Source organism: Nocardia puris, assembly GCF_036051655.1.
Taxonomy (GTDB): Bacteria; Actinomycetota; Actinomycetes; order Mycobacteriales; family Mycobacteriaceae; genus Nocardia; species Nocardia puris.
The window spans coordinates 6,922,054-6,978,076 of sequence record NZ_CP107943.1 but is presented as its reverse complement, the minus strand read 5'-3'; the positions used below and the strand labels follow the sequence as shown (position 1 = coordinate 6,978,076).

The following is a 56,023-nucleotide window of genomic DNA, read 5'->3' as shown; positions in this document are numbered from 1 at the left end:
GCATGGTGGTGTTATTGGATTCGGCGAGGTCGGCCGAACCGCCCCACAGCTCGGGCAGCACGTCGGCCAGCGCGGCGAGCACCTTGCCCGACGCCTTGCGGGTGGCCATGCCCTTGGGGTCGGGCGCGTGGATCGGCAGCTGCTCGGTCCAGCCCTCGGGCAGATCGCGGTTGGCCAGCCGGTCGAACAGCGCCTTGCGCTCCGGGTTGGCGGCGGCCCAGGAGTCGAACTCCTTCTGCCACGCGGCCTTCGCGGCCTGGCCGCGCTCGACGGCCTTGCGGGTGTGGGCGATGACCTCTTCGTCCACCTGGAAGGTCTTCTCGGGGTCGAAGCCCAGGATCTTCTTGGTCGCGGCCACCTCGTCGGCGCCCAGGGCGGCGCCGTGCGAGGCGCCGGTGTTCATCTTGTTCGGCGCCGGGTAGCCGATCACGGTGCGCAGCACGATGATCGAGGGCTTGGCGGTCTCCGCCTTGGCCGCGGCGATCGCGTTCTCGATGGCGACCACGTCCTCGCCGCCGAGCACGGTCTGCACGTGCCAGCCGTAGGCCTCGTAGCGCTGGGCCACGTCCTCGGTGAAGGCGATGGTGGTGTCGTCCTCGATGGAGATCTTGTTGTCGTCGTAGATCACCACGAGGTTGCCCAGCTGCTGGGTGCCCGCGAGCGAGGACGCCTCGGAGGTGACGCCCTCCTCCAGGTCACCGTCGGAGGCGACGACGTAGACGAAGTGGTCGAACGGCGAGGTGCCCGGCGCGGCGTCGGGGTCGAACAGGCCGCGCTCGCGGCGGGCCGCCATCGCCATGCCGACCGCGGAGGCCAGGCCCTGGCCCAGCGGGCCGGTGGTGATCTCGACGCCGTCGGTGTGGCGGAACTCCGGGTGGCCGGGGGTGCGCGAACCCCACTTGCGCAGGTTGACCAGATCGTCGAGCTCCAGGCCGAAACCGGCCAGGTACAGCTGGATGTACTGGGTGAGGCTGGAATGCCCGCACGAGAGCACGAAGCGGTCGCGGCCGACCCAGCTCGGGTCGCTCGGGTCGTGGCGCAGCACCCGCTGGTAGAGGGTGTAGGCCAGCGGGGCCAGGCTCATGGCGGTGCCGGGGTGACCGTTCCCGGCGTTCTGCACCGCGTCGGCGGCGAGGACACGGACGGTGTCGACGGCCTTGGTGTCCAGATCCGTCCAGTCGTCCGGGTGGTTCGGCTGAGTGAGGGCGCGGATGTCGTCTGTCACTGACACGACCGAGGTTCTCCTGACATTGGTCTCGTCGACGGCGGGTGGGTGGGCGGCGTGAACGCGCGGCGGCCGCGGGGCCGACCGGGTGTACCCAACCACCCTAGATGTGCCCCCTGAGCGGCATGTCGGGAACCCGTCGTACCGGCGCGTAGTGTCGCGTTTCGCAACCCGGCGCGGACCGCGCGGTGAACCGATCGTGACCTCCTGCCGACCGGGCGGTGGGCCCGTCGGGGCCGGGGTGAGCGTCGGAGCGCTGCCGGCGAGGGTCTACCATCCTCTGTAGTAGTAGCCGCGCCGCACAGGCTGTGTATCCGTGACAGCGGGAAACGAGCGCGCTGCTCGTTCCATTGCCGGATGCGGAGCACAGCGTGCGAGGAGAGACAGTGCGGATTGGGCAACAGCCGGGTGGCAATGGCGCGCACGGCTCCTCCGCGACGGTGCTCGCCGACCGGTTCACCGGTGCCGGCCTGCCGTCCAGACTGATGCGGCGGGTGCTCGCCTACATCGCGCTGACCAAGCCGCGCGTCATCGAACTGCTGCTGGTGGCGACCATCCCGACGATGCTGCTGGCCGACCGCGGCCACATCGACATCGGCCTCATCCTGGCCACGCTGTTCGGCGGCTGGATGGGCGCGGCCAGCGCCAACACCCTCAACTGCGTCGCCGACGCCGATATCGACAAGGTGATGAAGCGCACCGCCAAGCGGCCGCTGGCGCGCGAGGCGGTGCCCACGCGCAACGCGTTCGTGTTCGGCGTCGTGCTCGGCATCGCGTCGTTCGCGTGGCTGTGGTGGCAGGCGAACCTGCTCAGCGGCGCGCTGGTGGTCGCGACCATCCTGTTCTACGTCTTCGTCTACACGCTCGGCCTCAAGCGGCGCACCTCGCAGAACGTGGTGTGGGGCGGCGCGGCCGGTTGCATGCCCGCGCTGGTCGGCTGGTCGGCGGTGACGGGCACCATCGGCTGGCCCGCGCTGGCGCTGTTCGGCGTCATCTTCTTCTGGACGCCGCCGCACACCTGGGCGCTGGCCATGCGCTACAAGGAGGACTACCGCGCGGCGGGCGTGCCCATGCTGCCGGTGGTCGCCACCGAGGAGACGGTCACCAAGCAGATCGTCGTCTACACCTGGCTCACCGTGCTCACCACGCTGGCCCTGGTGCCCGCGACCGGCGTGATCTACGCCGCGGTGGCGCTGGTGGCCGGCGCCTGGTTCCTGCTCATGGCCCACCAGCTCTACTCCGGTGTGCGCCGGGGCGAGTCGGTGAAGCCGCTGCGGCTGTTCCTCCAGTCGAACAACTACCTGGCGGTGGTGTTCTGCGGCCTGGCCGTGGATTCGGTGCTGGGCTGGGACACGATCGGCAGCTTCTTCGGCTGACCTTCCCGCCGAAACCCCCCGAACACGAAGGCCGACGCACTCGCGGTGCGTCGGCCCTTCGGCGCGGGATCGTTCAGGGGATCAGGACGATCGAGCCGGTGGTCTTGCGGGCCTCCAGGTCGCGGTGCGCCTGTTCGGCCTCGGCGAGGGGATAGGTGGCGCCGATGCGAAGGGTGAGGGTGCCGTCGGCGAGGGCGGCGAGGATGTCGCCCGCGCGCCAGAGCAGTTCCTCGCGGTCACGGGTGTAGTGGGCCAATGTGGGGCGGGTCAGGAACAGCGAGCCGCCGGCGTTGAGGCGCTGCGGGTCGACCGGGGGGACCGGGCCGCTGGCCGCGCCGAACAGGGCGAGCGTGCCCCGGATGCGCAGCGCGGCGAGGCTGGCGTCGAACGTCGCCTTGCCGACGCCGTCGTAGACCGCCGCGACGCCCACGCCGTCGGTGAGCTCGCGCACCTGGTCGGCGAGATCGTCGGTGTAGCGCAGCACTTCGGCGGCCCCGGCCTCGCGCGAGAGCGCCGCCTTCTCGTCGGAGGACACCGTCGTGATCACCCGCACGCCGCGCGCGGTCGCGAGCTGCGTGAGGATCAGGCCCACGCCACCCGCGCCCGCGTGCACCAGCACCGTCTCGCCCGGCTCGGGCTTGTAGATCGACTCGATCAGGTAGTGCGCGGTCATCCCTTGCAGCAGCGCCGAGGCGGCGACCGGCGGGTCCACGCCGTCGGGCACCGGGATCGCGACCGCGGCGGGCACCGCGACCCGGTCGGCATAGCTGCCCGGCGCGGCGGCCCAGGCCACCCGGTCGCCCACGGCGAACCCGGTGACGTCAGAGCCGACCGCCGCGACCACACCGCTGCCCTCCGCACCGGGCACGTACGGCACCGGATGCGGATAGGTGCCCGTGCGGATGTAGGTGTCGATGAAGTTCACACCGACCGCCTGGGTGTCCACCAGCAGCTGATCCGGGCCGATCTGCGGCTCCGGCACCTCGGTGTATCGCAGGACCTCGGGACCGCCGTGTTCGGCAACCTGTATGGCGCGCATGACATCCAGTTCTACACCCGCCGGGGGTGGACTCGGACCTACCGGCCGGTAAACTCCGGGAGCATGAGCGTTGATACCGCCGCCGCCCCGGCCCCCGAGAAACTGTCCGGCGCCCTGGTGGACTCGGTGAAGGGATTCGTCGCCGAGCACGGCGGTTCCGCCACCGCCGTGCTCCAGCAGATCGGCCGCATCGGCGTGCGGGTCACGCTCGTCGGCGCCGACGGCGTCCTCGGTGACCGCGTCGTCGCCGATATGCCCACCGCGAAGCACCTGGTGGAGACCATCGAGGGCCTCGCCGAGGCCGACGAGTGGGACCGCGAACTCACCTCGATCGTCACCCCGGAGCGTGGCCACTGGGCGAAGATGGCGGGCTGGGTGGCCCGCCAGAAGCGATTCCCCAAGGCGCGCAACGAGAAGTGACGTTCACGCCCTGGTGACCAGCACCGGGCACGGCGCGTGGTGCAGCAGGTTCTGACTGGTCGAGCCGAGCAGCAAGCCGGTGACGCGGTTGTGCCCGTGGCTGCCCGTCACCACGGCCTGGGCCTCGCCGGCCTGCTGGAGCAGCGCCTTGGTGGGCGAGTCGCGCACCACCAGCCTGGTCACCTCCACGTCGGGGAACTTGTCGCACCAGCCCGCGAGCCGCTCCCCGAGCAGGGTGTGCTCCTGTTCGGCGAGGGCGTCCCAGCTCTCCGGCCGCGGCGACCACTGCGACAGATCCTGGTAGGCCCACGCGTGCACGGCGAGCACACCGGCCCCGAGCAGCGCGGCCAGTTCGAACGCCTCACCGATGGCGGCGTTGCTGTCGGGGCTGCCGTCCACACCGACCAGCACCGGCCTGGTGTCCGGCAGCGGTGTGCCGAAATCGCCGCGCCACACCGCGACCGGGCACGCGGACTGGTTCGCCACACGCAGCGCGGTGGAGCCGAGCAGCAGCGTGGTGAGCCGGGAATCGGTGTTCGCGGCGACCACCACCAGCCGGGCGCCCTCGCCCGCGGCCACGAGTTCGTCGGCGGGCACGCCCTCCGGGTTGGCCTGGGTGATCTCGAGGTCGGGCTGGTCGGCGCGCACGGCGGTGACCGCGGCATCGGCATGTTTCTTCGCGAGCATGCGCAGGGTGGGCAGCAGGTCGGCGTCGGCGACCTGGGCCGCCGTGAGGCTGTAGTCGAAGGTGGGCACCACCGAGACGACCTCCAGCCGCACCGCGCGGCGGGCCGCGATCGCTGCGGCCCAGCGCGCGGCGGCGAGCGCGGCCGCGCTGCCGTCCACCCCGACGACGATCGATTGCTGATTGGCGAGAGTGCTCATCACGATCCCTTCGTTGTCGACACCTCCATCCTGGCAGCTGATCCCGTGGCGATACGTCTGCCGCGCGGCACCGGATATGAGGACCAACGACCCTGGCCGAGCGGTGTTTCCGGGGTGTCGGAGGGCTCGGCTAACGTCATGTCCGTGACCGATACGGACGAAACGGATGTCTACGAGCGCTACGAGGCCCGGATGTGGGACCTGCACAACGACGTCTGGAATGCGTGGGGGCGGATCGATCAGGGAATTTCGGCCCCGCGCTATCAATCGAAGTTCATCCCGGCGGAGCTGTGGGCGCAGATGGGCGTGAACGAACCCGCGCCGCCGACCATCCGGCAACCCAGTCACCGGGTGGTGCGCAACGCGCACGGGACGGTGGTGACCAGCCTGGGTCTGTCGTTCCCCGCGGAGTGGTCGGACGCGGACCCGACCAACGGGGTGGAGGTGGAGGTGTACGCGGCCTCCCGCGATCTGCCGGCCGACGCGAGCTTCGGCGACGTCATGACCTCGTGGCTCGGGCAGCTGGTCGCCGCGATCTCCTCGACGGTGTCGCAGCACGGGTTCCGCTTCGCCGACAACCTCGCCCACTACGGCACCCTGTCGATGGGACTGGGCGGGCTGGACTTCCCGGACTCCGCGCGCGGACGTTACGTGGACGAGAACGGTCACGTCACCGCGCTGCTCGGCCTGGAGGACGACGATTTCCCGCGCACCGTCGACGGCCCGCTGTCCCGCTTCCGCATGGTGAACGTGAAGCTGCTGACCGTCGCCGAGTCCGGCTATTGCGTCGACGGCGACCGCGGTGTCGAGCAGGCCCGCGCCGAGATCGCCGAACTGCTCGTCGCCCAAGGTGATCCGCTCTGGTCGAGCCTGGATCGACCGTCGGTGGTGTGATCGAGGGGCGCGCTCAGACGTGCCGGGCGCGGCCGCCGTCGACGAGCAGGCGCTGGCCGGTGAGGAAGCCGGAGCGTGGCGAGGCGAAGAAGCTGACGGCGTGGGCCACGTCGGCGGGGGCGCCGAGATGGCCCGCGGGCACCGTGCTCCGGTAGCTCTCGCGGGTGGCTTCGGGCACCCCGTCGTGGCGTTCGACCGGAATGAAGCCGGGGGCAACGGTATTCACGGTGATGCCGAAGGGCGCGAGTTCCCGGGCCCAGGCGCGGGTGAGCCCGATCTGGGCGTTCTTCGCCGCGCCGTAGGCGGAGCGGCCGGGCGGCGGGCGGTCGGCGACCTCGGAATCGATGTGCACGATGCGCCCGAACCGGCGCTCGCGCATCCCGGGATCACCGCGCGCCCGAGCAGGACCGGGCTCTTGACGAAGAAGTCGAGCCGGGCGAGGTGATCCGCCCACCCGACCTCGGTGAGCGGTGCCTCCGGTTGCGGACCGGTCGCGTTGAGCACCAGCACGTCCACCGGTCCCAGGGTGCGGGTGACCGCGGCGATCAGATCGGCGACCTGCCGTTCATCGGTGACATCGGCGGTGATCGCCTCGGCCACAACGCCTTCCGTGCGAACGGACGCGGCGACCGCTTCCGCCCGCTCGTCGTCGCGAAACCCGTTGACCACCACGGCCGCACCGTCGGCGGCGAGCCGCCGCGCGATCGCACTACCCAGACCGCGCGAACTTCCCGTCACCAGGGCAACGGGCCGATTCGGAGTCACGACGAATCCGATCTTGCCACGCGGTGCCGGGAACCCGGGCCGCGTCATCAGCACCGGCGGAGGTGAAACCTGCGCTACCACCCGGTCGCGCGGTGAGGCCCGGATCAGGATGCGGCGCGGGTGGCGGCCGGTTCCGGCGCGACGGCCGGGACCGGCTCGCGGGTGCGCAGCACGGCCCACAGGGCCGCCGTGGCGGCGGTGCAGGCGGCCGCGCCACCCACATGGACGGCGACCAGCGCGGCGGGCACGTCGGTGAAGTACTGCACGACGCCGACCAGCGACTGGGAGACCACGAGCCCGAGGACCAGGAACAGCCGGTGCTTGATCACGCGCGTGATGCCGACCGCGTAGAGGCCGAACGCCAGGCCCACGAGCAGCGCCAGATAGCCGACGAGCAGCTGCGAGTGCAGGTGCACCAGCGTGACGATCTCGACCTCGAGCCGCGCCACCGGCCGGTCGATGCTCTTGTCGCCGGCGTGCGGGCCTGCCGCCGTCACCAGCGTGCCCGCGATCAGCACGCCCGCCAGCGCCACCCCGCTCAGCGCCGTCAGCCAGCGCAGGGGAGCGGGCGCCTGCACGACTTCCACGCCGTCGTCGGGTTCGCCGATCCGCGTGTAGAGCACCGCGGCCAGCCACACCATCACCATCGAGGCGAGCAGGTGGATCGCGACCGTCCACCACAGCAGCCCGGTGAGCACGGTGATGCCGCCGATGATCGCCTGCACGACGGTGCCGGCCGGCATCAGCCACGCGTAGGTCAGCACCTCGCGCCGCCGCCGCGCCCTGGTGACCGCCAGCACGATGAGACCCGCGAACAGCGTCACCACGAAGGTGAGCAGGCGGTTGCCGAACTCGACGGCCTGGTGCAGCACCGCCACCTCGGACACGCCGACGGGGGTGAAGCTGCCGGGGAAACACTGGGGCCAGGTGGGGCAGCCCAGGCCCGACGCCGTCACGCGGACTATGGCGCCGGTGACGGAGATGCCCGCCTGGGTCAGCAGGACCGCGAGCGCGATCAGTCGCTGCGCCCGCAGCGAGGGGAGCGGGAGCTTGTCGACCAGCCGCAGAAAGGCGCGATACAGCACCCGACGATGGTAGCGAGCGCCCCCGAGCCGCCCGCAGGCGGTCTACTACGTGACGTCGTTCACGCCGTCGGCGCGGTCACTCGAAGCGGAACCAGCGCGCGGCGAGCAACCCCGTCACCGCACCCCAGATCGCCAGCACCGCGATCCCGAACCAGTCGACGACGCCGTGCAGCGCCTCCTCCAGCGTTACCGCCAGCGCCCCCGAGGGCACCAGTCGCGCCGCGATCTCCACGGCCGCGGGCAGGTCGTCGGAGGCGAACACCACGCTCGCGATGCCGAGCATGACGAACCACAGGACATTGGCCAGCGCGAGCACGATCTCGGCCTTGAGCGTGCCGCCCAGTAGCAGGCCCATGGCGGCGAACGTCGCGGTGCCCAGCGCGATCACGAGTGCGCCCAGCGCCAGCCCTCCCAGCCCCGGCCGCCAGCCCAGCGCCACCCCGATCGCGCCGAGCAGAACCGCTTGCAGCACAACGACTATCAACACCGCGGCGCTCTTGCCCGCGATGATGCCCCAGCGCGGCAGCGGCGTCGCACCCAGGCGTTTGAGCGCGCCGTAGCGGCGGTCGAAGCCGACGGCGATGGCCTGGCCGGTGAACGCGGTCGACATCACCGCCACCATCATCACGGCGGGCACGATGGTCGCGACCCGTTCGGTGCCCAGGTCGCCGAACGGCAGCAGCGTGAGCCCGACCAGCAGCGTGATCGGGATGAACATGGTGAGCAGCAGCTGTTCGCCGTTGCGCAGCAACAGGATCAGCTCGAGCCGGGTCTGCGCGGCCAGCATCGCCGGGAAGCCGGCCGGCCGCGGATCGGGTGCGAAGGTGCCCGGCGCGAAGCGGTTGGTGGTGCGTTCAGGCTGGGTCATCATCCGCGCAGGTCCCGTCCGGTCAGTTCCAGGAAGACGTCCTCGAGGCGGCGCTGGTCGATCCGGATGTCGGTGGCCAGCACGTTCACCCGCGCGCACCACGCGGTCACGGTGGCCAGGACCTGCGGGTCGATCTCGCCCTCGATCAGATACGAGCCGGGACTCGTCTCGCGCGGCGAGAATCCTTCCGGCAGCGCCGTTCTCAGCAGGTCCAGGTCCAGCTTGGGCGGCGCGGAGAAGCGCAGCTGGCCCGCGGCGCCGTGCGCGGTGACCTCGGCGGGCGTGCCGGAGGCGACCACGCGGCCGTGGTCGATGATGACGAGCTGATCGGCCAGTTGTTCGGCCTCGTCCATCATGTGCGTGGTGAGCAGCACGGTCACGCCGTCGCGGCGCAGCGCGTCGATCAGCTCCCACACCATGATCCGGGCCTGGGCGTCGAGCCCGGCGGTCGGCTCGTCCAGGAAGACGATCTCGGGCCGCCCCACCAGCGCGCACGCCAGCGCCAGCCGCTGCTGCTGACCGCCCGACAGCCGCCGGTAGGGGGTGCGCCGGGTGTCCTGGAGGCCCAGGGTGCGCAGCAGCCAGTCGGGGTCGAGCGGGTCGGCCGAGTAGGCGGCGACCAGGTCCAGCATCTCGCCGGCCCGTGCGCCGGGGTAGGCGCCGCCGCCCTGGAGCATGACGCCGATGCGGGGACGCAGCCGGTCCGAATCGGCGACCGGGTCCAGGCCGAGCACCCGCACGCGGCCCGCGTCGGGTCGGACGAAGCCCTCGCACATCTCGACGGTGGTGGTCTTGCCCGCGCCGTTGGGGCCGAGCAGCGCCAGGACCTGCGCGCGTTCGATCTCGAAGGACAGGCCCTCGACGGCGGTGGTCTCGCCGTACCGCTTGACGACGCCGTCGACGCTAACGGCGGGTCCGGAGGCTGCGTTCACGAGGAAACACCGTAGGACGTGGGCTGTTGTGACGAAGCCGACACCCCCGGCTGCGCCCGCCACGGGAGCACATTGCGGGTGAGGACGATGAACAGCACGCACACGATGACGGTCGCGATCGCGGACCCGACGATCTGGAACACCTCGAACTCACCGCCGCGCGGCATCTGCAACAGGCTCACGAACGCCGACATCGCCACCGCGGGCACGCGGAAGATCGGCCGGGTCGCCCACGCGGCCAGCGGCACGATCGCCCACAGCAGATACCAGGGCTGCACCACGGGGAACAGCAGCACGATCGCGCCCAGCGAGACGCCCAGCGCGCCGACGGGGTGCAGGCGCCCGGTGCCGGTGGCGACGAGCATGCGCACCGTGACGAACGCGGCCGCCACCATGGCGATGGGCCGGGTGATGCTGAGCATCGCGGTGGTGTGGTCGCCCAGGCCCAGCAGGACGCCGCCGAATCCGGTGACGACGCCGATCGCGGTGGGCAGCGACATCCAGCTGCGCACCACGCTGGCGACGCTGAGGGTGAACATCCAGCCGAAGCCGAGCCCGCTCAGCGAACTGATCAGCGCGGTGGTGCCCAGCGCTATCGCCCCCAGGAACGCCGCCCACACGATGATCGCCCGCAAGCCGCCGCCGGCTCTGCGGACCAGCGCCATCCACACGAAGCCCATGGCCACCATCGAGGTGACCTTCACCGACGAGGACAAGGTGATGACCACCGCCCCGGCGATGAGCAGCGCGTAGGCGCGGCCGTCGAACGGGCGGGTGTCGTGCACGGCGCGCAGGCACAGCTCGAGGCCCGCGAGCATCAGGCCGAGCATCAGCGCGTCGTTGTGCACGCCGCCGACCAGGTGGAACAGCACCAGCGGGTTGGCCGCGCCCAGCCACAGCGCGCTCACCGGCGCCACACCGCAGCGCACCGAGAGCCGCGGCAGCGCCCACACGATGAGCGCGACGCCGGCCAGGGCCAGCAGGCGGTGCATCCAGACGCCGAAAATGATGTTGTCGCCGGTCAATTCGGCGATCCAGCGGCCGACCCACAGGAACAGTGGACCGTACGGGGCGGGGGTCTCGCGCCAGATGTTGGGCACGTTGCGGGTGAGGACGTTGTCGTTGCCGAGGGCCTGGCTCGGCCCCTCGGAGTACGGGTCGATGCCGCGCGCGGCGATCTCGCTCTGCGCGAGGTAGGAGTAGACGTCGTTGCTGAACATGGGCGGCGCCACGCACAGCGGCAGGATCCACAGCAGCAGGGTGCGGTCCATCTGCGACCGGGTGATGCGGTGGCGCGGCGAACCGCCCAGCCCGCCGACGGCGAACCGCCCGAGCAGCAGCCAGGCCAGTACCACCAGCGCCGTGCCGACCATGCACACCGCCAGCGAGCCGGTGTGGGCCCGCCCGAAGATCGCCACGATCCGCATCCCGGAGACCGGGTTCTGCAACACCGGCTGCGCGCCGACCCCCAGCGCGCTGATCACCATCAGCACCGCGCCGGTGGCGCCCAGCAGCCGGATGCGGTTGAACTGCTGCAACTCCCGCTGGTCCAGTGCGGGGACCTCCGACTCGTCGCGGTGCAGGACGGCGACCGAATGATCGGCGGCGGGCGCGTCGAGCCCCAGCGCCCGGCGCCCGAATCTCCTCGCCTTGCGCCGCACCTCCACGAGCCGCGCACTGTCTACAACCGCCACGGCAGGAAGCCTAGTGGGCGCGTGATCGGTACCGGTCCCGCAGGACCGCCCGCGCGGAACACCCGGTGCCCGTGCCCGCCTGTGGCGAAAGTCGCACCGGGGTGAGTGGCTCGCGCCGGAGAAATTCCGGCGAACGGCGGACGGCCGCACCGCCGCGGGCGGTTTCTAGCGCATAACCACATGTCAGGGCAGGTTCGCAAGGATTTCGGTCGCCGTGATGCCGCCGTGAGACGCACCGCGGCCGACGGCCTCGCGAACCCGCGGCACCCGTTGAGGGCGCGCATGCCCGTCCGGAACGGCATCCGGCCGGGCTCGGTATCGCCGCAAGTCAGGGCACCCTTATTAGATTTCGGGAACGAATTCCGACACACTGGTGTTGTGAAAACAGTGGGTTTGCGGAAGAGCGACGAGAGGACCGGCCGACGGGCCGGTGCCGCGTCCTCGGCTGCGCCCGCGGCGGGGACCGAGGGCCACACCCGGGCCGCCATCGTCCAGCTGCTGCTGGAGGAAGGCCCGATCACCGCGACCGCCATCGGCACCAAACTCGGACTGGCCCCGGCCGGTGTACGCAGGCATCTCGACGCGCTCATCGACTCCGGTCAGGCCAGGGCGGGCCGCTCGGCGCCGTGGCAGCAGAAGGGCCGTGGCAGGCCCGCCAAGCAGTATCAGCTCACCGCCGCCGGCCGCGGAACGCTGGGCCACGCCTACGACGATCTGGCCGGGGCGGCGATCCGCCAGCTCGGCGAGATCGGCGGCCAGCAGGCCATCACCGAGTTCGCGCGCAAACGGGCACGCACTATCGTGGCCGGGATCGAGCCGGTGACCGAGCACACGCCGGAGCGCACGGCCGCCAAGGCCGACGAGATCGCCGACGCCTTCACCGACGCCGGTTTCGCAGCGACCACCCGCAAGGTGGGCGCGGGCGTGCAGATCTGCCAGCACCACTGCCCGGTCTCGCACGTGGCCGAGGAGTTCCCGCAACTGTGCCAGGCCGAGCTGGAGGCGTTCCGCGAACTGCTCGGCACCCACGTGCAACGACTGGCCACCATCGCCAACGGCGACTGCGCGTGCACCACGCACGTGCCGCTGCTGACCCTGCCGATCGCCGCGGGCGACCGGTCGACAACTTCATCTCTCCCCGCCGCACAGCCCGCGGCGGACCGAACGAACGACTCCGGAAGGAGTGCCGAATGACGACGACCACCGACCAGGTGCAGCCGCTCACCCAGGAAGAGACGATCGCCTCGCTGGGCAATTACGGTTACGGCTGGGCCGATTCGGATGTCGCAGGCGCCAGTGCCCAGCGCGGATTGTCCGAGGCGGTCGTCCGCGACATCTCGGCGAAGAAGAGCGAGCCCGAGTGGATGCTCGACATCCGGCTCAAGGCGCTGCGGATCTTCGACCGCAAGCCGATGCCGAACTGGGGCTCCAACCTCGAGGGCATCGACTTCGACAACATCAAGTACTTCGTGCGCTCGACCGAGAAGCAGGCCGAGAGCTGGGAGGACCTGCCCGAGGACATCAAGAACACCTACGACAAGCTCGGCATCCCGGAGGCGGAGAAGCAGCGCTTGGTCTCGGGCGTCGCCGCGCAGTACGAGAGCGAAGTCGTCTACCACCAGATCCGTGAGGACCTGGAGCAGCAGGGCGTCATCTTCCTCGACACCGACACCGCGCTCAAGGAGCACCCGGAGATCTTCCGCGAGTACTTCGGCTCGGTGATCCCCGCCGGTGACAACAAGTTCTCCGCGCTGAACACGGCCGTGTGGTCGGGCGGTTCGTTCATCTACGTGCCGCCGGGCGTGCACGTCGACATCCCGCTGCAGGCCTACTTCCGCATCAACACCGAGAACATGGGCCAGTTCGAGCGGACCCTGATCATCGTCGACGAGGGCGCCTACGTGCACTACGTCGAGGGCTGCACCGCGCCGATCTACAAGTCCGACTCGCTGCACTCCGCGGTGGTCGAGATCATCGTGAAGAAGGGCGGCCGCTGCCGCTACACCACCATCCAGAACTGGTCGAACAACGTCTACAACCTGGTCACCAAGCGGGCCAAGGCCGAGGCGGGCGCGACCATGGAGTGGATCGACGGCAATATCGGCTCCAAGGTCACCATGAAGTACCCGGCGGTCTGGATGACCGGCGAGCACGCCAAGGGCGAGGTGCTCTCGGTCGCGTTCGCCGGCGAGGGCCAGCACCAGGACACCGGCGCGAAGATGCTGCACCTGGCGCCGCACACCTCCTCGACCATCGTGTCGAAGTCGGTGGCGCGCGGCGGCGGCCGTGCCTCCTACCGCGGCCTGGTGCAGGTCAACAAGGGCGCGCACGGGTCGAAGTCGACGGTGAAGTGCGACGCGCTGCTGGTCGACACGATCAGCCGGTCCGACACCTACCCCTACGTCGACATCCGCGAGGACGACGTCACCATGGGCCACGAGGCGACCGTCTCGAAGGTGTCCGAGGATCAGCTGTTCTACCTGATGAGCCGCGGTCTCACCGAGGACGAGGCGATGGCGATGGTGGTGCGCGGCTTCGTCGAGCCGATCGCCAAGGAACTCCCGATGGAGTACGCGCTCGAACTCAACCGCCTGATCGAACTGCAGATGGAAGGGGCCGTCGGCTGATGGCGACTGGTGTGATGGGAGCGGTCGAGGGCGAGAACCCGGCCCGGCCGGCTCAGAACCGGGGTGCCGCGGCGGCGGTCAACAAGGGCGAGGTCTTCACCTCCTACGACGTGAACGCGTTCGAGGTGCCGTCCGGTCGCGACGAGGAGTGGCGTTTCACCCCGCTGCGCAGGCTGCGTGGGCTGCACGACGGCACCGCCGTGCGCGACGGGCAGGCCGTCGTCGAGGTCACCGAGGTCGAGGGTGTCACCGTCGAGACGGTGGACCGCACCGACGCCCGCCTCGGCGAGGCCGGCGTGCCCGCCGATCGTGTCGCGGCGCAGGCGTATTCGGGGTTCGAATCGGCCACGCTGGTGTCGGTGGGTGCGGAGACCGAGGTCGCCGAGCCCGTCGTCGTCACGGTCACCGGCCCCGGTGAGGGCCGTACGGCCTACGGCCACTTGCAGATCCGGCTCGGCGCCTTCGCCGCCGCCACCGTGGTCCTGGACCAGCGGGGCAGCGGAACCTACGCCGAGAACGTGGAATTCGTGCTGGGCGACAGCGCGAAGCTCACCGTGGTCGCGGTCCAGGACTGGGCCGACGACGCGGTGAACGCCACCGCGCACCACGCCAGGCTGGGGCGCGACGCCACGCTGCGCCACACCGCCGTCACGCTGGGCGGCGACCTGGTGCGCCTGACCGGCACCGTGAAGTACGACGGCCCCGGCGGCGACGCCGAATTGCTCGGCCTCTACTTCGCCGACGCGGGCCAGCATTTCGAGCAGCGCCTGCTGGTGGATCATTCGCAGCCGCACTGCAAGTCCAACGTGCTGTACAAGGGTGCCCTGCAAGGCGATCCGGATTCCCCCAAGGGCGACGCCCGCACGGTGTGGGTCGGCGACGTGCTGATCCGCGCGGCGGCCGAGGGCACCGACACCTTCGAGGTGAACCGGAACCTGGTGCTCACCGACGGCGCGCGCGCCGATTCGGTGCCGAACCTCGAGATCGAGACGGGGGAGATCGCCGGCGCCGGACACGCCAGCGCCACCGGACGATTCGACGACGAGCAGCTGTTCTACCTGCGCGCCCGCGGCATCCCCGAGGACGCCGCCCGCCGCCTGGTGGTGCGCGGCTTCTTCCACGAGATCATCCAGAAGATCGCGGTCCCCGAGGTCAGGGAGCGGCTCGAGGCGGCCATCGAGGCCGAACTCGCCGCCATCGGCGTCTGACCACCGAAACCACAGCCCCCGCAAAGGAATTCCCATGACCACCCTGGAAATCAAGGACCTGCACGTCGAGGTCGCCAACCCCGACGAGTCGGGCGAGCCCATCAAGATCCTCAAGGGCGTCGACCTCACCGTGAAGTCGGGCGAGACGCACGCCATCATGGGCCCCAACGGCTCCGGCAAGTCGACGCTGTCCTACGCCATCGCCGGGCACCCGAAGTACACGGTGACCTCCGGCTCCATCACCCTCGACGGCGAGGACGTGCTGGAGATGTCGGTGGACGAGCGCGCGCGGGCGGGCCTGTTCCTGGCCATGCAGTACCCCGTCGAGGTGCCGGGCGTCTCGATGTCGAACTTTCTGCGCACCGCCGCGACCGCCGTGCGCGGCGAGGCCCCCAAGCTGCGCCACTGGGTCAAGGAGGTGAAGGAGTCGATGTCGGAGCTCGAGATCGACGCGGCCTTCGCCGAGCGCAGCGTGAACGAGGGCTTCTCCGGCGGTGAGAAGAAGCGCCACGAGATCCTGCAGCTGGGCCTGCTCAAGCCGAAGATCGCCATCCTCGACGAGACCGACTCCGGCCTGGACGTCGACGCGCTGCGCATCGTCTCCGAGGGCGTGAACAAGTACAAGGAGCGGGAGAACGGTGGCGTGCTGCTCATCACGCACTACACTCGCATCCTGCGCTACATCCAGCCGCAGTTCGTGCACGTATTCGTGAACGGGCGCATCGTCGCCGAGGGCGGCCCCGAGCTGGCCGAAGAGCTCGACGCCAACGGCTACGTCCGCTTCACGCAGACCGCGGCAGCTGGAGCCTGATATGACAGCGGCGCCCATCACGGGTCGCGCCCTCGACGTGGCCCGCATCCGGGCCGACTTCCCGATCCTGCACCGCACGGTGCGGGACGGGAAGCCGTTGGTGTACCTGGATTCCGGCGCGACCTCGCAGCGTCCCACCGAGGTGCTCGACGCCGAGCGCGCGTTCCTCGTGACCAGCAATTCGGCCGTGCACCGCGGTGCGCACCAGCTGGCCGAGGAGGCGACCGACGCCTACGAGGGCGCGCGCGCCGATATCGCGCGGTTCGTCGGCGTGGACCAGGGCGAGATCGTGTTCACCAAGAACGCGACGGAATCGCTGAACCTGGTCACCCACGCGTTCGGCGACGACCGGTTCCCCCACCACGTCGGCCCGGGCGACGAGATCGTCATCACCGAGCTCGAGCATCACGCGAATCTGGTGCCGTGGCAGGAGCTGGCGCGGCGCACCGGCGCGACGCTGAAGTGGTTCGGCGTCACGGATGACGGTCGCATCGACCTGGATTCGCTGGTGCTCTCGCCCGCGACGAAGGTCGTGGCCTTCACCCACCAGTCCAACGTCACGGGCGCGGTCGCGCCGGTGGCCGAATTGGTGCGCCGCGCACGGGAAGTCGGCGCTTTGACGGTGCTCGACGCGTGCCAGTCGGTGCCGCACATGCCGGTCGACTTCCGCGCGCTCGGTGTGGACTTCGCGGCGTTCTCGGGCCACAAGATGCTCGGCCCCTCCGGCGTCGGCGTGCTCTACGGCCGCCGCGCGCTGCTCGAGGAGACCCCGCCGTTCATCACCGGCGGTTCCATGATCGAGACCGTCTTCATGGACCACAGCACCTACGCCCCGCCGCCGCAGCGGTTCGAGGCCGGTGTGCCGATGACCTCGCAGGTGGTCGGGCTCGGCGCGGCCGTGCGGTACCTCGAGGCCCTCGGCATGGACGCCGTCGCGGCGCACGAGCACGCGCTCACCGACGCCGCGCTGGCCGGGCTGAGCGCGATCGAGGGCGTGCGGATCATCGGTCCCACCGAGAACGTCGAGCGCGGTGGCGCGGTGGCGTTCGTGGTGGACGGCATCCACGCGCACGACGTGGGCCAGATTCTCGACGACCAGGGCGTGGCGATCCGCGTCGGCCACCACTGCGCGTGGCCGCTGCACCGGCGCTTCGGCGTGGCCGCGACTGCGCGCGCGTCGTTCGCCGTGTACAACACGTTGGACGAGGTGGATGCGCTGGTCGCGGCGGTGCGGAAGGCTCAAAGCTTCTTCGGAGTTGCATAGACCATGCGCATGGAGCAGATGTACCAGGAAGTGATCCTGGACCACTACAAGCGGCCGCATCACCGCGGGCTGCGGGAGCCGTTCGGTGCCGAGGTGCACCACGTGAACCCCACCTGCGGTGACGAGGTGACCCTGCGCGTGCACCTGGACGACAACGGTGACGTCGCCGACGTCTCCTACGACGGGCAGGGCTGCTCGATCAGCCAGGCCGCCACCTCCATCCTCACCGATCAGGTGATCGGGCTGCCGGTGCAGCAGGCGCTGAAGGTGGTCGACTCCTACAACGAGATGATCTCCAGCCGGGGTACCGTCGAAGGTGACGAGGACGTCATCGGCGACGGCATCGCCCTGGCGGGCGTGGCGAAGTACCCGGCGCGGGTGAAATGCGCGCTGCTGGGCTGGATGGCGTTCAAGGACGCGGTGATTCGGATTACCTCCGAACGAGAAGGGCAGGCGTCATGAGTGAGACACCCGTGACCGAGGCGGAGCCCGCCGAGCAGGTGGAGCTGTCCGCCGAGCAGATCAAGCACCTCGAGGACATCGAGGAGGCGATGCGCGACGTCGTCGACCCCGAACTCGGCATCAACGTCGTCGACCTCGGGCTCGTCTACGGCATCAGCGTGGAGAACGAGATCGCCAAGCTGGACATGACCCTGACCTCGGCGGCGTGCCCGCTGACCGACGTCATCGAGGACCAGTCCCGCAACGCGCTGGTCCGCTCCGGCCTGGTCGAGGACCTCGAGATCAACTGGGTGTGGATCCCGCCGTGGGGTCCCGACAAGATCACCGAGGACGGCCGCGAACAACTGCGCGCCCTCGGCTTCACGGTCTAGCAATCGCCTTCGGCGCGGCGGCTCCTCCCGGGGCCGCCGCGCCGTCGCGTTTCCGGTCGTCGGATGAGTTCGCCCGCCGGTCCGGTCTCCTCGACCGAGGGGCGAGGCCGCGGTGACGTCGCCGAACTCTCGGCGCCGGCGTGACGTACCTCGTTCTCGGCGTGCGCGCGCTCGCTCAGCGGGTCAGCAGGGCGATCAGCACCACGAGCAATGGGACGAGCAGCGCCAGGCCGAAGATCACGTACAGACCCGAGCGGCCGGGACGCTGCTGCGGTTCGAACCCCGCCGCGCCCGCGCTGTAGATCGTGTGCGGCGCGGCGTAGTACAGCCAGACCGGTCCGCGCGTGGTGTCGAAGTTCAGCGACGCCTTGCCCACCCGCCAGAGAACGTACTGGGACCAGAAGTGGATGGTGTAGTGGCCGGGTGGCAGCGTGATCGAGCCGAGCCCGTGCTCCACCCGGATGCGCAGGCCGAGCGGCGCGATCTCGGCCATCATCGGCAGGGCGTGCCAGCGTGGGCGCAGGGGCTCCTCCGCCCCGATGTGAACGGGGACCTGCGGCGGCGCGGGCTGGTGCGCGGGTGGTTGGTGCGGCGGATTCCACTGGTACGACACGTCGGTAGACGTTAGCGCGGCGTCGGCTGCGCGGAACCGCCCACCGAAAGAGGGGCTGGTAAGGGCCTTGCCGCCGCCCTACCTCGAGTAGATGAGGACAACCGCGACGCTGGGTGCGCTCGGTGCGGCCGTGGCGCTGGTGCTGGGGAGTCCGGCCGCGCAGGCACCGGCCGACCTGCGGGTGTGGGTGCGGTGCGGGTATCCGCAGCAGTTGCAGATCGCCGTGCACAACGCGGGGCCTGGTCCCGCGCGCGGCGTCGTGGCCCGGTACTGGGTCGCCTTCGGGGTGGCGGGGGAGTAGCGCGCCGAGGTCGTCGAGCCGGGGCGGACGGCGCTGTTCGACCTCGCGGGGATCCGTCCGGTGGAACCGGTCGCCGCCTCGGTCACCGCCGACACGCCCGATCCGAACCCCCTGGACAACCAGGGCCTCTACCCGCACCTGTACTTCCCGGTCCATCCGATGCCCTGCCTCGACTTCTGAGCGCCCGCGCGAAAACCCCTCGGGATATGGACATTCCGGGCGCGGTCGGGGAAGATCGCGGCGTTCAAGGTTCGTCGGACGGGAGAGTCGTTGTGTCCGTGATGGGTAAGTCGGCGGTGGCGGTGTTGTCGGCCACCGCGGTGATCGGGGTCGGGGCCGGACCAGCGGGAGCCGCCGGGCAGTACTACGGAACGCTGGCGCTGTCGCCGAGCACCGGAAAAGTCGTCGCGGCCATGGACCACGCCAGCAAGGTGAAGGCCGACGCCGCCGCGATCCGCGAATGCGGCGTCTACGACTGCGATCTCGTGCTCCAGGTGGTGGACGGCTGCGGCGCCATCGCGCGCGGCGCCGACGGCCGGTACGGGTGGGCGGCGGCCGGATCGCTCGCCGAGGCCGAACGGTTGGCGGTGGAGTCGCTGGGGCAGAGCGCGCCCCCGTTCCCCGACCTCGGCAGCGCCGCGCCGCGGCCCGCCGACGTGGCGATTTCCGCCTGCACGCAGAACGCGCGATAAACGATTTGGACATCTCCTCCCCGTCCACAATGATCTGAGGGGAATCGTTTTCTGAACGGGGAGGAAAGTCTATGTCTTTGTCGCGCAAGAGGATCGCGTGCGCGATGGCCGCGGGGGCCGTGCTCGCCGCGACCGGGTCGCTCGCGGCGGCCCAGGCGGAGCCGATCGAGGCCGCCAGCGGCAACCTGCACGGGGCGATGGCGGTGTCGCGCGACACCGGCGCCGTCTCCTACGCCGTGAACTACGCCTCGCAGGGCGCGGCGAACGCCAACGCCATCGCCGAATGCGGCGCGCGGGACTGCCAGGTGGTCGTCGAGTTCCGCAACGCGTGCGGCGCGGTGGCCCAGGGCGCCGACGGCCGCCTCGGCTGGGCGTGGGACCGCACCAAGCCCGACGCCGAGCGCCGGGCCATCGACGTGCTCGGCTGGAGCGCGCCGCCGTTCCCTGACCTGGGCAGCGCCTCGCCGCGCCCGGCGCACACCGTGCTCTCGGCCTGCACCTCGAACGTGGGCTGACCTGCGGTAACCGCGACCGCCCTCCCCGTGCGGGAACGGACGGCGGAGGGCGGGTTGCCGAATCGTGATCTTGTTGAGGATCATGGTGCTGTGTTGCTATCAGACGGTGTGATCACGCTGCGCCCCATCGCGGTCGACGACGCCCCGGCTCATCTAGCCGGTGAGGACGCCGAGCTGGTGCGCTGGCTCAACGACGGCCCGGGCACACCCGAGGGGGTGCGGGCCTACTTCGAGGAGCGCGTGGCCGACTGGGAATCCGACGGCGCCACCCGCACCTTCGCCATCCTCGAACAGGAGGGCGGCGCCCTCGTCGGCACCCTCGACGTCGAGGTCGAGCAACCCTTTCTCGCCAAGGGCCAGGCGAATCTGGCCTACGGCATCTACCCGCAGTGGCGCGGCCGCGGCCTGGCCACCCGCGCCGTCATCCTCGGCTGCCGCTTCCTCGCCGCCGCGGGCATGGCCGACGAGGCCGTCCTGCGCATCGACCCCTCCAACGCCGCCTCCGTGGCCGTCGCCCGCCGCGCCCGCTTCCGCTACCTGCGCGGCACCGACGAACCCGGTGAGGGCCGCCTCGACTGGTACATCCAGGCCGTGTAGGCCCTCGCGCGATCTGGGCGAATGTCCAGATATGACTGCCGTGGGTGGGCGGGATATGTCAAGGTGTTCGCAACGATCTCGTCGGTGAAGGTGGTGTCGTGCGGGCCGCTCGTCTTCTCGCCCTGGTGTTTCCTCTGATGGTGCTCGGGGTGCCCGTGTCCGCGGTGGCCGAGCCGGCCGCGCTGAACGACTGGCACTGCCGCCCGTCGGCGGAGCAGCCGCGGCCGGTGGTGCTGGTGCACGGGATCGCCGACGGGGTGGGGGCGTGGCGGGACCTCGCGCCGCGCCTGGCCGAGCGCGGCAGATGCGTGTTCGCGCTGGAGTACGGCAAGGACCCGCGGACATTCGGGCAGGTCAACGGGTTCGCGCCGCTGGCGCAATCGGCGGCGGAGATCGCGGCGTTCGCCGAGCAGGTCCGGGAGCGGACCGGGGCCGCGCGGGTGGATCTGGTGGGGCACTCCGAAGGCGGGCTGCTGTCGCTCGTCGTGTCCCGTGAGCTGGGCGCCGAGAAGGTGGGCACCGCCGTGCTGCTGGCGCCGCCGACGCACGGTACGACGCTGGGCGGATTGGTCACCGCCGTGGACGAGGCTGGTCTGCGCCCCGCCGCCGAGTACGTGCTGCGCGCCAATGTGTGCCCGGCGTGCGCCGATATGGTGCGCGGTTCGCGGTTCATCACCGAACTCACGGCGCCGCCGATCGCGGCGCCCGGTGTGCGGTACACGATCCTGGCGAGCGCGCACGACCAAGTGTCCAGCCCGGGGGGCATGGTCTCGTTCATCGAGGAACCGGGTGTGGTCAATCTCCTCGCCGAAAACCGGTGGCCCGACGGTGGTTTCGCGCACGGCACGCTGCCGCAGGATCCGCGCGTCCTCACCTGGGTCACCGATCTGCTGACTCGCTGAGCGAGCCGGAACAGCCGAACCGAGCAACTATGTCATGACCGGCGCGCCCCGCGCTGCCCGTGGAATTCGGGCGTTGCGGAGGCGGCGGGCGGGCCGGATGCTGGGCACGCTGCCGGGTGCTGAACGGCCCGGCAGGTGTTCGGCGGGAGCGTGATTCGGTGTCTGCGGGGTGGCGAGACGGGAGATCGCCTTGCCAATCGCGGTGTTTCGCCAGCGCACACGCGAAACAGCCGATAGGCAGGTGGATTCAGTGAAGACAGGAATCAGGAACCTCGTGGTGGCGGCGGTCGGGGTGCTGACCGCGGTCGCGTTCGCCGGGGTGGTGATCCCCGCGCAGGTGGGCGCGCAGCCCGCGGCGGCGTGTTCGACCACGCCGACGAATGGGACCGAGCGGCGGGACATCGACGACAGGCCGTACAACCTGTTCGTGCCGGAAGGCATTTCCGGGTCGGCCCCGCTGATCGTCGCTCTGCATGGTGGGCGGAGCAATCCGAACACCATCGAAACCCAGATGGGGTGGACCGAGTTCGCGAAGACGAACAAGGTGATCGTCGCGTATCCGCGCGGGAGCAAGAAGGAGGGGCTCGAGCACGAAGACCTCTGGGCGTGGGAGTTCGCGCGCAACACCGGCCCCGACGTGCCGTTTCTGCGCGATGTGATCACCGAGATCTCCGGCACCTACTGTGTGGCGCGGGACCGGGTGCATGTCGCGGGGCACTCCAACGGCGGGCAGATGACCACCCGAATCGTGTGCGAGGCGGACGATCTCATCGCCTCGGCCGCTGTGTGGGCGGGGCCGAAGGGCGCGTGGGATCTCGCGGACTGCCCCACCACCCGCCCCGTCGCGTTCGGCGTGATGCTCAACGACAACGATCCCTTCATCATGCAGGTGGTCGCCGAGCAGCACCGCGACCACTGGCGCGAGAAGAACAACTGCGGCGCCGAGCAGAGCGAATCGGGGCCGGGAGTGCTGCGGGGGCAACGATTCCCGTGCGCGGCCGGCACCGAGGTCGTCTACCGCCTGTACGACGGACCCGATAGTCCGTGGCTCGCCCACGACTGGCCCACGGGCGCGCGGGGCGCGGACGTGCGCAACCGGATGTGGCAGCTGTTCGACGCCAACCGGCACCCGTCGCAGTAGGGACGGAGGTCCGGTGCGGCGCGAACCGCACCGGACTTCGCCGACGTCGAATCTTGTTACCCACCAGCTGGGTTCGCCCCCGATCGGCGGCATCTGTCCGTGGAAGCGCTCGTGCCCTGGCCGCTCGCGCCGCCGATTGCGACCGCCTTGTCGAAGGCTGTGCCGAGCAGCTGGTGCTGGTGCCCGCCGCGCTCGCGGACGTACCCGCCGGGCGGCGCCTGCGACAACGACCCAAACTGACGTGCCTGAGTTCAGCTGAGGGGACCTCTGCTGTCGACAGTGCGGGTTCGGCCATCCCGGTCCAGGACGGCGGACCGGATGTCGGGCGACCATTCGACATACTCGATCTCCGCGCCGTCCGGGTGCCGCGCGTACAGGAATCGCCCGCTGGCCGATTCGAACGGCCCGCCGGTGACGGCGCCGCCGACTTCGGCGACGAACGCCGCGGCCGCGCCGAGGTCGTCCACCACGAGCGGGCCGACCGTGGTGCGGTAGGCGTCGACGGCGGCGGGTGGCCCCGCGATCAGCAGTAGGTCGCCCACGGCGGCGAGTTCGGCGTCGGCGAACGGGAATCGCAGGTCGGCGGGCCTGCCGACGAGCCGTTCGTAGACGGGCAGCGCGGTATCGAGGGCGGTGACGAACAGGCGGGCGTAGGTCTTGAGGATCTGCACCTCCCGCACGCTACGGCGGGTGCTTACGATAGGTAAGTACGCACATTCAAGTAAGAGGTACCCGTGTCCGCCCACCCGACCGACCGCGACCTCGCCGACGCCCTGGCCCGGCGAATCTTCGCCACCCTGTCGACGAAGTGGGCGCTGACGGCGCTCGAGGCACTCGCCGACGGCCCGCGCCGCTTCGCCGAACTCCACCGCGCCCTCGACGGCATCAGCCACAAGATGCTCACCCAAACCCTGCGCGCCCTGGAATCCGACGGACTCGTCGCCCGCCACGACCACGCCACCGCCAACCCGCGCGTGGACTACGCGCTGACCCCGGCCGGGTCGGAGTTGCTGGCGACGGTGTATGGCCTGTGCGCGTGGTCGCGAACGCATCTCGACACGTTGCTGGGGATCGGCGAGCGCTGAGGTCCGCGGGCTACTCTCTGTCCCGCGGACCTCCCACGATCTACCTCCGCAATACCTTGCGCGCCAACCAGTTCCCGAAGAACTGAATCCCCTGCACCCCCGCGATGATGATCAGCGTCGCCACCAGCGTGACCTGCCAGTCGAACCGCTGGTACCCGTACACCAGGGCGAAGTCGCCGAGTCCGCCGCCGCCGACGGTGCCCGCCATGGCCGACATGTCGACGATCGCGATCACCACGAACGTGTAGCCGAGGATGAGCGGGCCGAGGGCCTCGGGGATCAACAGGGTGAAGATGATTCGCAGTGGTCCGGCGCCGACGGCGCGCGCCGCCTCGATGACGCCGGGATCGACGGTCACCAGGTTCTGCTCCACGATCCGGGCGATGCCGAACGACGCCGCCACGATCATCACGAACGCCGCCGCCTCGGTGCCGATCGTGGTGCCCACCACCTCCAGCGTCACCGGGCCCAGCGCGGCGAGCAGGATGATGAACGGGATCGGCCGCACGATATTGACCAGCACGTTGAGCAGGAAGTACACGGGCGCGTTGGCCAGCAGACCGCCCTTGCGCGTGGTGTAGAGCGCGGTGCCGAGGAACAAGCCGATGAGCCCGCCCACCAGGAAGGTGAGCGTCACCAGATAGAGGGTGGTGCCGATCGCCTCGATCAGCACCGGTTGCAGTCTGTCCCAATCCGTCTGCACGGCACTACCTTTCCGGCGCGCGGCGCGCGAGTTCGTCGGCCACCTTCGCCACCGCGTCGTCCGGGCCGTGCAGGGCCAGGGTGATGCTGCCGAAGGTCTTGTCCTGCAACGTGCTCACCCCGCCGTACACCACTTCGAACCGCACGCCCGCGTGCGCGGCGGCGGTGAGCGCGCCGCCGACGCCGTGGTTGTCGTCCACATCGACGGTGACGAGCGTGCCGCCGTGCAAAGCGCGCAGCCGGTCGAGCTCGCCGGTGTCGGGCCGGTTGTGCAGCACTGTCTCCACGAACGAGCGGGTCGGCACGGCCTGCGGTGCCGCGAAAACCTCGAAAGTGTCGGCCAATTCGACGATCCGGCCCTCGGCCAGCACCGCGACCCGGTCGGCGACCGCCCGGATGACGTCCATCTCGTGGGTGATCACCACGATGGTGACGCCCAGCTCGCGGTTGATCTTCTTCAGCAGCCGCAGCACCTCACCGGTGGTCTCCGGGTCCAGCGCGGAGGTGGACTCGTCGGCCAGCAGCAGCGAGGGCGAGGTGGCCAGCGCCCGCGCGATGCCCACCCGTTGCTTCTGACCGCCGGAGAGCTGGTCGGGGTAGTTGCGCGCCTTCTCCGACAGGCCCACGAAGTCGAGCAGTTCGGCGACCCGCGCCTTGCGCTCGGCGCGCTTCCAGCCCGCCACCTTCAGCGGATACTCGATATTTCCCGCCGCGGTGCGCGACCGGAACAGGTTGAACTGCTGGAACACCATGCCGATATCGCGCCGCAGCTGTCGCACCCGCGCCTCCGGCACACCCGTGATGGGTGTGCCGGAGATCGTGACGGTGCCGCTCGTCGGCTTCTCCAGCGCGTTGATCAGGCGCACCAGCGTGCTCTTGCCCGCGCCGGAATACCCGATGACGCCGAAGATCTCGCCCCGCTCGATGCGCAGGTCGAGGCCGTCGAGCGCGACGTGCCGGTCCGCGCCCTTGCCGAAAACCTTGGTGACCCCGTGGAATTCGACGGCCGCGACGGAATCGCCGCCCGAACTCACTTGCCGTCGCGGATGGTCTGCTGCACCCGCTCCAGGATCTGCTCGAGCTCGGCGGGCTCGCGCCGCACGTCGACGGCGGTGTTCTTGGTGCTCTCGGCGAACGCGGCCGCGACCTCGGGGTCCTTCCAGATCTCCACGACCTTGCGATAGGTCGGGTTGTCCTTGTCCTCGGCCCTGGTGACGATCACGTTGATGTAGGGCTCGGCGGCCGGATCGGCCGGATCGTCCTTGAACAGCGCGGAGTGCGGGTCGATGCCGGAGCGCTCCAGGAAGGTGTTGTTGATGATCGAGCCGTCCACCGAGGGCAGTGACAGCGCGGTCTGCGCGGCGTCGACCGGGGTGACCCGCACCTTAGACGCGCCCTCGTCGAGATCGGCGGGCGTGGGCTGGCGGGTGTCGCCCGCGATCTTCACCAGGCCCGCGGCCTGGAGCACGAACAGGGCGCGCGCCTGGTTGGTGGGATCGTTCGGGATGGCGATCTCGCCGCCCTGCGGGATATCGGCCACCGACCCGTGTTTGCGCGAGTACAGGCCCAGCGGCACGATGTAGGTGGAGCCGATCGGGGTGAGCGTGTCGTTGGTGGACACATTGTGCTGCCCCAGGAACTGCAGGTGCTGGAACAGGTTGACGTCGATCTGCTTCTGCGCCAGCGCCCGGTTGGGCTGCTGGTAGTCCGAGTAGTTGGTGACCTGCAGGGTGATGCCCTGCTCGGCGGCCTTGCGCTCGAAGACGTCCCATACTTCGTTCCGGTCGGTGGTGCCGATGCGCACCACATCGCCGGAGGAGGCCGTGTCATCGCCGCCGCAGGCCGTCAGGGTCAGTGCCGCGGTGGCTACCAGGACCGGGATCGCCAGTGCCCGATGGAATCTCACTCGTGCTCCCACTTGTGTATCGCGAAATGCGCGGCGGAGGTCGGTTCGGCGCCGCGCTGTCCGAACCCGGCAATCCAAGCGGTGCGGCAAACCCTCCGGCAATGGTTCCGATTGTGGTGAGCGAAAGTCTCCCGGCGAGTTGGACGGGCGTCTAGGTTGCCCACAATGCGAATACTGCGCCGTGCGCTGCTCGTCCCGGTGATCGTCGCGCTGACGCTGAGCGCGGCCGCGTGTGGTTCGGACGACCGTGAGGGGGTCGTCCGGGTCGGCGTGAACGATCTGGCGCTGCCGCACTGGGACGTGCTGAAGCGCAAAGCCGCCGATCAGGGCATCACCATCGAGTACGTCAACTTCACCGACTACAACCAGCCCAATCCGGCGTTATCGCAGGGGCGGGTGGACCTCAACAAGTTCCAGCACGTGCGCTACCTGGCCAACTACAACGTCCGCAATAACGACGACCTGGTCCCCATCGGGGCCACCGAGATCTTCCCGCTCACCCTGTACTCGCGTAAGCACGCCTCGGTGGCCGATATTCCGCAGGGCGGCGAGATCACCCTGAGCAACAATCCCGCGAACCAGGTGCGCCCGTTGCTGGGACTCGCCGCGGCCGGGCTGATCGTGCTGAAGGGCGGCGCGAGCTGGGACTCCAAGATCGAGGACGTCGACACCGGCGCCTCCAAGGTGCGCCTCACCCCGATCGACCCGACCCTGACCGCACCCTCGCTCGACAGCCTGGACGCGGCCTTCGTGGACGACACCTTCGCCCGGCCGGCCGGGCTCACCGAGGAACAGGTGATCTTCACCGACGATCCGCAGCGTCCCGAGCTGAAGCAGTACATCAACGTCTTCGCCGCCCGCGCCGAGGACAAGGACGATCCCACGCTGCTCGCCGTCGCGCGGCTCTACCACGACCCGGAGGTCGAGGCCGCGGTGCAGGCCGAGACCGGCTACCAGGGCATCTTCAAGACCAACGATCCCGCCGATCTCCAGGCGACGCCGGCCGAACTGGAGGAGCACTTCCGGAAGTAGCTTGGGATCGCGGCCAAGGGCGATCGATCGCGCGTTGTGAGTTGCCCAAGGATCGCGCTCGGCTCCGGTGCGCGCGCCTCCGGCTTCCTACGCTCGGCCGTGGCTGTATCGGATGTCGGAAGGCGGCTACATGGTCGGCACGCGGGAGAAGCTCGAGCATTTGCGCGGGGTGCTGGCGGTGGCCGCCGAACCGTCGGGGGCGACGGGCATCGCCAAGCGCGAAGCCAAAGGCATTCCCAGCGCACGGGAACGGGTGAACTCCCTGCTCGACGCCGGAACGTTCATCGAGATCGGCGCGCTGGCCCGCACACCGGGCCAGCCCGACGCCAAGTACGGCGACGGTGTGGTGACCGGGCACGGCCGCATCGAGGGCAGGCCGGTGGTGGTGATCGCGCACGACCAGACCGTCTACGGCGGCTCGGTCGGAGAGATGTTCGGGCGCAAGGTCGCTCACATCCTGAAGTTCGCCTACGAGAAGGCGTGCCCGGTGGTCGCGATCAACGATTCCGGCGGCGCCCGCATCCAGGACGCGGTCACCTCACTGGCGTGGTTCGCCCATATGAGCCGCCGCCAGGAGCGGTTGTCGGGTTTCGTGCCGCAGGTCTCGATCATGCTCGGCAAGTGCGCGGCCGGTTCGGTGTACGGGCCGGTGAACACCGATGTGCTTGTGGCGACGGAGAATTCGTACATGTTCGTCACCGGTCCGGAAGTGATCAAGGCGGTGACGGGGGAGGACGTGACCCCCGACGAGCTGGGCGGTGCGCGCGTGCAGGCCGCCAACGGCGTGATCCACCACGTGGCCGCCACCGAGCGCGACGCGTTCGACTGGGCGCGAAAGTACTTGAGCTACTTGCCGTCCAGCTGCCTGGAGCAGGCTCCGATCGTGAATCCCGGTCTGGAGCCCGAGATCACCGCCACCGACCTGGAACTCGAGCGGATCATCCCGGACTCCGACCGCGCCGGCTACGACATGCACGACATCCTGCTGCGCATCTTCGACGACGGCGACTTCCACGAGATCCGGGCCGAGACGGCCGCCAACCTCATCACCGGTTTCGCGCGCGTGGACGGGCGCAGCGTGGGCGTGGTGGCCAACCAGCCGCTGGTGCTGGGCGGCGCGGTGGACGCGAAATGTTCCGACAAGGCAACGCATTTCATCCGGCTCTGCAACGCCTTCGGACTGCCGCTGATCTTCGTGGTGGACACGCCCGGCGTGCTGCCCGGCGTGGAGGAGGAGCGCAACGGCGTGATCGTGCGCGGCGGGCGGGTGTTCCGCGCGATCATCGAGGCGACCGTGCCGATCGTGAACCTGGTGGTGCGCAAATCCTACGGCGGCTCCTACGGTTTCATGGCGTGCAAGCAGCTCGGCGCGGACATCAGCCTGGCCTGGCCCACGGCGCGCATCGCGGTGATCGGCGCGGAGAGCGCCGTCGACCTGGTGGGCCGCCGCCAGCTCATGCAGGTGCCGGAGGATCAGCGGGCCGCGGTGCGCGAGTACATGATCGATCAATACAACGCCACCGTCGCGACGCCGTGGATCGCCGCCGAACGCGGCTACATCGACGCGGTGATCGAACCCTCGCGCACGCGTTTGGAATTGCGATCGGCGCTGCGGCTGCTGCGCGACAAAGACGTGGTGACCGACCACAATCCGCGCAAGCACAGCCTGTACCCGATGTAGTCAGCGGCGGCGGGTCAGGCGCAGGCGCGCGATGCGGTTGCCGTCGAATTCGCTGACGGTGAGCCGATTCCCGTCGACGGTGATGCTGTCGCCGAGGCGGGGGAGCCGGCGCAAGTGGTGCAGGACGTAGCCCGCGACGGTCTCGTACGGCCCCTCGGCGAGGGCGATACCAGTGAGGTGGGTGAAATCGTCGAGCAGGAGCAGGCCGTCGACCTGCTGGTGCGGCGGCGGGCCGTCCGGGCCGGGCACGGGCGGTGGAATCGGCTCGGCGGGCTCGAACTCGTCACCGATCTCGCCGACGATCTCCTCCACGATGTCCTCGACCGTCACGATGCCCGCGGTGCCGCCGTATTCGTCGATGACGGCGGCGATCTGGGCGTTCTCGCGCCGCAGCGCGGTGAGCGCGGCGAGCACGGGTTTGGCGCCCGGCATCGCGGCGATCGGGCGGCACACCGAGGCGACGGTGGCGTCGTCGTCGGCGGCGAGCAGATCGCGCAGGTGCACGAAACCGAGTAGATCGTCGGCGTTCACGCCGATCACGGGGTAGCGGCTGTGGGCGGTCGCCAGCGCGGTGGCGCGCGCGGCGGTGATCGGGGTGTGCGCGTGCAGGAAATCGACCTCGGTGCGGGGACGCATCACCTGGGTGAGCCTGCGGTCGCCCGCGTCGAAAAGTTCCGAGTGCATGAGCCTTTCGTCCTCGGGGACGGCGCTGTGGCCCAGCACCAGATCGCGCAGCTCCTCGTGGGTGATGTCCTCGTTCTTCACCGAGGGATCGCCGCCCAGCACGCGCACCAGGGCGTCGGTGGAGACCGAGAGCAGCCAGATCACCGGGCGCATGAGGGTGGCGAACCGGTCCAGCGCGGGGGCGGTCACCAGCGACGTCGCGGAGGCGCGTTGCAGCGCAAGGCGTTTGGGCACGAGCTCGCCCAGCACCAAGGACAGGTACGAGACCAGCAGCGTCGTCATGATCACCGCGACGGCGTCGGCCGAGCCGCCGGGCAGCCCCCACGCGCGCAGGGTGGGCGCGAGATCCGGGGCCAGCGCGGACGCCCCGTAGGCGGCGGAGAAGAAGCCCGCGACCGTGACGCCGATCTGCACGGCGGAGAGGAACCGGTTGGGGTCGCGGGCGAGTGCGGCGGTGCGGGCCCCGCGCCTACCGCGCCGGGACAGCCGCCGGATCTGACTTTCCCGCAGCGTCACCAGCGCGATCTCGGTCGCCGCGAACACCCCGCCGAGCAGGACAAACAGCAGCACCAGACCGAAGTCGAGGAGCGTGTCGGCGCTCATCGCACCGCACCCGTCGCGTAGCGGGGCGCTCTCGGGCCCGGACTGTCGTCCATGATCCTTCCGTCTCGACGATGGACTCCAGTGTAGAGAGAAGCCGACAAAACGGACAGGGTGGCGGGAGTCCGGTTCCGGGTCAGGTGGGCTCGACCCGCGACGTGTCCGCCCGCACAGTGTGCCGTCGGCCGGCGCGCCTACTTGCGTGCGAAGCGCTCCCGCAGCGGTGTGCGCGGTGCGCCCGTGACCCGCATGCCCAGCAGGATCCGGAGCGTGAGCCCGATCAGGTGGGCCAGCCCGGCCAGCGTCGACCGGCTTCCCAGCACGCTGCGCACGGTGGTGGTCTCGCCGGCGGGCAGCGGACGATCCTCGAAACGGTCGGCGAGCCACGCGAACATCAGGGGCGCGGCGAAGATCGCGAGGCTGAGGTGTTCGCTGAGGCGGTCGCGCAGATAGGTGACGTGGGCACCCCTGGCCCGGTAGCGCTCGACCTGGCCGTCCACGTCGTCCACCGAGATGATCTGGTCGTACACGCCCTGCACGACGAACATCGGCATGGCCGGCGTCCGTCGCCCGAGCTGCAGACTCTGCATCAGGTCGACGATCTCGGGGCGGGCCAGCACGTCGGCGAGCGGTGTGGTGGTCAGATCGTCCCAGTCCATGCGCATATTCCGCACGACGGCGACGACAGTGGTGCGGCCCGCGATGTCATCCAGGCGGCGTTGCGCGTCGGTGGTCGCCACGTCCTCGAGCGCCGCGCGCAGTGCGGGGGAGACCCGCCGCAGGCCCGCGACCACCAGACCGGGCAGCCCCGCGTGCAGCGATTTGTTCAGCCGCAGGAACGTCGAGGCCGGATCGCCCACGGGCGCGCCCGCGACGGCGCCGACGATGTTCAGCTCCGGCGCGTAGGCGGCCGCCATCTCGGCCGCCCAGGATGTCGCCATCCCGCCACCGGAATACCCGAACAGGCCGATCCGCGTGCCGAACGGCAGACCCAGCGGTGCGAAGGCGAGGGTGGCGCGCACGCCGTCGAGCACCCGGTATCCGGGCTCGCGCGGCGCGCCGAACGCGCCCTGCATACCCTCGTGATCGGCGACGCTGACGATCCAGCCGCGTTCGAGCGCGGCCGCGATCAGGAACGGGAACTCGAACTGCGGTACCGAGCCGAGCGCCCGCGCGCCGTGGCGCAGCGAGTACGAGGGGAAGCAGCGCGAGGAGACCGCGTCGATGGCGCATTGGAACGCGACGACCCGGCGCGGCGCGTCGTCGGCGGTCTCGGGCACCAGCACGGTGGTCACCGCCGTGTCGGGCTTCCCGTCCAGATCCGTGGTGCGATACAGCAGCTGCCACGAGGTGATCGGCTGCCGGACCAGGCCGAACGCGCTGAGCGTTGCGGTGCGGACGTGCAGAATGGTCCCCGGCGCGGTCGCCTCCCAGCCCGCGGGTGGGAGGTAGAAGGGGTCCGCCTCGGGCAGAAGTGGCTGCCGCTCGTCGGGGAAGGGGATCGGTTCCTGGGGTGCGTCATACCTCGCGACGTCGGCTTCGACGGTCATGATGTCCCTTCCGGGCGGCGGCCCACGATGGCCGTCGCCGCACTGGTGGCCGCCGGAGTGCGGCGGTCCCGGTCGCCGGTGCACGGGGAACCGGACGGGTCCCCATGATCGAATTGTCCGTGCCCTGCGGTGTCCCAGTCACTGCACGCAGGTGAGAATCCTGGCTCGCCCAATTCGTTTCCCGTCACAGTGCGCACGGCCTCACCTGGCACAACGCGGTCGGCTCCGATCCACTTCCCGGTTACCGGAGGTTTTCCGGACGGTTGTGCGAGGGTGATCGGGTGGCCGATATGAACAAGCGTCCAGATCTTGGAGTGAACCGGCGGCGATTCCTGGCGACCTCGGCGGTCACCGCCTCGGCCACCGTGGCGCTCGGCGCGGGACAGGCCGGTGCCACGGCGCCGGTGTTCGCCCACGGTGTCGCCTCGGGAGATCCGTTGCCGGACAGAGTGATTCTGTGGACGCGGGTCTCGGATGTGGATGCTCCGATCGCGGTGCGATACGAGGTCGCGCGCGACGAAGGATTCGGTGCCGTCGTCACCAGTGGCACCGTAACCGCCACGGCAGCAGGGGATTTCACGGTCAAGGTCGACGCGTCCGGCCTCGCTCCCGGCACCCGGTACTTCTACCGATTCACGGTGGGCGGGGTGACCTCACCGGTCGGGCGCACCGCGACCGCGCCGAGCGCGGGCGCCACGCCGGAGGTATTTCGCGCGGCCGTGGTCTCCTGCTCCGATTACCAGGCGGGCTACTTCTCCGCCTACCGGCACCTCGCCGCGCGCGACGACCTCGACGTGGTCATCGAATTGGGCGACTACCTCTACGAATACGGCGCCGACCACGCGATCGTGCGTGCGCACGAACCCGCGCACGAAATGGTCACGCTCGCCGACTACCGCACCCGCCACGCCCAGTACAAAGCCGATCCGGACCTGCAAGCCGCCCACGCCGCGCATCCGTGGATCTGCACGTGGGACGACCACGAATTCACCAATAACGCGCACTCCCTCGGCGCCGACAACCACGATCCCGCCACCGAGGGTGACTGGAATGCGCGCCGCGCGACCGCGAAGCAGGCCTACCTCGAGTGGATGCCGGTGCGGCCCAACGGTGATCGCATCTACCGCAGGCTCCGCTACGGGACGTTGCTCGAACTCTCCATGCTGGACCTGCGCACCTACCGCAGCGCGGAACTGACCGCCGGAGCGGGCTCCGCGCGCGCTGCCGACCCGGACCGCACCATGATGGGCGCGGAGCAATTCGCCTGGGCGGCAGCGGGAATCGAGTCGAGCCCGGCGATCTGGAAGCTGATCGGCAATTCGGTGATGAGCGCGCCGCTGCAACTGCCGCTGCTGGATCCCCGGCTCGCCGAGGCGGTGGCGGCGACCATCGGCTCCGAATCGTTCCCGGCGTCGGGCCAGGGTCTCGGGATCAACCTGGATCAATGGGACGGGTTCAGCGCCGAGCGGCACCGGCTGCTCACCCGCCTCGCCGGGATCACCGGTGTCGTGTTTCTCACCGGCGACATCCACTCGTCCTGGGCCAACGACGTGCCGCTCGACACCCCCGCCTACCCGGCCACCCCGCCGGTCGCCGTCGAGTTCGTCGCCACCTCGGTCACCTCCCAGAACGCCGACGACTTCCTCGGTCTGCCCCCGCGCACGGTCACCCTCGGCGCCGAAGCCGCGATCCGCGCCGCCAACCCCCACGTGCGCTACCTCGACTTCGACTCCCACGGCTTCTCCGTCCTGGAAGTCACCCCGGCCCTCGCCCGCATGGACTGGTTCTACGTGTCGCACCCGACCGACCCGGCGGCGACGTTGCGCCACGGGGCGGCGTACGAAACCGGCCACGGGGGAACGGGTTCCGCGCCGATGGGGGTGCGGGCGGTGGTGTGAGCGGGCTCCGCAGGCCGAACCGGGCGACCGACCCGATTCGGCGACGGCGTGCTGCGTGGATGCTCCGGCGCGGCGGTGAATCGGCCGCGTGAGCCGGTGGGATCACCAGGGTTGATGTCGACGAGCTAGGTACCGGTACGCGCCGCCGCGGTGTCGGGCGTCCCCTGCCGAGGCTGGTCGATGGACGGCCGATCGGTGCGGCGTTGGGTTCGCGTGTCGGAGCACGGACGGCGGGGCGGTTCGCGGTGGTCGTGGGCGGCGTCGGCTTGTCGGCAGACTCGGAGCTCAGCGAGTTCCGCGCCCGTCGCCCGCGAGGCGGCCTCGGCGGATCAAGTCGCGTTTGGTGCCGGGGGCGATGGGTGGGAGGGCGGCGTCGTCGGCGGCGTCGGGGTCGTTCGGGTTGGGGCGCACGAACAGCGTGACGGTGGCGGCCGGGTGGAAACCGCGCCGCGTCATGAGGGTCGCCGAGGCGGTGTTGGAGCTCTCCACGTCGGTGACGATGCGCCGTGCGCCGCGCGCGAACAGCGCCGCCGAGCACGCTTCCACCAGGCGTCCCGCGATGCCGTGGCCCTGCATATCGGGCGCGACGGCGATCCACTCCAGATAGCCCCAGTCGTCGCGCAACTCGAATTCCATGGAGCCGAGCACGAATCCGACGACGCGGTCGGAATCCAGCGCCACCCAGCAGGCGTTGTCCGGACTGTCCAAGTGCTCGGCGACGCTGGTGAGCGACCACGACGTGTAGGGCTTGGTGCCGGTGTCGAACACCTGGTGGCCGAGATCGAGGACCTGGCGCAGGTGGCCGAGACCCATCGGGACGATCGCTACGTCGGCATCCATGCCGACAGTTTGCCAGCTGGTGGCGGGGCCGGGCGCAGGCTCGCGCGCGAGGTGCCGAATCCGGGGTTGCATCCGGTACCCGGGTACAGGCTCAGCATCGAATCACGGGGCCACCACCGGCCTCGACAGGCAGGAAGGTACAGGTCATGGCCTCGCGATCAGAGCGCCCGGACGCGGTGTGGACCGACGTCGACGCGTGCACGCTCCCCACCCCCGAACGCCCGGTGCGGCTCGCCGAGTTCGACACGCTGTTCGCCACCTCGGTGCGCCGCGTGGACCGGGTCGCGCCCACGCTGTTGCGCCTCGAACTCGACGGCGCCGCCGAGGCGACGGCGCGCGATCTCGCGGCGCGCGAATCCGGTTGCTGCTCGTTCTTCACGTTCCGATTCGCGGCCTCGGGCGCGCGGACGGTGCGCATGGACGTGGAGGTGCCCGCCACGCGCGTCGACGTGCTCGACGGGTTGGCGAGCCGCGCGGGGGAGGCGCGGGCGTGAACGGGCCGGAAACCGGACTGCGTACCGGCGAACTCGCGGCGGCGGCCGGGGTGAACGCGCAGACGTTGCGGTACTACGAGCGGCGCGGGTTGCTGGCCGAGCCGCGCCGCTCGCTGGGCGGCCACCGCCTGTATCCCGAGGACGCGGTGACGCTGCTGCGGGTGATCAAGGCGGCGCAGCGGCTCGGGTTCACCCTCGACGAAGTCGCCGAACTCCTCGAGGTCACCCGCGCGCGCCGCCGCTCGGATGCCGGATTGCAGGCGCGGGCCGCGGCCAAACTGGCCGAGATCGACGCGAAACTCGCCGATCTGCGGGCGGTCCGCGACACCCTGAGCGCCGCGCTGGCCGCCGGTTGCGACGACCTGCTCGTCTGCGGCGCGAGCCCCGAATGCCCGATCCCGATGGACGTCGACGACGTGCGGGACGGAGGACGCTGTGGGTGCTGAATCCCGTACTCCCCGCCGGTGGCTCGCGACGATCGGCGTGGGCGCGGCGATCTGCGTCGGCTGCTGCCTCGTTCCGCTGCTGGCGGACCTCGGTATCGCCGGCGGTGGTGTCGCGCTGCTGAGCATGTCGTGGTGGGAGCCGCTGGGGTTCGTGTTGATCGCGGTCGGTGTGGTGGGAGTGGTCTGGTCGAGGGTGCGCGCGAGCCGGCGGGAGTGCGGGGCGAGCGGAGGCTGTTCGAGTGTCCGGGTGCGGTTGCGTCACCGCGTGATGGTGCGGCCCGCCTAGCGCTATGCCCCCTTGCGTGTAGCGGTCTTCTTGGCCGGGGCCTTCGCCGCCGTGGTCTTCTTGGCCGCGGCTTTCTTCGCCGGAGCCTTCTTCGCGGCGGTCTTCTTGGCGGGCGCCTTCTTCTCCGCTTCGGCGCCGCGCCGCCCGCTGGCCTCCAGGCTGCGTTGCAGGGCGGCCACCAGGTCCACCACCTCGGCGTCCATCTCCGCCGGCTTCTCCTCCGGTTCGGCGGTGACGGTGCCGCCCGCCTCGATGGCCGCGTCCAGCATCTTCTTCAGCTCGATCTGGTACTCGTCGGTGTAGAGCGAGGGATCGAAATCGTCGGACATGGTCTCGACCAGGGTCTCGGCCATCGCGATCTCCTGCGGGCGCGGTTCGGCCGCGTCGCGCAGGGACTCGAATTCGACCGAGCGCACCTCGTCGGGCCACAGCAGCGTCTGGATCACGAGCATGCCGTCGCGCACCCGCAGCGCCGCCAGCCGCGTCTTCTGGCGCAACGTGAAATGCACCAGCGCGGTGCGGTCGATGCGCTCCAGCGTGGTGGCCAGCAGCACGTAGGCCTTCGGCGTGGTGGAATCGGGCTCCAGGTAGTAGCTCTTGTCGAACAGCATCGGGTCGATCTGTTCGGACGGCACGAATTGGAGTACCGGGATCTCGTGCTTCTCGGCGGCGGGCAGGCGGGCGAAATCCTCGTCGGACAGGATCACCGTCTCCCCCTCGGGGGATTCGTACGCTTTGGCGATATCCACGTAATCGACGGGTTTGCCGTCGATCGAGCAGATCCGCTGGTATTTGATCCGTCCGCCGTCTTTGGCGTGCACCTGATGGAATTTGATGTCGTGGTCCTCGGTGGCCGTATACACCTTGACCGGAACATTGACCAGCCCGAACGCGATCGAGCCCTTCCATATCGCCCGTGCCATCACTCCATCATGGCCGAAGGGCCGGTCGCTGGCGAGCCAACGTGAATCCCGAGGGTCGTCGCGGCGATTCGCGCGCGCAATCGGGGCGGCAGTCTCCGGAACAGTCCGCCCATAGCGGCGACGGTGCCGGTCAGGTCGCTGCGACCCGACAGATACGCGCGTTGCCGTTCGGCGGGGAGCTCGAAGAACGCCTCGAAGAACTGGGGCACGTCGGCGGGTGGTAGGGCAAGCAAGGCCCGCAGACCCGCGGCGCGCAGGGCGTGCACGGCCCGTGCGGAAGCCGGCCAGACCGACTGGCCCGCCGCGACCGCGTCAGCGGCCGAGAGTGCGGCTGCGACGCTGTAACCCGTTGCCGGATGGGTGAATCCACCCGCCGCGCCGAATCTTCCCCGACCGGGTTTGCCGCCTTCCACCGGAAATCGAACGCGCTCGACGCGCGTATTCGCATCGAATTCTATTCCGCGAGAAGACAATCTGTGCAGCAATCGGTTTCGCAGTTCGTCCGATCCGAGCGCGGGACGGCCCGCCAAGCAGGTTTCCTCGAAAAGGAACTCGCCGTCCCCGAGTGGAATGGCATAGAGAAACGACCGGGGCGCAAGGGGATTCGCGCCGTTGTCGGCGCGCCAGTCCATGAACAATGCCTCCGCGTCCGCGGCGCGTAGAACGATGCCGTAAGCCGTCTGCTCGGCGCGAGCGGGGGAGCGGGCAAGTCCTCGCGCATCGATCACGCGCTCACCCGTCACGACGGCACCCGACGCGAGCGTGACGGCGTTGCGCTCCACCCGAACCACCCGCTCGGCCACCACCCGCGCACCCGAGATATCCAGCCCCGAGCGCAACCCCTCGGAATCCAGCACCGCGTACGCGCGATCGAGCGCATGCCGCGTTTCGGCCCACGCGGCCGGGCGTGTCACGCTCGCCGCGACAGCACCGGCCGGCAACCACTCCGGCAGCTCATCAGCCCACGCCCCATACGTCGCCACCCACGGCCGCTCCGGCGCCGGATCGATCGCGGTGACGGCCATCCCCCGCACCACACACCGATGCGCGAGCGCCCGCCCCGCAGGCCCGAGCCCGCAGACCACCACCTCCGCACCCATGGCCTCTCCTCGAATCGCTCGACGGGGAGCCTAGCTCCGGGGCGGATCGGCGCATCTGGACGGGTAAGGTGCGAGGGCGCGAATCGGCCGGGTGGCGGTTGGTTTGCCCGATGGGGAGGTCTGATGGTGTTCGGCAACGGTTCCCCGGCGCACGGTCAGGGACAGCCGCAGGGTTGGGGTCAACCGCAAGGGTGGGGGCAGCCGCCGCAGTACGGTGTCCGGCCGCAGGGGCCGGCGCAGTCGGCGTGGGAGATTCCGCCACTGGAGTCGGGCTACGGCTCGGAGCAGCCGCCCAAGCGTCGAGCGCGACGAAAGGCGCCGAACGGGTGCCTGGTGCGGGCGGTGGTCGCGGTGCTCGCGCTCATCATCGGATCGGGTGTGCTGCTGTGGTATGTGCCCGACCGTCTCCGGCAGGCGGCGGACCGCCCCGGCATCACGCTGCCCACCGAACCCGACGCACCCGCGCACTACACCCTGTCCGAGTTCGGCCACGACTGGGACTTCCGGTTCGGCGGCGTGGAACTGCACGCCGAATACGTCGACGGAGTCGACCACGAAAACTGCGCCGAGATCGAGACGGCGGGCACCCTCACCGGACTCGGCTGCGAGTTCGCGACCGAGGCCGCGTTCCGCACCGAGAACGGGAACGTGATGCTCACCCAGTTCGTCGTCACCATGCGCGGTGACGACGAGGCCGCCGAAGCCGTGTCCCGCCTGCGCACCGAGGAGCTGCGGCTCCGCGACGGCAGCTACCTCGCCGGCGCCGCGACCAACTCCTGGTCGATCGAGAACGTGGACCGGTACGTCGTGATGACCCTGGCCACCGGCGCCCCCGGCTTCCCGTCCGAGACCGTCCAGCGCTACCTGGGCTACCGGCACGCGGATATCAAGGGCGCCTTGCTGTTCCGCTGAGCCGCACCGGCGGCGCGGCCGGGTGCCGCGCCGTCGGACAGATCAGATGCCGCCGGTGGAGAGCAGCCCGCCGTCGACGCGCACGGTTTCGCCGGTGATCCACGCGGCCTCGTCGGAGACCAGGAAGCCGATCAATTTCGCCACATCCTCCGGCGCGCCGAGCCGCTTCATCGGATACACCGACGCCGCCTGCTCCTCGCCCGCCTCGTACAGCGCGCCCGCGAACTTCGTCTTCACCACGCCGGGCGCGACCGCGTTCACCCGGATGTTCGGGCCCAGCTGCCAGGCCAGTTCGTCGGTGAGCCGGATGAGCGCGGCCTTCGAGGCGCCGTAGGCGGCGATCAGGCCGGTGGAGCGGATGCCGGCGACGCTGGCCACGTTCACGATCGCGCCGCCGTTGTCCCGCATCCACGCCTTGTACGCCTCCTGGATGTACCCGAGCGCCGCGACGACGTTCACGTCGAAGATCTTGCGCACCGCGTCCAGATCGGCGTCCATCAGCGACCCGTACACCGGATTGATCCCGGTGTTATTGATCAGGATGTCGAGCGATCCGAACTCCGACACCGCCCGCCCGACCGCCGCCGCCCGGCTCTCCGCGTCCCCGGAATTCCCGGCCACCGTGACGACCTCGCCCTGATGCCCCAGCGCCCGCAGCTCGCCCGCCGCCTCCTCCAACGGCTCCGGCTTGCGCGCGGTGATCACCACATTCGCCCCGCGCCGCAGCAGCTCCGCCGCCACCGCCTTCCCGATCCCCCGGCTCGCCCCACTCACCAGCGCACTCTTACCCAACAGATCACTCATGTGGAGGCACGTTACTTCAGTCACCTGACGACAGCATTTCTGCTGCGCGTATGTGCTCATGCTCGGTGAGTCGACCGGCACGAGTTCTCCTGTCTGGGAGCCGAAGGGGGTGGAGGCCGGTACGGGCGAGCGGATGGGGTCGGCCGGCCCGCACGCGTTCACCGAGTTGCGCAACTGTGGCATCGTGACGTGTCGATGTTGGTCCGCGACGGCCTCAGGGCATGTCGGAGGCCGGTCGAAACGATCAGCCAAACCTGCATAATCCACCTGCTGCGCAACGGTTTCCGCTACCGCGGCCGCCAGGATCGGGGACAAGATCGCCAAAGTGTCGAAGCCGGTCTGCACCGCGGCGACCGAGGATACCGCAGGTGAACGGTCCTCGAGTTCTCCGAGTTTTCCGTCAGTTGGCGGGCAGTGGTCCGCCGAGTCCGCTGACATCGGTGATCTTCCAGTCGGAGTTCGTGTCGACGGCGACGGTGTAGGTGACGGTGGTCCTGGCGCCGTCGGGGGTTCGAGCGTTCGTGGAGGTGACGTCGAGGAAGACGTGGACGGTGTAGATGCCACCGGACTCGGACGTGACTTTGGCAGCGATCGGTGTCGCGGTGGAGGTCCACCGCAGGGGCACGAGGATCTCGTGTAGCGCGGGGGTCGTAGCGTCGAACTTGCTGGCCAATTGCGGGGTGGTGTTGGCCTTGAGCTTCTCCAGCCAGACGTTGGCTTCTTGAAAGTTGATGTTGGACGCGCCGACGGCATAGTCGGTGGCGATTTGTTCGGCGCGCCGACCGTTGTCGATTCCGGCGCGAGTCGCGGCGACGTCGCCGCGTGTTGTCCAGAGGATGACCGACAGAACGCCGACCGCGCCGATCAGGATGGCGATCGCTGCGCCTGCGACGATGCTCGACAGTTGTAGCGAAACGGCCGCGCGGGGGCGGTCCGAGATCGACGGCCGACCTTGACGCAGAGCGCTGACCGTGGAATCCGTGGGATCCGAACCGTTCTCGGCGGTCGGCTCGTCCTCGGGTGTGTGGTCGAGGGCCTTGCCCGCATCGCCGTTCACGGTAACTCCGCGATCCGCGAAACGCCGGTGTTCGATCCGTCTCCACGGCAGGCCCCGGATCCCTCGCAGATTGCCAATGAATTGCTAGATAGTTGCATGGATCGCATACCTCTCCCGTGTCCGCCAGGATTGACTGGCGGAAGATGCCCCTTGCGGTGGCAAGAGTTACCATGTCACACTTCTGTCATGTTGTCACATGGCTCAGTTGCTGAACCGCCGAGTGAGCCGGTACCTCTCGGCCCTGATTCGCTGACTTGGAAGATCTTCGGGTCCCTCTACTTCGCCCCTACCGGGCTGTTTCTCGGCATGGTGCAGAACATGCACCCAGGGCTCGGGGCGGGGGTGGAGTTCCACTCCCGTATCCAGGACGAGTTCTATCAGCGGGTCTTTCGCTCGGCCTATCCGATCGTCGGCGTGATCTTCGACGGGCCGAGGGCCCGGCAGACGGCGCGCGAAATCGTCGACTACCACCGGAGCATCAAAGGAACCGACGCGCAGGGGCGGCGTTACAGCGCGTTGGAGCCCGGCACCTTCTACTGGGCGCACGCCGTGTTCTTCATGGAGACGCTTCGCGCGGGAGATCTGCTGATGGGCGGACTCACCGATGCGCAGAAGGAACAGCTGTGGCGAGAGCAGTATCAGTGGTACGAGATGTACGGGATGAGCATGCGCGTGGTGCCCAAGACCTGGGAGGAATTCCAGCGTTACTGGGACGACATGTGCGAGAACGTCCTCGAACCGACCACGGCTGCATGGGATGTATGGCACCTCGCCGAGACGGCGCCCGTGCCCATCTTCCCGATCGTACGTTGGATTCCGAAACCCTTGTGGGAGAAGGTGATCAGACCTCCGGGAGCGCGGTTCTATCACTTCTTCACGATCGGGTTGTGTGATCCCGCCATCCGTAGAACTATGGGATTCACCTGGACGGCGCGGCAGGAGCGGCAGTTCCGGGCGATATGCCGGATCTTCACCGTGATGGACGCACTGACTCCGGATGCCCTCAGGTATTTCTTCCCGCGAATCCGAGCGGCGCGGCGGCGTGCGGCGGGTAAACGGCCGGCCACGCTGGCGCCACCGGAGTCGCCGAAACTCTTCTGGCCCGCGCCCGAGCACCGCGACGACCCGCGGCACTACTGCCCGGTCCATGCGGATTTCGGCACGGACACCACGACCAAGCTCAGGCAACTGACAGGATTTTGACGATGCGGCAGACCGACGAGGACGGCTCCGCCGTCATTGCCTCGCAGAAACATCCGTTCGACTACTACTATCGGCCCGGAAAACCGCTGCGTCCCGCGCCGCCTCGCGCCATCCCGTCCGAGCTCTGGTGGGAAGCGCGCCGAAAGATGCTCTCGCCCTGGATAAATGTCCGTCCGGAGCCGGTCGACACGCCGCGTACCCGTCTGATGGCGGATCACCTGTGGCAGGGGGACGAGCAGATGGACGGGGTGGTAGAGGCATTCGGGCGGATCGGCACGGCCCGTGGCAGGCGCATGCTGGAGACGGCACTCGACCACGGAATCGACGCCGTCGACGACCCGCCCGCCGAGCTGGTCGCGTTGTTCGACCAGCTCGACACACCGCCGTCGTGGTACGACCCGCAGCTGTGGGAGCACGGTCGGCGCCTGTGGATCAACGTGTCCACCTCCGGCAAACTGGCCATGGGTGTCCAGGACTTCATGGGTACCTTCGTCGGTGCCGAGGTCGCTTCGGCGACCGGTGCGACGGGCCGATTCGTCAACGATCCCTACCGTCGAAGTCTCGAGACCGCGACATGGTTCTGGAACGTAACCAGACCCGACGGTTTGGCGCGGTGGTCCCCGGTGTTCAAGGACACCGTACGGGTGCGCCTCATGCACGCTCAAGTGCGTGCGGGACTCAGGAAGGTTTGGGGCGACCAGCATTTCGCCTCTCACGGGAACCCGATCTCCAACGCGACCATGATGGGTGCGGCGGTCACCTTCGGGATCTCACCGATGTGCTTCGATCACGTTCACGGCCGCCGCCACATCATGGCCGACTTCGACGCCGTAGCGCATTACTGGGCGTATATCGCCTCCGTGTTCGGCGTAGCCGAGGAACTGATTCCCGCCAATGCGCTCGAAGCCATGGAAATGTCGGATTACATGGTCGCCACAGCGGGTTCCGCGCCGGAGTGGACCGATGGAATGGCCAAGGCGGCTACCGCGTCGCTGGAGCATCCGGGCCCGCGTGCCCGGATGCGGATGGCCGCGGCGGCACCGGTGGTGGGGTTGATGTCGTACTACAGCACTGAGCCCCTCGTTCGGGCCTTGCTGGCGGGCACCGTCTTGCGGTCGGTGCCGGTACAACCCTGGTCGTGGCTCACCGGGGCAGTCGCCCGGACCAACGTGTTGTTGCGCCGAGTTGACGATCGGATACCGGGTGCGAATTCCCGGATGCGCCGCCGAACCGATGGCGACGATCCGGCATGGCGGATGAACACCCGGATTACGAGGCATCTCGCCGCGCGGGTCGGTGTACACGGCACACCGTACGACCAACACGACGGAACCGCCGCCGGCCTCGCCGTGTGCCCCGTCCGGTGAGTGCGCGAGCGGCCCGCCGTGACGGGCCCGAACACCCCGAGCCCGGCGGTCTCGTCGTCGAATTGCGGCGCACCGGTGCGAGTTTGACGGTACCTGGCCACTCGACTGTTCTGGAGGCTCTCACCGACCTGGGGGTTCCGGTCCGGTCGCTGTGTGGCTCGGGTATCTGCGGCTCCTGTGAGATCGAGGTCGTTGCAGCGGAATTCGCTGCGGGATCGCCCCCCGTCGGGATGGTGTCGAAGCGTGGGTATCTCGGCGTTCGCGTATGTGTGGCGGAGCCGGGTCGCCTCACCCGGCTTGTGCTGGATCTGTAGCGATGACGGCCACCGTCCCCGGGGAAAGAAAGTGAGATCGATGAGTCTGTCCGCTCCTGGCGCTCCGGAACAGGCCACGCTGTTCGGCACTGCGGTCCGATCCGTCACCGATACCGGTTTCGGTGCGATCCGCACATTCGGCCGAGCCGTGGAGCTTGCGGTTCATGCGGTCTGTGTGGCGGTCGCTGACCTGGTCACCCGCCGTTTCCAATGGCGGGAGATGTGGCAGCAGAGCTGGTACCTGATCACGGTTACCGCTGTCCCCGCCATTCTGATGGCGATCCCGTTCGGGGTGATCGTCTCGGTCCAGGTGGGCAACCTCATCCAGCAGTTCGGCGCCGATTCACTGGTAGGCGCCGCGGGTGGGCTGGGCGTGGTGAAGCGCGGTGCGCCCCTGGCGACCGGGTTGATGTTGGCAGGTGCGGGCGCATCGGCAATCGCCGCGGATCTGGGCGCGCGGACCATTCGGGACGAGATCGATGCGATGAGAGTGATGGGAATCGATCCCATCCCGCGCCTGGTTGTTCCGCGTGTGGTGGCGGCGGTCATCGTGGCGCCGTTGCTGAACGTTCTGATCATGGCGGTCGGAATCGCGTCTGGCTATGCGATGGCGGTGACTGTGCAAGGGGTCACCTCGGGTGGGTACTGGTTGTCGTTCGGCTCCTTCACCGTTCTGGCCGATGTCTGGATCTCGCTGGGGAAGGCGATGCTGTTCGGCTTCCTGGTTGCTGTAATCGCCTGCCAGCGCGGCCTGGAGGCGCGCGGCGGTCCACGCGGCGTCGCCGACGGTGTGAACGGCGCGGTTGTGCTGTCGGTCGTGTCCATCGCGGTGGTCGACGTAGCCGCGACGCAGCTGGTCACCATGTTCCTGCCGGTGCGTGTGGCATGACCGCCAGCGGCTACGCCCCCAAGGGAATCCGATGGACACGGAGGTACCGGTGCGGCCTCGGCGCGCCGCTGGCGTGGATCGACGCGATCGGTTTCGCCGTCGCCTTCTGCTGGCAGGTGATGTCGTCGATCCCGTTGACCATACGCCGGTATCGCGGTGAGACCGTGCGCTGCATCACCGATATGACCTGGGGCCGTGGCTCGCTCATCGTCGGCGGTGGTGCGGTGCCGACGCTGGTGGTGCTGGGCATCGTGATGGGCGCCGGCACCGGTGTCGAAGCGTTCGCCATGCTGGACATCCTCGGCATGGGACCGTTGACCGGCATCATCTCGTCCTTCGCGAACACCCGTGAGCTCGCACCCATCGCGGCCGGTATCGGTTTCGCGGCGCAGGCGGGATGCCGGATGACCGCCGAGATCGGCGCGATGCGCATCTCGGAGGAGATCGACGCGCTGGAATCGATGGGGCTGCGGTCGGTTCCGTTCGTGGTGACCACCAGGGTCATCGCGGGGGCGGTGGCTATCGTGCCGACCTTTCTGGTGGCGCTGATCATGGCCTACCTCAGCTGCGCCGCCGTGGTAGTCCTGCTGCACGGCCAGTCCCGCGGCGTCTATGACCACTACTTCTTCCAGTTCGTCGGCGGATGGGACGTGATCGCGGCGGTGATCAAGGTGCTGCTGTTCGTGACGGTCACCATCGTGATCCACGCCTACTACGGGTTTTTCGCCAGCGGCGGTCCGGAAGGTGTCGGGTTGGCGTCGGGCCGTGCGGTGCGGGCCAGCTTCGTCACGATCATCGCCCTGGACATGCTCGCCACCATGCTGCTGTGGGGCATCGACACGGCCGTCGAGTTCACGGGGTGAGCGCCGTGCCCGTCTACGGATTGCCCGGAACCGCCGTACAGCGGCGTGGTGCACGGATTCTCGGCCTGCTGACCGTGGTGATGGTGGTCGCGGGTTCGGCGCTTCTCCTGCGCGTCGACCGCGAACTCCCCGACGGTCGTATCCGGGTCGAGTTGCGCACCGATCACATCGGGCCCGGTATCGCTCCCGGTTCAACCGTGCGTCTGGACGGCGTCACCATCGGTGTTGTGGACCGCATCGACGTACTGGATCGGCAGCGGGGCATCGTCGTCGTCTTGGACGGCGATCGAGTCCTCGGATTGACCGGCAACCTCACCGTCGACTACACGGCGGGCAATTTCTTCGGTATCACCGAGATCGTGCTGCGCCGGGGCGCCGGCGGCCCGGCCTTGCGGGAGGGCATGGTCCTGGATCTGACCGCGCCCGGACGAGTCAACGATGCCTCGGTCGGGGTCCTGCTCGACCGGCTCGCCGCGCTTACCGGTGAGGCGTTGACCCCCGACCTCACCGAGCTCGTGATGCGGTCCTCCGACGAGCTGACAGTGCTGTTGCCGATGGTGCAGGCGGCAGTCGAACTCGGACGGCTCATGGCCGATACCCAGCGGCAGCCGTTGTCCACCCTGATCGATCCCGCGACCTCGGCGCTGTACGGACTGGGTTCACTGGTGGACGGGGGTGTCGGCCTGTTGCACAATCTCGGTGAGATCGAGGTTCTGCGTTCCGACCGGGAAATGTTCGAGGGCTCGGTGGACTTCCTCACCGGCGAACTGTTCCCCGCGCTGACGAGAATCGGCCGCACCGCACACCGCGGAGTGGGCGGCTACGCCGATCTGGTCACGCCATTGCTCCAAGCGGTCGCGCGGATCGTCTCGGCACCGCAGCAGTCCGGCGCCGAATTGCGTTTGCTGATCGAACGTCTCGGTGGAGCCTTCATCGATACCGTCGACGGTCCGGTGCCGACCGTAGACCTCGCACTCGATCTGGTGCCCATACTGGGTGGATCACCGGCACCCACGGCGGGAGCGCCGCGATGACCCGGATACCCGCGGGCGCCTGGCGGACCGGGCTCTTCGCCTTGGTGATGGCCGCGTTGCTCGGCGGGGTGATCACCGTGATCGACCGGCCTGTAGCGGGCGACACCAGGGCGTACACAGCATTGTTCACCGATGCGAGCGGGCTGCGCGCCGGTGACGATGTGCGCCTGCAGGGGGTGCAGGTCGGCAAGGTCGGCAGTGTGCGGCTGCGCGACCACCTCGCGGAGGTGCGCTTCACCGTGCGGCGTGAGCATCCGGTCTACGAGGAGACCGTGCCCGCCATCAGGTATCAGAACCTCACCGGGCAGCGCTTCGTGGATCTGCGGCAGCCGGCACACCCGGGCGTCGAACTCGCCGAGGGCGCCGTCATCGGGACCGAACACACCCTGGGCTCATTCGATATCACCGCATTGTTCAACGGTTTACAGCCCGTGCTCACCAGGATGTCGCCCGAGGCGGTCAACAGGTTCGCCGAGAACATGCTGGCGCTGTTCGACGGGGACGAGGCGCGGATCGGCCCCGCGCTCGAGGCCGTCGAGGAGCTGAGCGGCTACGCGGTCGATCAGCAGGCCGTGCTGTCGACACTGTTGCGGAATCTACGACTGCTTTCCGATCAGCTGGTCGGGCGCTCGCCGCATACGGTGACGTTGTTCACCGCGTTGGCCGACGTATTCACCGTTCTCGAGGGAGAACTCGACGGGGTCGTGGAGTACTCCGAGAGGATTCCCTCTCTGTTCGAGCCGCTCGACCGGCTGGCCGCGTCGGTGGGATTGGCGCCGGAGCGCGCAGACGAGTTCGATCGGCGACTGCGCGAGCTCATCCCCGACCCGGCCGCGACCCGCGATCTGCTGGCGCGCATACCCGCACTGCTGCAGTCGCTCGGGGCGGCGGTACCGGTCCCGGAGGCGTTGTCGGTTTGCGGTCACGGACCCGCCGAGGTCCCCGAACCATTGGCGATACTCATCGGTGGGCAAAGGATTTCGATATGCAAGCGATGACTGGGCGATTCCAATGGCACCGGTCGCGGTTCCCGGCCCGGTGGTGGGCGGTCTCGACACCGGATCGGCGTGAGTTGCGTTCGGGACTGCTCGGCGGACTCGCGGTGGCGGCATTGCTTGCGCTGTGCGCGGCGGTATACATACTGCCGTGGGGTAAAACGACCTACACCGCCCTGCTGCCGGACGCCGGAGCAATCCGGGTGGGCGACGACGTACGCATCGCGGGAATCCCGGTCGGTGAGGTCACCGCGCTGCGGATGGACGACGAACACGTTCGGATGAGCTTCACTGTCGACGATGGAACGACGCTCGGAGACGCGAGTTCGCTCGAGGTGCGCATGCTCACCGCAATCGGCGGTCACTACGTCGCCGTGCTTCCCGCAGGCGATGCTCCGTTGGGTGACGGGGCGATCCCTCCGGAGAGAATCCGCCTGCCCTACAGCCTCATCCGAGTTTTCCAGGATGCGCAGGCGCCGGTCGCCGATCTCGACGCGAGCGCGTTGCGACGGAGCCTCACCACGTTGTCCGGTGCGCTCGGCGACAACCCGGACGGACTGCGGCGGGTATTGGACGCGGCGAGTGCGCTCACGGAGGTGTTGAACCGGCAACGCGAGGATGTCACGGCCGCGCTGGCGATGGCCGACGAATACATCGGCATGCTCGACTCGGCGAAATCGGTCATCGGCCGATTGGTTGCGCGCATCGGCGAGGTAGAGACGATCCTCATCGATAAGCGCGACGAGATCAACGCCGCTCTACCGCTGACGATCCGACTCCTGTCGCGTATCGCGGCGCTGGAGCCCGCATACCGGGGCACATTGCAGCCGCTGGTCGAAGAACTCGCCGCTGCGATGCCCGACCTCCAGGAACTCGGCAGGCGCCTCGATGTGAGCATCGTCGGCCTGCACGATCTAGGTCTGCGAGTGGCTCGATTCGCCGACCAGGTGGCCGACCCCGCGGGCATCTGCGTCCCGGTGGCCGGAAGGGGGTGCTGACGGTGCACGGCTTCGTCGGCTCCAAGGGGTTCGTCACGCTGGTGGGCGCTGTGGTCGCCGCGGTGGCAGCAGTTGTGGGATATGTCGTGGTCACCGGACCGGTGCAGCCGATGCGTTCGTACTGCGCGACGATGCCGGATGCGATCGGCCTGTACCCGGGCAGCCATGTCACCCTGCGCGGCCTCGTTGTCGGGACCGTCACCGGGGTCGCGCACGAAGGTGCCGGCGTTCGTGTCGATTTCACCGTCGATGCCGAGCGACCGCTGCGCGGTGAGGTCGGCGCGACCACAGTGGCCGATACCTTGACCGCCGACCGTAGATTGGCTGTGCTGTCCGATTCCCCTGGCGGGACCGAATGGGATTCCGACCGGTGCATCGCGCGGACACTGACGCCCCTGAGCATCTCCCGCACGATGCAGGCCGCCTCGGACCTCGTGGGCGAACTCGGCGGGACTCCCGGAGGGCCGAACGTGGTCGGCGATGCGCTGGCGGCAGTGCACGCCGCGGCGGCGGGAACGGGTCCCGAATTCGAACGCCTGATCACCCAGTTGGGGGAACTGGCCGACGCGCCGGAGACGTCGGTGGCCACGGTCGGATCGCTTATCGACGCACTCAGTTCACTGTCGGCGAGCGTATCGGCCAATTGGGAGGAGCTGACCTCGGTGCTGACACGCTTCCCCGGGGTCTTCGACCAAATCAACAACGAGATCTTCGCTCGGCTCTCGGGACTGATCGACAGCCTCGCTGTCCTGCTTCCGATGGCCAACGAGATCACGACACTGTACGGAGACGCGATTCTCGGCGGGCTGGGCGCAACCGTCCCGGCGCTGCGCCTTGTCGCCGGGCACGCGGAATCGTTGCGCGCCTCGACCGAACTCGTCCCCGCCCTGATCCAGGCGTTCGACCGCGTCACCGATCCGGCGACCGGCGAAGTCGTGCTCACCTATCGGTCCCCGACCGTGGCCCTGCCTGCCTCGGCGCCCGACGCCCTGTGCGGCGGCGGGGTTGTTCACGGGCCTGTCTGCGCGCCGGGCGCGCCGGTCACCCTGGCCGATCTACTGACGATGCTGGTGAGCGCCCGATGACACGCCGACCACCGCGCGCATGCCTGTGGACCACCGTGCTGGCCGCCCTGACGATCGTTGCCGGGTGCGGATTCGATCCGGCGGCGATTCCGGTGCCCGGCACCGGAATCGCCGGACCGACGTACCGCATCCATATCGAGTTCGGCGACGTCCTGAACCTGCCGGCTCGGGCCAAGGTCATGGCTGACGGCGCCGAAATCGGTACCCTCGCCGGTGTCACTGTGGTGGCCCCTACCGCTCACCGGCCGGGCCACGTCGTCGCCGACCTCGATATCGAAGCGACCGTCGAACTGTCCGCCGGTACCAGGGCGCGGCTACGTCAGGATACTGTCCTGGGGGAGATGCACATCGCGCTCACCAGCGTTGCCGGGGCGGTCGGGCCGCTGATATCGCCCGGCGACACGATCCCGATAGCCGATACCGAGCCGCCCCTGTCGATCGAAGACACCCTCGCCGGTCTGGCGACCTTCACCAACGGTGGCGCCCTGCTCACCATGCAGGACATCGTGCACCGCGTGAACAGCGCCCTGCCGCGGGACCGGCGTGAGACCGGTCGGATCGCCGAGACCATTACGGCGAACCTGACAGACCTGGCGGGCAACCTCGACCGCCTCGATGCGTTCGCCGCGGCGGCCGTCGCCGATACCGAGGTCATCCTCGCCAACGCCGAAGTGTTGCGCGAACTGCTTTCCGAGCCGGGTGCCGGCCAGGTTGCCGCAGCGACCGGCTCACTGGCCCGGCTGCTCGGCATTCTCGGCGAACTCGACAACGTCGCCGATGCCGTGACGTGGCTGGCGCCGCTCGCCGCGGCCGGGGACGAGGCCGCCGGCGCGTTCCTCCCGATGGTGCTCGGCGCGGCGTCGGTGGATCTGTCGGTGCCGGCCAACGTGCGGCTGCTGATCGATCTGCTGGAGAACCGAGTGCTGCCGTTCATCGAACGCGGCCCCGTAGTGGCGGTCACCGGCGTCCAGGTCGAGGGGCGCCCCCCCGACGTACTGTCGCGAGAGGAAGGACTGGATGTGCTCGTCTCCGCGCTCCGCATGATCGGGGTCGTCCGGTGAAGCCGGGTCCCGTGCTCTCACTGGGCGCGATTCTCGCAATATTCGTACTCGGTGCGGCCTATCTGGCGTTCGGGGTGGTGCGCGTGGACTGGTTCCGGCAATACATGACAGTCACCATGGCCGCACCCGATTCCGGTGGTCTGCTTTCGGGTTCGCCGGTGTTGATGTCGGGGATCGAGGTCGGACAGGTGGTGGCGGTAGACAATCTCGTCAACGGAGTAGAAGTGCGGTTGCGGGTCGCCGAGCGCTACCGCATCCCGGTCGATAGCACCGCGCGCATCGAGGCACTCTCCGCGGTGGGGGAGCCCTATCTCGAGTTCATCCCCGAAGCGGTCGGCGGCCCGTACCTGCGCGACGGACAACAGGTTGATGCCGATCGCGTGTCGCCGCCGCTGTCCATCGCTCAGATGGCCACGGTCATCAGCGGATTGCTCGATCAACTCGAGCCCACACAGCTACGCGACCTCACCACCACCGTGCTCGACGGGATGCGCGAAATCGAGGATCTGCTTCCGCGCATCGGTTACGCGGGGGAGTTGCTAGCCGCGACCCTGTTGAGCCGACTGCCGCAACTGCGCGGTCTGCTCACCGACATACAGGAAGTCGGTATGACGCTGGACCCGGTCGCGCACAGCATGATCGAGGGTGGACCATACTGGGACCAGTTCGGCGAACGAGTGCGCGAGGTCGTCGAACATCTCGAACACCTCATGCGGGGCGATGGTTTCCCCGAGACCTATCGCACCGGCACCGGGTTGGTGCCGTTCCTGGAAGGACTCTCGGACGAGCTCGACGTACTAGGACCCGAATTGCGTTCCTTACTACCGGTATTCGAGCCGCTGGCTTCGACGGCGACGACGGCCGTGTCACGCGTAGACCTGAGTGACCTGATATCGCGAGCACTGGCGATGTCGGGCGACGGCGCCGGTGTGCGTCTGCGGATCGCAGTTCGCTGAGCAGTCCGAGGCGGTGTCGAGCCCCGCTGGGCCGGCGGTCAGCACTGATCGGACTTGGCTGCCTCGATAAGCGGCGTGAAGTAGGTCGCGGCGAACCTTCTGGCCTGTTCATCCGTCTCGATCGGCACCATCTCCGAGGGCACCATCAGCAGCGAGGCCGTCAGCCGCAGCATGAGATCGGCGGCGCGTAGCGCGGCGTCCATCGGCATGTCGTCGGCAACGATCGCGATCGCGATCAGTGCGCGGACCGGTTCGAGAGCCGACGCCTGATCAGCGAGCAGTGACAGCAGCGTATCCGGCTCGAACTGCCGCAACGCCGCCATCAATGGATTCGTTCTGCACTCGCGTACCCCGAGTGCGAATGCCTCCACGGCACGATCGGCCGGGGTATCGTGGGCGAGCACTTGCTCGCTGATCGCGGTGAAGAACGTGACGACCTCGTTGACGGTCACGGTGCGGACGATGTCGTCTTTGTCGCCGAGCCGTCGGTACACCGTTTGCCGGGACACCTTCGCGCTGCGTGCGATATCACCGACCGACGTTCGACGGAATCCATGTGTGACGAACTCGGCGCGGGCGGTCTCCATCAGCCGGCGTTGCTCGTCATCGATGGCGAACAGGCCGACATCGAACAACTGCCCGAGATCCACTCCAGCACCTGTCATCCCCCAAGCCTATCCTGGCGGTCAGGGCCCAATGGCACGCCCATCAGGCCGGAACAACGCGAAACGCCTGTGGCGGTGATGAATCCCCCGGCACGTCCGGAGATGGTCTTCCCCCGGTTTCATGGAGTCGCCGGGGGATTCAGGTTCATTTGCGAGTTCGCCGCGCTGCGGTACTTCGCCCTCGATGGCACCGGCCACCACCGCCAGGAGAACAAGACGCCGCGATCGGCGATTACGTCCGCTGGCGCAACAGCACCGGACCGATACGCGACCTCGCAGTCGGCTCCAAGATCCGGCGGCCGGACTACCCCCAACGTTGTGCGACATGGCACCAGCGAGCCAGAAGCCGGCCCCGAGGCTGCGTCGGAAGTCTGCCGCTGCGGGGCGCTGATCGAATCCGATTCCGGTCCGGCGCCCACTCCGCCGGAATCCGGCGCCGTAGACCGTCGATCGCGGAACGCCCGCGCCGGCGACCCCTGCCGCCTACGCGCGGACCGGCGGCTCGGGTCCGTCCGCTCGTCCGGGGAACGATCCCACGGCCGCGATGCGCGTCGCGACACCGTCCAGGGCGCGATCGACGCAGTAGCGGTAGATCTCGTCGCGATGGAAGCCGCCGGTGAGCGCGGCGGCCATGCGCGCGGCCCCCGGGTGGTCGGGGGAATCCCGCAGGGCGACAAGGCTTTCGCCGAGGGAGGCGAGCAGTTTCGGGTCGGCGTCGCGTTCGTCTTCGGCGGCGATCAGGTGGACGGCGGTGTTGAGGAGGGTGATGTGCGCGGCGGGCGCTTCGTCGCCTAGTCCCGCGTCGGCGAGCTTCGCCACTCCGGTGTCGATCAGGGTGATCACGGAGGGGACCAGCGGCGCGGCGATGCCGAGCCAGCGGGCGACGCCGGGGTGCGCCGTGAGCGTCACGCGCAGGGCGTCGAGTACGGCGGTGAACCACGGTCGCCAGGTGAGATCGGGTGCGGGCAGCGAGATCTGGCGCACGATCGCGTCGACCACCGCGAGTTCGACGTCGTGGCGGGCTCCGACGCGGTGCACGATGGCGGTCGGCCAGCACCCGACCTCCGCGGCGAGGTCGCGGGTCGACCAGCCGGCCAGGCCGCGCGCGGCGGTGAGCCGCACGCCCGCGGCGACGATGTCGTGCGCGGTCAGCGGGCTCTCGTCGGCGCCCGTACGCGGCCCACGCGCGCGCCGGACCGCCTGGTCGCGGCGGGCGTTCGATGCGGTTGCGCTCATGCGGACCCTCCACCTCGGCGTTGTGTTCTGTTAGCCTATCCACCGTCTATTTGTTCACTGCACAAATGAGGTTGTCGTGGCCGAAACTTCCGCGTCCGAGTCCCGTTCGGCGCAGCTTCCCCGAGGTGTCGGCTGGGTGCTGGCGTGCGTCGCGGGCATCCAGTTCCTCGTTTCGCTCGATCTCTCCCTGGTCAATGTCGCGCTCCCGGCGATCCAGGCCGACGTCGGCCTCTCCGACGCCGCCCTGAGCTGGGTCGTCACGGCCTACGTCCTGCTGTACGGCGGTTTTCTGCTGGCCGGCGGGCGGCTCGGCGATCTGTTCAGCAGGCGGCACGTCCTGGTGATCGGGATGAGCCTGTTCGGGATCGCGAGCGTGCTGGGCGGTCTCGCGCCGAACGGCGGTGTGCTGATCGCGGCGCGCGCCTTGCAAGGCTTCGGCGCGGCGTTGGTGGCTCCGGCCGCCCTGGCGCTGGTGACAGTGTATTTCCCTGAGGGACAAGGTCGTTCGAAGGCGCTCGGGTTGTGGGCGGGCGCCACGCTGATCGGCGGTGCGCTCGGTGTGGTGCTCTCCGGTGTGCTGACCGAGATCTGGGGTTGGCGTGCGGTGATGTTCGTCAACGTGCCGATCGTGCTGGCGTGCTCGGTGGCCGTGCTGCGACTGCCGGAGCAGCGGCCGCAGATGGGCATCCGGATCGATGTCGCCGGGGCGGTGCTCGTCACGGCGGGTATGGCGTCGCTGGTGTTCGGTGTGTCGATGGCCGAGCTGGAGGGCTGGAGTTCGCCGTGGACGCTGGGGCCCGCGGTCGCGGGTGTGGCCGCTCTGGCGGCGTTCGTCCTGGTCGAACGCCGCGCGATCGATCCGATGATGCGGCTGGATCTGTTCCGGCACCGGGCGGTGGTCGCGGCCAATGTGTTCGCGCTGCTCGTCACGGGCGGCCAATTGGCCAGCTTCTTCTTCGTGTCCTTGCACATGCAGCAGGTGCTCGGTTTCGACGCGCTCGCCACCGGTGTGGCGTTCCTGCCCTTCTGCCTCGGATCGGCGGTGGCGATGGCGATCGCCACCAAGCTGCTGCCCCGCCTCGGCCCCCGCGCACTGCTCGTGACCGGTGGTCTGATCGGCGCGCTCGGCATCGCCTGGTTCTCGCTCGGCAGTCCGGACGGCACGTTCCTGTCCGACATCCTCGGGCCGTCGATCGTGACGAGCCTGGGGCTCGGCGCCGGTTTCGTCGCGATGGGCGGGGCGGCGACGACCGGTGTCCCGCAGGAGGACGCCGGGATGGTCTCGGGCCTGCTCAACAGCTCCCGGCTGCTGGGCGGCTCGCTGGGACTGGCCGCGCTGGCGACGCTGGCCGGCTCGGTGACCAGCGGCTCGGACGAGTCCGGCGTCGCGGCGGCGAGCGCCGGTTACAGTGCCGCCCTGCTCTGCGCGGCCGGACTGGTCGCCCTCGGTGCTCTCGCCTGCCTGTCCATTCCGCGTGGCGCCGACACCGCGCCGAAGCCGGACGCCGACACCGCCACCGCGCCACGCGCCTCGCGCACCGCCTCCGGCAGCTGAGATCCGAGGCGGAGGGGAGGTGCGCGCGTACTCGCGGGGCGCTGGAGTCCGGCGCAACGCCATCCTTGCCGTGCTGGGCGAGAACGGTCGTGCGCTCACGGCCGAGGACGTGTTCCGCGGCGTCCGGAGCGCCGGAGTCGTCCGGATCGGCCGGGCCACGGTGTATCGCAACCTCGGCCGCATGGTGGAAGAAGGAATGGTCATGGCGATGTGGGACGGGGACGGCGTCCGGCGCTTCCGGAGGGCGCCCGCCGGCGGGCATCGGCATCATGCGCTGTGCGAGCGATGCGGTCGGGCGCAGCCCGTCGACGCGGCCGAGGTGATCGGGTTCCTGACGGACTTCGCGCACGCGCACGGCTTCGGCGACCTGGAGTTCCGCATCGGTATGCAGGGGGTGTGCGCGGGGTGTTCGGGGGAGTCCGGCGCCGCGTCCGAGGCGCCGCCTTCGGCCTGATCAGGTCTCCCGCAATCGGAGTCGGGTGTGTCCAGCGTTAATGAAAAGCGTTATCATTAGCGATATGCGGTGTCCGCGCCGCGCGTTCACACCTCGACCTGCGAAGGGGCGCCGATGGCTCCGGATACTCTGTTGCGCCTGATCGCGGCCGTGATCGTCATCGTCACGGCGGCCCGAGTACTCAGCTGGGCGGTGCGGCGCATCGGGCAGCCGGCGGTGATCGGGGAGATCCTCGCGGGAATCCTGTTGGGGCCCACGCTGTTCGGCGGCGAGCTCACCCGGTCGCTGTTCCCGTCGGAGGTCCGTCCGTCGCTCACCGTGCTCGCCGAGATCGGCGTGGTGGTGTTCATGTTCCTCGTCGGGCTGGAGCTGGATCAGAAGCTCCTGCGGGGGCAGGGCCGCATCGCGTCGGGCGTGGCGCTGAGTTCGATCGTGTTCCCGTTCGCGCTCGGTGCGCTGCTGGCGCTGTATCTGTTCCAGCGGCATCCCACCGAGCATCGGTTGGCGTTCATTCTTTTTCTGGGAACCGCGATGTCGGTCACGGCCTTTCCGGTGCTGGCGCGCATCCTCACCGACCGTGATCTGTTGGGCACGCCGATCGGCGCGCTGGCGGTGACCTGTGCCGCCCTGGACGACGTGGTGGCGTGGACGTTGCTCGCGG

59 protein-coding genes and 1 pseudogene (2 of these 60 running past the window's edge) are annotated in these 56,023 nt (G+C 69.3%); 38 read left to right on the top strand and 22 right to left on the bottom strand.

The features are described 5' to 3' along the window. On the bottom strand, positions 1–1,231 hold the 5' portion of the coding sequence (tkt, locus tag OHB21_RS32375) for a transketolase (protein ID WP_067509494.1). It extends 911 nt beyond the left edge of the window; only the first 1,231 of its 2,142 coding nucleotides appear in the window; its start codon is at positions 1,229–1,231; its stop codon lies beyond the left edge, outside the window. Between the two features lie 380 nt (positions 1,232–1,611). Between tkt and OHB21_RS32370 the strand changes: the two genes are divergently transcribed. After that, positions 1,612–2,601: a heme o synthase gene (locus OHB21_RS32370; protein WP_067509492.1), complete on the top strand. Its 990-nt coding sequence runs from the start codon at positions 1,612–1,614 to the stop codon at positions 2,599–2,601. Between the two features lie 73 nt (positions 2,602–2,674). On the opposite strand, the gene OHB21_RS32365 is transcribed toward OHB21_RS32370, so the two are convergent. Beyond that, positions 2,675–3,640, bottom strand: coding sequence for a quinone oxidoreductase family protein (locus tag OHB21_RS32365; protein WP_067509490.1), 966 nt, complete (start codon positions 3,638–3,640; stop codon positions 2,675–2,677). A 63-nt stretch (positions 3,641–3,703) separates the two neighbouring features. On the opposite strand from OHB21_RS32365, the gene OHB21_RS32360 reads away from it, so the two are divergent. Beyond that, on the top strand, positions 3,704–4,060 hold the full coding sequence (locus tag OHB21_RS32360; protein WP_067509488.1) for a hypothetical protein: 357 nt from the start codon (positions 3,704–3,706) through the stop codon (positions 4,058–4,060). 3 nt (positions 4,061–4,063) lie between these two features. On the opposite strand, the gene OHB21_RS32355 is transcribed toward OHB21_RS32360, so the two are convergent. Then, a complete protein-coding gene (locus tag OHB21_RS32355) occupies positions 4,064–4,945 on the bottom strand; it encodes a universal stress protein (protein ID WP_067509486.1) in 882 nt (293 codons plus the stop codon). 144 nt (positions 4,946–5,089) lie between these two features. Between OHB21_RS32355 and OHB21_RS32350 the strand changes: the two genes are divergently transcribed. Further along, on the top strand, positions 5,090–5,839 hold the full coding sequence (locus OHB21_RS32350) for a hypothetical protein (RefSeq protein WP_195124464.1): 750 nt from the start codon (positions 5,090–5,092) through the stop codon (positions 5,837–5,839). A gap of 13 nt (positions 5,840–5,852) precedes the next feature. Here the strand turns inward: OHB21_RS32350 and OHB21_RS32345 are convergent. The 5 genes and pseudogenes from OHB21_RS32345 to mptB all read right to left on the bottom strand — a co-directional run bounded on the left by OHB21_RS32345 (position 5,853) and on the right by mptB (position 11,183). Further along, positions 5,853–6,652 (bottom strand): annotated as a pseudogene (locus tag OHB21_RS32345) (SDR family NAD(P)-dependent oxidoreductase). Positions 6,653–6,708: 56 nt separating this feature from the next. Beyond that, a complete protein-coding gene (locus tag OHB21_RS32340) occupies positions 6,709–7,689 on the bottom strand; it encodes a COX15/CtaA family protein (protein WP_067509482.1) in 981 nt (326 codons plus the stop codon). 76 nt (positions 7,690–7,765) lie between these two features. Continuing rightward, positions 7,766–8,560 carry an ABC transporter permease gene (locus OHB21_RS32335; RefSeq protein ID WP_067509479.1) on the bottom strand — a complete coding sequence of 265 codons (795 nt, stop codon included), beginning with the start codon at positions 8,558–8,560 and terminating at the stop codon, positions 7,766–7,768. Beyond that, a complete protein-coding gene (locus OHB21_RS32330) occupies positions 8,557–9,489 on the bottom strand; it encodes an ABC transporter ATP-binding protein (protein ID WP_067509477.1) in 933 nt (310 codons plus the stop codon). The genes OHB21_RS32335 and OHB21_RS32330 overlap by 4 nt, the downstream gene beginning before the upstream one ends. Next, positions 9,486–11,183 carry a polyprenol phosphomannose-dependent alpha 1,6 mannosyltransferase MptB gene (gene mptB, locus OHB21_RS32325; RefSeq protein ID WP_195124463.1) on the bottom strand — a complete coding sequence of 566 codons (1,698 nt, stop codon included), beginning with the start codon at positions 11,181–11,183 and terminating at the stop codon, positions 9,486–9,488. The genes OHB21_RS32330 and mptB overlap by 4 nt, the downstream gene beginning before the upstream one ends. 282 nt (positions 11,184–11,465) lie before the next feature. Here mptB and OHB21_RS32320 point away from each other — a divergent pair, with 282 nt between their 5' ends. The 7 genes from OHB21_RS32320 to OHB21_RS32290 are packed head-to-tail and all read left to right on the top strand — an operon-like array spanning position 11,466 to position 17,926. Then, positions 11,466–12,377 (top strand): helix-turn-helix transcriptional regulator, encoded by a 912-nt coding sequence (locus tag OHB21_RS32320; protein ID WP_084537692.1) that lies wholly within the window; start codon positions 11,466–11,468, stop codon positions 12,375–12,377. Beyond that, positions 12,374–13,810, top strand: coding sequence for a Fe-S cluster assembly protein SufB (gene sufB, locus OHB21_RS32315; protein ID WP_067509470.1), 1,437 nt, complete (start codon positions 12,374–12,376; stop codon positions 13,808–13,810). The genes OHB21_RS32320 and sufB overlap by 4 nt, the downstream gene beginning before the upstream one ends. Next, a complete protein-coding gene (gene sufD, locus OHB21_RS32310; protein ID WP_407675059.1) occupies positions 13,810–15,018 on the top strand; it encodes a Fe-S cluster assembly protein SufD in 1,209 nt (402 codons plus the stop codon). The genes sufB and sufD overlap by 1 nt, the downstream gene beginning before the upstream one ends. 34 nt (positions 15,019–15,052) lie before the next feature. Continuing rightward, complete coding sequence (gene sufC, locus OHB21_RS32305) at positions 15,053–15,829, top strand: Fe-S cluster assembly ATPase SufC (protein WP_067509469.1); 777 nt, start codon at positions 15,053–15,055, stop codon at positions 15,827–15,829. A 1-nt stretch (position 15,830) separates the two neighbouring features. Then, positions 15,831–17,093, top strand: coding sequence for a cysteine desulfurase (locus OHB21_RS32300; protein WP_067509468.1), 1,263 nt, complete (start codon positions 15,831–15,833; stop codon positions 17,091–17,093). A gap of 3 nt (positions 17,094–17,096) precedes the next feature. Further along, complete coding sequence (sufU, locus tag OHB21_RS32295; protein ID WP_067509467.1) at positions 17,097–17,555, top strand: Fe-S cluster assembly sulfur transfer protein SufU; 459 nt, start codon at positions 17,097–17,099, stop codon at positions 17,553–17,555. Further along, positions 17,552–17,926 carry a metal-sulfur cluster assembly factor gene (locus OHB21_RS32290; protein ID WP_067509466.1) on the top strand — a complete coding sequence of 125 codons (375 nt, stop codon included), beginning with the start codon at positions 17,552–17,554 and terminating at the stop codon, positions 17,924–17,926. The genes sufU and OHB21_RS32290 overlap by 4 nt, the downstream gene beginning before the upstream one ends. A 175-nt stretch (positions 17,927–18,101) precedes the next feature. On the opposite strand, the gene OHB21_RS32285 is transcribed toward OHB21_RS32290, so the two are convergent. Then, complete coding sequence (locus tag OHB21_RS32285) at positions 18,102–18,539, bottom strand: hypothetical protein (RefSeq protein WP_067509463.1); 438 nt, start codon at positions 18,537–18,539, stop codon at positions 18,102–18,104. Positions 18,540–18,630: 91 nt separating this feature from the next. On the opposite strand from OHB21_RS32285, the gene OHB21_RS32280 reads away from it, so the two are divergent. From OHB21_RS32280 to OHB21_RS32255, 6 genes are all read left to right on the top strand, one after another. Continuing rightward, positions 18,631–18,840, top strand: a complete 210-nt coding sequence (locus tag OHB21_RS32280) for a hypothetical protein (protein WP_067509461.1) — start codon at positions 18,631–18,633, stop codon at positions 18,838–18,840. A gap of 281 nt (positions 18,841–19,121) precedes the next feature. Beyond that, positions 19,122–19,532, top strand: coding sequence for a DUF4189 domain-containing protein (locus OHB21_RS32275; RefSeq protein ID WP_228788896.1), 411 nt, complete (start codon positions 19,122–19,124; stop codon positions 19,530–19,532). 71 nt (positions 19,533–19,603) lie between these two features. Continuing rightward, positions 19,604–20,047: a DUF4189 domain-containing protein gene (locus OHB21_RS32270; RefSeq protein ID WP_067509456.1), complete on the top strand. Its 444-nt coding sequence runs from the start codon at positions 19,604–19,606 to the stop codon at positions 20,045–20,047. A 90-nt stretch (positions 20,048–20,137) separates the two neighbouring features. After that, positions 20,138–20,644, top strand: coding sequence for a GNAT family N-acetyltransferase (locus OHB21_RS32265; protein WP_067509450.1), 507 nt, complete (start codon positions 20,138–20,140; stop codon positions 20,642–20,644). A gap of 98 nt (positions 20,645–20,742) precedes the next feature. Continuing rightward, complete coding sequence (locus OHB21_RS32260; protein WP_147265715.1) at positions 20,743–21,546, top strand: esterase/lipase family protein; 804 nt, start codon at positions 20,743–20,745, stop codon at positions 21,544–21,546. Between the two features lie 250 nt (positions 21,547–21,796). Beyond that, entirely contained in the window at positions 21,797–22,687 is an 891-nt protein-coding gene (locus OHB21_RS32255; RefSeq protein WP_195124462.1) for an alpha/beta hydrolase family esterase, read from the top strand. A 251-nt stretch (positions 22,688–22,938) separates the two neighbouring features. Here OHB21_RS32255 and OHB21_RS32250 read toward each other — a convergent pair whose 3' ends face one another. Next, positions 22,939–23,358: a VOC family protein gene (locus OHB21_RS32250; protein WP_195124461.1), complete on the bottom strand. Its 420-nt coding sequence runs from the start codon at positions 23,356–23,358 to the stop codon at positions 22,939–22,941. Positions 23,359–23,421: 63 nt separating this feature from the next. Between OHB21_RS32250 and OHB21_RS32245 the strand changes: the two genes are divergently transcribed. Further along, positions 23,422–23,772, top strand: coding sequence for a winged helix-turn-helix transcriptional regulator (locus OHB21_RS32245; RefSeq protein WP_067509441.1), 351 nt, complete (start codon positions 23,422–23,424; stop codon positions 23,770–23,772). Between the two features lie 40 nt (positions 23,773–23,812). Here OHB21_RS32245 and OHB21_RS32240 read toward each other — a convergent pair whose 3' ends face one another. Genes OHB21_RS32240 through OHB21_RS32230 form a run of 3 tightly spaced genes read right to left on the bottom strand, consistent with a single transcriptional unit; the run spans position 23,813 to position 26,380 of the window. After that, positions 23,813–24,475, bottom strand: a complete 663-nt coding sequence (locus OHB21_RS32240; protein WP_195124460.1) for a methionine ABC transporter permease — start codon at positions 24,473–24,475, stop codon at positions 23,813–23,815. A 4-nt stretch (positions 24,476–24,479) separates the two neighbouring features. Beyond that, positions 24,480–25,508, bottom strand: coding sequence for a methionine ABC transporter ATP-binding protein (locus OHB21_RS32235; RefSeq protein ID WP_195124459.1), 1,029 nt, complete (start codon positions 25,506–25,508; stop codon positions 24,480–24,482). Continuing rightward, complete coding sequence (locus OHB21_RS32230; protein ID WP_195124458.1) at positions 25,505–26,380, bottom strand: MetQ/NlpA family ABC transporter substrate-binding protein; 876 nt, start codon at positions 26,378–26,380, stop codon at positions 25,505–25,507. Before OHB21_RS32230 ends, OHB21_RS32235 begins: the two co-directional genes overlap by 4 nt. Positions 26,381–26,545: 165 nt before the next feature. Here OHB21_RS32230 and OHB21_RS32225 point away from each other — a divergent pair, with 165 nt between their 5' ends. Both OHB21_RS32225 and OHB21_RS32220 read left to right on the top strand, forming a co-directional pair. Next, a complete protein-coding gene (locus tag OHB21_RS32225; RefSeq protein WP_195124457.1) occupies positions 26,546–27,412 on the top strand; it encodes a MetQ/NlpA family ABC transporter substrate-binding protein in 867 nt (288 codons plus the stop codon). A gap of 130 nt (positions 27,413–27,542) precedes the next feature. Next, a complete protein-coding gene (locus OHB21_RS32220) occupies positions 27,543–29,093 on the top strand; it encodes an acyl-CoA carboxylase subunit beta (protein WP_067509556.1) in 1,551 nt (516 codons plus the stop codon). On the opposite strand, the gene OHB21_RS32215 is transcribed toward OHB21_RS32220, so the two are convergent. Next, a complete protein-coding gene (locus OHB21_RS32215) occupies positions 29,094–30,380 on the bottom strand; it encodes a hemolysin family protein (RefSeq protein WP_195124456.1) in 1,287 nt (428 codons plus the stop codon). It abuts the gene before it with no gap. 191 nt (positions 30,381–30,571) lie between these two features. Next, the gene (locus OHB21_RS32210) at positions 30,572–31,927 is read right to left on the bottom strand and encodes a lipase family protein (protein WP_195124455.1); all 1,356 of its coding nucleotides are present in this window, start codon (positions 31,925–31,927) and stop codon (positions 30,572–30,574) included. 290 nt (positions 31,928–32,217) lie between these two features. On the opposite strand from OHB21_RS32210, the gene OHB21_RS32205 reads away from it, so the two are divergent. Then, entirely contained in the window at positions 32,218–33,825 is a 1,608-nt protein-coding gene (locus OHB21_RS32205; protein ID WP_195124454.1) for an alkaline phosphatase D family protein, read from the top strand. Between the two features lie 285 nt (positions 33,826–34,110). On the opposite strand, the gene OHB21_RS32200 is transcribed toward OHB21_RS32205, so the two are convergent. Further along, positions 34,111–34,665, bottom strand: coding sequence for a GNAT family N-acetyltransferase (locus tag OHB21_RS32200; RefSeq protein ID WP_067509431.1), 555 nt, complete (start codon positions 34,663–34,665; stop codon positions 34,111–34,113). A gap of 146 nt (positions 34,666–34,811) precedes the next feature. On the opposite strand from OHB21_RS32200, the gene OHB21_RS32195 reads away from it, so the two are divergent. Genes OHB21_RS32195 through OHB21_RS32185 form a run of 3 tightly spaced genes read left to right on the top strand, consistent with a single transcriptional unit; the run spans position 34,812 to position 35,891 of the window. Further along, positions 34,812–35,159 carry a hypothetical protein gene (locus OHB21_RS32195; RefSeq protein ID WP_067509429.1) on the top strand — a complete coding sequence of 116 codons (348 nt, stop codon included), beginning with the start codon at positions 34,812–34,814 and terminating at the stop codon, positions 35,157–35,159. Beyond that, positions 35,156–35,605 (top strand): MerR family transcriptional regulator, encoded by a 450-nt coding sequence (locus tag OHB21_RS32190; RefSeq protein WP_067509427.1) that lies wholly within the window; start codon positions 35,156–35,158, stop codon positions 35,603–35,605. Before OHB21_RS32195 ends, OHB21_RS32190 begins: the two co-directional genes overlap by 4 nt. Then, positions 35,595–35,891, top strand: a complete 297-nt coding sequence (locus OHB21_RS32185) for a hypothetical protein (protein ID WP_195124453.1) — start codon at positions 35,595–35,597, stop codon at positions 35,889–35,891. The genes OHB21_RS32190 and OHB21_RS32185 overlap by 11 nt, the downstream gene beginning before the upstream one ends. A 2-nt stretch (positions 35,892–35,893) precedes the next feature. Here the strand turns inward: OHB21_RS32185 and ku are convergent, their stop codons facing one another. Then, entirely contained in the window at positions 35,894–36,814 is a 921-nt protein-coding gene (gene ku / locus OHB21_RS32180; protein WP_067509424.1) for a non-homologous end joining protein Ku, read from the bottom strand. Beyond that, the gene (locus tag OHB21_RS32175; protein WP_195124452.1) at positions 36,814–37,914 is read right to left on the bottom strand and encodes a lycopene cyclase family protein; all 1,101 of its coding nucleotides are present in this window, start codon (positions 37,912–37,914) and stop codon (positions 36,814–36,816) included. Before OHB21_RS32175 ends, ku begins: the two co-directional genes overlap by 1 nt. A 123-nt stretch (positions 37,915–38,037) precedes the next feature. On the opposite strand from OHB21_RS32175, the gene OHB21_RS32170 reads away from it, so the two are divergent. Continuing rightward, positions 38,038–38,826 (top strand): hypothetical protein, encoded by a 789-nt coding sequence (locus OHB21_RS32170; RefSeq protein ID WP_147265713.1) that lies wholly within the window; start codon positions 38,038–38,040, stop codon positions 38,824–38,826. A gap of 42 nt (positions 38,827–38,868) precedes the next feature. Here the strand turns inward: OHB21_RS32170 and OHB21_RS32165 are convergent, their stop codons facing one another. After that, on the bottom strand, positions 38,869–39,630 hold the full coding sequence (locus OHB21_RS32165; RefSeq protein WP_067509419.1) for an SDR family oxidoreductase: 762 nt from the start codon (positions 39,628–39,630) through the stop codon (positions 38,869–38,871). A 400-nt stretch (positions 39,631–40,030) separates the two neighbouring features. Then, the gene (locus OHB21_RS32160; RefSeq protein ID WP_324191872.1) at positions 40,031–40,687 is read right to left on the bottom strand and encodes a hypothetical protein; all 657 of its coding nucleotides are present in this window, start codon (positions 40,685–40,687) and stop codon (positions 40,031–40,033) included. Between the two features lie 186 nt (positions 40,688–40,873). Between OHB21_RS32160 and OHB21_RS32155 the strand changes: the two genes are divergently transcribed. From OHB21_RS32155 to OHB21_RS32110, 11 genes are read left to right on the top strand one after another with little or no spacing between them, the layout of a single operon-like run. Then, positions 40,874–41,890: an oxygenase MpaB family protein gene (locus OHB21_RS32155; RefSeq protein WP_067509417.1), complete on the top strand. Its 1,017-nt coding sequence runs from the start codon at positions 40,874–40,876 to the stop codon at positions 41,888–41,890. Between the two features lie 2 nt (positions 41,891–41,892). After that, positions 41,893–43,257 (top strand): oxygenase MpaB family protein, encoded by a 1,365-nt coding sequence (locus OHB21_RS32150; protein WP_195124451.1) that lies wholly within the window; start codon positions 41,893–41,895, stop codon positions 43,255–43,257. Further along, a complete protein-coding gene (locus OHB21_RS37670; RefSeq protein ID WP_147265712.1) occupies positions 43,140–43,571 on the top strand; it encodes a 2Fe-2S iron-sulfur cluster binding domain-containing protein in 432 nt (143 codons plus the stop codon). The genes OHB21_RS32150 and OHB21_RS37670 overlap by 118 nt, the downstream gene beginning before the upstream one ends. 40 nt (positions 43,572–43,611) lie before the next feature. Beyond that, positions 43,612–44,460 (top strand): ABC transporter permease, encoded by an 849-nt coding sequence (locus OHB21_RS32145; protein ID WP_067509415.1) that lies wholly within the window; start codon positions 43,612–43,614, stop codon positions 44,458–44,460. After that, the gene (locus OHB21_RS32140; RefSeq protein WP_195124449.1) at positions 44,457–45,323 is read left to right on the top strand and encodes an ABC transporter permease; all 867 of its coding nucleotides are present in this window, start codon (positions 44,457–44,459) and stop codon (positions 45,321–45,323) included. Before OHB21_RS32145 ends, OHB21_RS32140 begins: the two co-directional genes overlap by 4 nt. Further along, positions 45,320–46,357, top strand: a complete 1,038-nt coding sequence (locus tag OHB21_RS32135) for an MlaD family protein (RefSeq protein ID WP_067509412.1) — start codon at positions 45,320–45,322, stop codon at positions 46,355–46,357. The genes OHB21_RS32140 and OHB21_RS32135 overlap by 4 nt, the downstream gene beginning before the upstream one ends. Then, positions 46,354–47,355 (top strand): MlaD family protein, encoded by a 1,002-nt coding sequence (locus OHB21_RS32130; RefSeq protein ID WP_067509411.1) that lies wholly within the window; start codon positions 46,354–46,356, stop codon positions 47,353–47,355. Before OHB21_RS32135 ends, OHB21_RS32130 begins: the two co-directional genes overlap by 4 nt. Then, positions 47,343–48,350, top strand: a complete 1,008-nt coding sequence (locus OHB21_RS32125; RefSeq protein WP_195126423.1) for an MlaD family protein — start codon at positions 47,343–47,345, stop codon at positions 48,348–48,350. Before OHB21_RS32130 ends, OHB21_RS32125 begins: the two co-directional genes overlap by 13 nt. Positions 48,351–48,352: 2 nt before the next feature. Next, positions 48,353–49,435, top strand: coding sequence for an MlaD family protein (locus OHB21_RS32120; RefSeq protein ID WP_195141949.1), 1,083 nt, complete (start codon positions 48,353–48,355; stop codon positions 49,433–49,435). Further along, on the top strand, positions 49,432–50,496 hold the full coding sequence (locus OHB21_RS32115; RefSeq protein WP_170160683.1) for an MlaD family protein: 1,065 nt from the start codon (positions 49,432–49,434) through the stop codon (positions 50,494–50,496). The genes OHB21_RS32120 and OHB21_RS32115 overlap by 4 nt, the downstream gene beginning before the upstream one ends. Then, positions 50,493–51,452, top strand: coding sequence for an MlaD family protein (locus OHB21_RS32110; protein WP_067509403.1), 960 nt, complete (start codon positions 50,493–50,495; stop codon positions 51,450–51,452). Before OHB21_RS32115 ends, OHB21_RS32110 begins: the two co-directional genes overlap by 4 nt. Positions 51,453–51,490: 38 nt before the next feature. On the opposite strand, the gene OHB21_RS32105 is transcribed toward OHB21_RS32110, so the two are convergent. Continuing rightward, positions 51,491–52,102 carry a TetR/AcrR family transcriptional regulator gene (locus tag OHB21_RS32105; RefSeq protein WP_195124446.1) on the bottom strand — a complete coding sequence of 204 codons (612 nt, stop codon included), beginning with the start codon at positions 52,100–52,102 and terminating at the stop codon, positions 51,491–51,493. Between the two features lie 498 nt (positions 52,103–52,600). Continuing rightward, positions 52,601–53,353 (bottom strand): TetR/AcrR family transcriptional regulator, encoded by a 753-nt coding sequence (locus tag OHB21_RS32100; RefSeq protein WP_113974900.1) that lies wholly within the window; start codon positions 53,351–53,353, stop codon positions 52,601–52,603. A 76-nt stretch (positions 53,354–53,429) separates the two neighbouring features. On the opposite strand from OHB21_RS32100, the gene OHB21_RS32095 reads away from it, so the two are divergent. The 3 genes from OHB21_RS32095 to OHB21_RS32085 all read left to right on the top strand — a co-directional run. Further along, positions 53,430–54,908 carry an MFS transporter gene (locus OHB21_RS32095; protein ID WP_324191875.1) on the top strand — a complete coding sequence of 493 codons (1,479 nt, stop codon included), beginning with the start codon at positions 53,430–53,432 and terminating at the stop codon, positions 54,906–54,908. Between the two features lie 19 nt (positions 54,909–54,927). Further along, positions 54,928–55,362, top strand: coding sequence for a Fur family transcriptional regulator (locus tag OHB21_RS32090; RefSeq protein WP_067514486.1), 435 nt, complete (start codon positions 54,928–54,930; stop codon positions 55,360–55,362). A gap of 114 nt (positions 55,363–55,476) precedes the next feature. Then, a protein-coding gene (locus OHB21_RS32085) for a cation:proton antiporter domain-containing protein (RefSeq protein ID WP_195124445.1) crosses the window boundary here: on the top strand, positions 55,477–56,023 show its 5' end (the start). The gene runs 728 nt beyond the window's last position; only the first 547 of its 1,275 coding nucleotides appear in the window; it begins with the start codon at positions 55,477–55,479; its stop codon lies off the right edge, out of view.

Bases quoted from the DNA above. Each gene is read 5' to 3' on its own strand.
- OHB21_RS32170 (WP_147265713.1), top strand. From the start codon at position 38,038: ATGGTGTTCGGCAACGGTTCCCCGGCGCACGGTCAGGGACAGCCGCAG.
- OHB21_RS32355 (WP_067509486.1), bottom strand. From the start codon at position 4,945: ATGAGCACTCTCGCCAATCAGCAATCGATCGTCGTCGGGGTGGACGGC.
- OHB21_RS32220 (WP_067509556.1), top strand. From the start codon at position 27,543: ATGGTCGGCACGCGGGAGAAGCTCGAGCATTTGCGCGGGGTGCTGGCG.
- OHB21_RS32140 (WP_195124449.1), top strand. From the start codon at position 44,457: ATGACCGCCAGCGGCTACGCCCCCAAGGGAATCCGATGGACACGGAGG.
- OHB21_RS32210 (WP_195124455.1), bottom strand. From the start codon at position 31,927: ATGACCGTCGAAGCCGACGTCGCGAGGTATGACGCACCCCAGGAACCG.
- OHB21_RS32115 (WP_170160683.1), top strand. From the start codon at position 49,432: ATGACACGCCGACCACCGCGCGCATGCCTGTGGACCACCGTGCTGGCC.
- OHB21_RS32165 (WP_067509419.1), bottom strand. From the start codon at position 39,630: ATGAGTGATCTGTTGGGTAAGAGTGCGCTGGTGAGTGGGGCGAGCCGG.
- OHB21_RS32125 (WP_195126423.1), top strand. From the start codon at position 47,343: ATGCAAGCGATGACTGGGCGATTCCAATGGCACCGGTCGCGGTTCCCG.
- OHB21_RS32215 (WP_195124456.1), bottom strand. From the start codon at position 30,380: ATGAGCGCCGACACGCTCCTCGACTTCGGTCTGGTGCTGCTGTTTGTC.
- OHB21_RS32280 (WP_067509461.1), top strand. From the start codon at position 18,631: ATGAGGACAACCGCGACGCTGGGTGCGCTCGGTGCGGCCGTGGCGCTG.
- OHB21_RS32290 (WP_067509466.1), top strand. From the start codon at position 17,552: ATGAGTGAGACACCCGTGACCGAGGCGGAGCCCGCCGAGCAGGTGGAG.
- OHB21_RS32145 (WP_067509415.1), top strand. From the start codon at position 43,612: ATGAGTCTGTCCGCTCCTGGCGCTCCGGAACAGGCCACGCTGTTCGGC.
- OHB21_RS32200 (WP_067509431.1), bottom strand. From the start codon at position 34,665: ATGGATGCCGACGTAGCGATCGTCCCGATGGGTCTCGGCCACCTGCGC.
- ku (WP_067509424.1), bottom strand. From the start codon at position 36,814: ATGGCACGGGCGATATGGAAGGGCTCGATCGCGTTCGGGCTGGTCAAT.
- OHB21_RS32205 (WP_195124454.1), top strand. From the start codon at position 32,218: ATGAACAAGCGTCCAGATCTTGGAGTGAACCGGCGGCGATTCCTGGCG.
- sufU (WP_067509467.1), top strand. From the start codon at position 17,097: ATGCGCATGGAGCAGATGTACCAGGAAGTGATCCTGGACCACTACAAG.
- sufD (WP_407675059.1), top strand. From the start codon at position 13,810: ATGGCGACTGGTGTGATGGGAGCGGTCGAGGGCGAGAACCCGGCCCGG.
- OHB21_RS32300 (WP_067509468.1), top strand. From the start codon at position 15,831: ATGACAGCGGCGCCCATCACGGGTCGCGCCCTCGACGTGGCCCGCATC.
- OHB21_RS32130 (WP_067509411.1), top strand. From the start codon at position 46,354: ATGACCCGGATACCCGCGGGCGCCTGGCGGACCGGGCTCTTCGCCTTG.
- OHB21_RS32275 (WP_228788896.1), top strand. From the start codon at position 19,122: ATGGGTAAGTCGGCGGTGGCGGTGTTGTCGGCCACCGCGGTGATCGGG.
- OHB21_RS32155 (WP_067509417.1), top strand. From the start codon at position 40,874: ATGTTGTCACATGGCTCAGTTGCTGAACCGCCGAGTGAGCCGGTACCT.
- OHB21_RS32270 (WP_067509456.1), top strand. From the start codon at position 19,604: ATGTCTTTGTCGCGCAAGAGGATCGCGTGCGCGATGGCCGCGGGGGCC.
- sufC (WP_067509469.1), top strand. From the start codon at position 15,053: ATGACCACCCTGGAAATCAAGGACCTGCACGTCGAGGTCGCCAACCCC.
- OHB21_RS32365 (WP_067509490.1), bottom strand. From the start codon at position 3,640: ATGCGCGCCATACAGGTTGCCGAACACGGCGGTCCCGAGGTCCTGCGA.
- OHB21_RS32360 (WP_067509488.1), top strand. From the start codon at position 3,704: ATGAGCGTTGATACCGCCGCCGCCCCGGCCCCCGAGAAACTGTCCGGC.
- OHB21_RS32175 (WP_195124452.1), bottom strand. From the start codon at position 37,914: ATGGGTGCGGAGGTGGTGGTCTGCGGGCTCGGGCCTGCGGGGCGGGCG.
- OHB21_RS32195 (WP_067509429.1), top strand. From the start codon at position 34,812: ATGGCCTCGCGATCAGAGCGCCCGGACGCGGTGTGGACCGACGTCGAC.
- OHB21_RS32150 (WP_195124451.1), top strand. From the start codon at position 41,893: ATGCGGCAGACCGACGAGGACGGCTCCGCCGTCATTGCCTCGCAGAAA.
- OHB21_RS37670 (WP_147265712.1), top strand. From the start codon at position 43,140: ATGGCGGATGAACACCCGGATTACGAGGCATCTCGCCGCGCGGGTCGG.
- OHB21_RS32225 (WP_195124457.1), top strand. From the start codon at position 26,546: ATGCGAATACTGCGCCGTGCGCTGCTCGTCCCGGTGATCGTCGCGCTG.
- sufB (WP_067509470.1), top strand. From the start codon at position 12,374: ATGACGACGACCACCGACCAGGTGCAGCCGCTCACCCAGGAAGAGACG.
- OHB21_RS32100 (WP_113974900.1), bottom strand. From the start codon at position 53,353: ATGAGCGCAACCGCATCGAACGCCCGCCGCGACCAGGCGGTCCGGCGC.
- OHB21_RS32335 (WP_067509479.1), bottom strand. From the start codon at position 8,560: ATGATGACCCAGCCTGAACGCACCACCAACCGCTTCGCGCCGGGCACC.
- OHB21_RS32320 (WP_084537692.1), top strand. From the start codon at position 11,466: ATGCCCGTCCGGAACGGCATCCGGCCGGGCTCGGTATCGCCGCAAGTC.